The sequence below is a fragment of the Lysinibacillus sp. KCTC 33748 genome, assembly GCF_002237755.1.
Classification (GTDB): Bacteria; Bacillota; Bacilli; order Bacillales_A; family Planococcaceae; genus Lysinibacillus.
Genome location: NZ_MWSJ01000013.1, coordinates 56982 through 114652, shown reverse-complemented (window position 1 = coordinate 114652; position 57671 = coordinate 56982). Strand labels below are relative to the sequence as shown.

Here is a 57671-nt window from a genome sequence, read left to right as displayed (position 1 = left end):
GGCATTAATTAATGATATTTTAGATTTATCAAAAGTTGAGGCAGGTAAGCTAGATATTAATTTTGATGAAATGAATATGAGTGAGGTTCCTGTACAAATTGAACAAACCTTTGCACCTGTTGCAATGAAAAAAAATCTACAATTCTATATTTCGAAAGACGAAAATGTAGTCGATATTTTCTATACTGATGAACAAAGATTCCAGCAAATATTGAAAAATTTATTATCAAATGCCTTTAAATTTACAAAGCAAGGCTCAGTTCATCTGGACATTAAACAGCTTAGAGAAGAACAGTTAACAAATAATATGCAGGATGTTAGTGCTGACTGGTTAGAAATCAGAGTTTCCGATACAGGTATAGGGATTCCGAAGGACAAGCATCAGCTTATTTTTGAATCATTCCAACAGGCTGATGGTGCTACGATACGTAAATACGGTGGAACAGGTCTTGGCTTGTCCATTTGTAAAGAACTTGCGAGATTACTTGGCGGCTGGATTTCATTACAAAGTAATGAAGGGCAAGGTAGTACATTCACACTAACCATCCCAAGCTTGCCAAATGGCATTGAGGAGCAAGAATATCTTGAACTTGCTATTCATGAGGTAGGGGCTACCAATGAATTAGAAGAGCTAATGGAAGAACAGCTATTGGAAGCTCACGATTTCTCTCAACAAGAGGTAGAAGTTTTTCAAGGGAAAAATATTTTAATTGTAGACGATGATTACCGTAATATATATGCATTAAAAAATGCACTCGAAAAGCGAGGTATGAATATCTTAGTTGCTAAAGATGGGATCGAGTGTTTAGATATTATGCAAGCTAATGATGAAATTGACCTTATTTTGATGGATATTATGATGCCGAATTTGGATGGCTATGAAACGATGTCGATTATACGTAAACAAATGAAGATTATGGATTTACCGATTATTGCTTTAACAGCGAAGGCTATGAAAAATGATCGAGATAAAACATTAGAGGCGGGTGCTTCAGATTATATAAGTAAGCCGTTAAATTTAGATCAATTAGTATCCGTTTTAAGAGTATGGCTAGTTTCTAAAGGGAGTTAATAAAATGGAACGATTTCCTTTGCTGCAAAAAATGCATACAGAATTAGAAATTGATTTATTACTAGAGGCTATATATCGTTTGTCGGGCTTTGATTTCCGACAATACAATCGTTCTTCTATATCACGAAGGATTTATAGTAGGATGAGGATGAGTAATATCCCAACGATTTCTCGTGTACTTGAAAAAGTAATACATGAAGGTGGGTTTTTAGAGCAATTATTGAATGATTTTTCGATAAATGTTACTGAGATGTTCCGTAACCCTAGTTTTTTTAAGGCTTTTCGCGAAGAGGTTGTACCTTTTTTAAGAGATTACCCTGAAATTCGGATATGGCATGCAGGATGTTCTACAGGTGAGGAAGTATACTCCATGGCTATTTTGCTACAGGAAGAAGGGTTAATGGATAAAGCGGTTATTTATGCTACGGATATGAATGAACAAGTATTGGAAAAGGCAAAAAAAGGAGTATTCCCGATTAATAAAATGCAGGCATATACGAAAAATTATATACTTGCTGGAGGCACCCATGCTTTTTCTGAATACTATAAAACAGATTATCAATATGCTTATTTCCATCCGGCACTGTTAAAAAACATTATATTTGCACAGCATAATTTAGTAACAGATCAATCGTTTAATGAATTTCATGTCATTATGTGCCGAAATGTTTTGATTTATTTTTCACCTGAGTTACAAAATCAGGTTCATCATTTGTTTTCCGAAAGTCTAAGTGAAAATGGATTTTTATGCTTAGGGGATAAAGAGACACTACGATTTGAAGATATTATTTCAAAATATAAAGAAATCGTAGGAAATGAAAAAATATATCAGAAGATAAAGTAATATAAAAAATAGGCTGTTGTCCAAGTTTCTCCATAGTAGAGACTTAGGCAACAGCCACTTTTTATGTAGTTTAATGTACTTGTATCATTAATACACACATATCATCTGGTTGATTCCCTTGTTTCTCCTTAGGCAGTATATGGTCGATCAGACGTCGAGAATGATCCCATTTCGTAGATATTAGCGTTTGTAAATGCTTCTCGGATTCCATTTCACACGGTCCCATTGCCTCCAACACTCCGTCCGTATATAAAATAATTTGCACATCCTCATTGTATTGGATGAATTGCTTTTGCACGTCAATCTCATCAAAAAAGCCGACTGCGCAGCTTCCTCGATTTAAATGTACGAGCGTTTTATCATCAACTAGAGCATAGCCTGAAGGATGACCGGCATTTACATATTCAATGGTTTTTTGTTCAGTATCAATCACTAAATAAATAGCTGTGAAATAAAAAAGATTGTCCTCTTTTCCATTTCGTAAAATTGTCATATAACGGTTTAACTCTTTTATAACTAATTCGGGATCTTCTAATTGTTTCACAGCTTCTCTTAGGACAGAGGAGATAAACATACAAACAAGTGCTGCAGATACCATGTCCCATCATATCAAGCAAAATGCAGGCGTATCGGTGATCATTTATTTTATGCCAATAATACATATCACCTGCTAAATTAGAAGAAGGACGATAAGAGACCTCTATTTGAATATTCTTCTCGTTTAAAGGGGCGCTCAAAAGGCTTCTTTGTACATGTGTAGCTAAATCTAATTCGTATTGTATTTTTTTTTCTTGCTGAGTATGCCAATCTAATTCTGCTTTCAATCGTAAAGCAACCCGAATTCTAGCAAGTAGCTCGGTTTTATTTATTGGCTTTGTAATATAATCTACTCCACCGATATCAAGTGCTTCCGCAAGCGTATTTTTATCTTCTAGAGCGGTGACAAAGATAATTTGAATATCCTTTAATCGTTCATTTTGCTTAATGCGTTTGCAAGCTTCGATACCATCTACTTCAGGCATCATAATATCTAATAAAATTAAATCCACTGAATTTCCTGTTGGATTTGGTGCATCTAACTGTAAATAATCAAAAAGCTCATAGGCAGATGTTAGAGAAACACAGTTATCATAACCTGCATTTTTTAATATTTTTTCAATTACAAATAGATTGACTTGATTGTCATCTACAAGAAGAATGGTCATAATTATTTCCCCTTATTCTGTCTGAATTAGTGCAAATTATTTAATAACTCTCAACTTTATTATACAAAACATTAGAGAATAACGGTATTTTGATCGATTGGGTGAGCTTTTAAATAAGTGTAGGGCCAACAAGAAAGAGTCAGCCCCAAAACGTATTTTCATTTCAAATTTTAGCCTTTTTAAAGCCACTATAAATATCAAATGCATTTGCGACGATGGTGATAGCTATGCTGACGAACAATATTCGATCTATAGCTACCAAAATCTTAGCTGAGGTCGTTTCCGTAATCGCAGCGATATAAGGTACAGCGGGACTGTGTATGAAATCAGGGTGAATAGCCATGAGGATAAAAACAATGATTCCTGTACATTGAAGAAGAGCATTAACTACGGCAATTAACATTGTCCATTGGCCTTCCTTCAATTTCCATAATGTTAAAGCTGCACTTAATACGATACAACTTAAAATAATCGGTGCAAAGGAGAGTAAGACTTCCTGATTGAATATAGGCATAATAAATTTAAAGCCACCTTTATTGTGAGAAGTATAGATTCCTATAAGGTGATGAGCATTGAAATAGACAAAGGAGAAGATAGCAATACCTAAGAAACTAAAAATATTATCATTAAGCGAAATTGTTTTTTCTTTAGGAATTATTTTAACTTTAGTTAAATCATCAGGTGTCCAATCTGGATGGTCCTTTATAAGGGGTATTCGAATGTTACTTTCTCCAGATCGTTCTATGACAATGAAAGTAACTGTAATCCAGAAGAGTACGTAAATGATTACTGAGATAATATGAGTGATAGTTAAAGAAATAGTTTGAATAATAGCAGACAGAAGAGCGCCACCTTCTTCATTATAAAGCACAATACTGTCTATCATCTGTACAATAACTGTAATAATTATTGCCCAAGGAATAACTAATTTTATTGTCCTAATATAAGTATCAAACACTTTTGGACCGATTAATAATCGTGGTGTGTTTTGATAGCTGGATGCAACTTCTACAGGACTTCCTAGCTTCTTAAGCACTTCCTTAATATCTGATTCTGAATAATCTTCAGGTAACATATTTTCAATAGTAGATCTTAACTCTAGACTGGTTTCATCGCGCTTTTCTTTGCGGATTCTTCTAGTTACTTCATGAATATATACATCAATCAGATTCATTCTTTCCGTCTCCCTCCAATAATTCATGCTGTCCTAAATTCATAGCTGTACATTCCTTTTCGAGCTGAGCTATATGTGCTCAACCCATCCTATTTCTGAGTTATTTATAAGCACTTCCTAATGCTCTAATCGACGAAGTAACGAGTATAGTGTAATCAGTTCATAGTTACTTCTGAATGGCTTGAATAGGGGGCTAGCCGTTAAACGATTTATGTAGTTGATCTAAAAAAGCACTAATAGTCCACCTCGGGTTTTTTTGGGGGTGGTAATATATGTTATTATTAAAAACTAAAATTAATGTGAAAAAAATGTTGAAAAGAGCGTGTTTAAAATAAATTCAGTGTAGGGTGGGGATGTATATGAGAATCGTTGGAAAATTATTAAAGGGAGAAGGCTGTATACATCGGGAAGGTTTACTGAACAAAAGAGACCTTTTATACACAATCAAAACAATGAGCATTATTTTCAGTATTATAGGTTATGCAACTCCATCATTTTGAAATGAACCTTAATTCCAATGAGGAAAAAGAAAAGGTCGCCAACGAATACAAAGCTCATTGTCTAAGGTTCAAGGGTTTTGATTACTGTAATAAAGCTATTGTTCTTTTTTCATAAAGAGTGACGAGCGTACAGGTCGTTCCAGTGGTGTAATATTAATAATAAAATAGCTAATAATTAATATTAAAATAATAAGTGAATAAATTAATGTATTAATGGGATGGTCATGCTCTACGATAATTAATCGAATCATGGCTGTAATCCCTATATATATAAAGTACCTTAGTGGAAAATGATAACTCTCTTTAAAATATTTAATAATCATCGTGATAAATTCAAAATACAAAAAGAAAATAAGAATGTTAGCGAGAAAAAGCTTATAGTCTCCGCCATCATTGTTGAATAATAAAATTTTAAGGAATTGAATGAGTTCTTTGCAAAGTAGGAAAGATAAAATGAGCGCTAAAAGTACAAGGCAAACATTTAGAAACAATTGTAAAGATTTCGGTACAGCCTTTATTAATTGTAAGTAAGTCGAGTTCTTTTGGTTCACAGAATTCCTCCAATCTTGTAAATCGTCCTAAGTGAAAATGAAAGATTAAATAGAGAACACATAATCATATGGTTGAGCGTCATCATTTTATGATTTGAATATAACAAATTATCGTAAATGTATAGGTGTTTATTTGTAAAGTTTTGGTATATGTTAATGAAAGAAAGTTTTCAAAATAAATTAGCTGTATGCTAAAATAGATGTGCATGAATATAAAATTTAAAAGGGGTTTTTAAAATGGCTAAAGCAGCAAAAACAGGAAAAATCACACCAGAGCGTTTAGAGGAAGCATTAAACGTACGTGATCGTCTTATTATCGAGTTACTAGTACAAGTACTTGATGAAAAGCTTGTAATTGAACGTCCAGTATTACGTGAGCGTGTAGCAAACCTTGTAGACCTTTCTGATCATGATGAAGAATTAAAAGAAACGATCCACGCTGTTATTAACAAACTATAATTTTAAGGAAAATGCTACACGTAATCGGTAGCATTTTTTCTTTTGTTGAAAAGGTTCGTTTTCAATAAAAGAATCGGACAGTCAAGAGTCGAGAATGCTCAAGTAGCCTGAAAAACTAATCGAGTAACAGGCTAACCAAGAACCACAATTGCTCATTATTTGACCATAGGAGAAACGGAATCCAACAAAAAACCCAAACAAGAATGGAATAAATTCTTGTTTGGGTTCTTCTAGTTTTTAGTATACTTTATCTCCATTAAAAATAGAGTTTTTCACAATTACGTAATCTACATTTCGAATGGCATCTAGTTTATTGCCACCTGCATAAGAAATAGACGATTGAAGATCTTGCTGCATTTCAATTAAAGTATCTTTGATGCTGCCTTTATGTTCAACAAACATCTTTTTACCTTCAACATTTTTACGTTCGCCTTTTTGGAATTCCGAAGCAGATCCGAAGTATTCCTTCACAGTTTTACCGTCGATTTCGATTGTTTCACCAGGTGACTCCTCGTGACCTGCAAATAATGAGCCAACCATCACCATTGAAGCACCAAAGCGGACCGATTTTGCAATATCACCATGTGTACGAATACCACCATCAGCGATAATTGGCTTTGTAGCAGCTTTTGCACACCAGCGTAGTGCAGCTAGCTGCCAACCACCTGTACCAAAACCAGTTTTGATTTTAGTAATACATACTTTACCAGGTCCAATACCAACTTTTGTTGCATCTGCACCAGCATTTTCAAGTTCACGAACTGCCTCAGGTGTGCCCACATTACCAGCAATCACAAAGCTAGTTGGTAGATGTTTTTTAATATGCTGAATCATACGAATAACAGCATTTGAATGACCATGTGCAATATCGATTGTCATAAAATCAGGCACTACATTAGCAGCTGCTAATTCTTCAATAAATGTGTATTCTTCATCTTTTACACCAACACTAATTGATGCGATTAAGCCACGAGCTTGCATACCTTTGATGAAATCGATACGAGTTTCTGGATTAAAACGGTGCATGATATAAAAGTAACCGTTTTCAGCAAGCTTCACAGCAAGGCTTTCGTCGATAATTGTTTGCATGTTTGCTGGTACAACAGGAAGCTTGAATGTATGACCGCCTAAAGTAACAGAAGTATCACATTCTGAGCGACTTTCTACAATACATTTTGCGGGAATTAGCTGAATATCCTCATAGTCAAATACGTTATCCATTGTAAACACTCCTAAAATACGAATATTTTTTAAGTTTTGATTTAAATTGTTCGTCATTTGGTAATTTACATTATTTTCGAGTAAATGTCAAAGCTTTTATCTAAATTAATAAAAAAATAGCAGGAAAGAACAGGAATTAAGCGAAATATATAGTTACATCTCTTTTTGTTAGAGTGAGGAGGCGGTGTAAATTTATTTTATTCACAGGTTAAAAGTAGTTAGAGGAAATCCTGAGCTTTTGTAGGGAAGTAAGCTGTTATTATCGTTTGTCAAAAGAAGGAAAGTAATTTTTTGACTGCTTCGTCTAAGATTTGAACTATTAGTTATTAACCGTGTAAAATAAAATTGTTTCGAAAATGACAAAGGGAGTGTTGGAAATGGCAGTAGAGGTTTACTTAAATTTTAATGGGAATTGTCGAGAGGCTGTAACTTTTTATGAGACAGTTTTTAATACAAACAAGCCTGAAATTATGACGTTTGGAGATTCACCACAGAATCCAAGTTATCCATTACCAGAGGAAGCAAAAGATCTTGTCATGCATACGCGACTTTCGATTTTTGGTAGCACTGTAATGTTCTCAGATACATTTCCAGGACACCCATTCACGATTGGAAACAATGTAACATTAGCCGTTGTCTCAGGCGATGAGGCCCAGATGCGAAAAGCTTTTGATGGCCTTAAAGAAGGTGGCAAAGTTACGATGGAGCTACAAGAAACGTTTTGGAGTAAATGTTATGGCTCCCTTACTGATAAATTTGGTGTTGAATGGCAATTTAGTCATGAGGATAATAGATAAAATTACTATTAAAAAGCACGATGTTTTTGGAAAGTTCACCATTAACATCGTGCTTTTCTTTTTAGTATTTAAAACGATTCACATAACTTTGTAATTCATCAGCCATATCGAGAAGTGCTTTTGAGGCTACAGCCATTTCCTGCATCGAAGACAATGTTTGTTCAGTAGAAGCGGCAACTTCCTCTGACGCTGCAGCATTTATTTTAGCATGATCTGTTAGCTCTATAGCTGTTGCAGAAACTTCTTCAACTACTGCTGACATCTCCTGAGCAGATGCAGATATATCCTCCATTTTCGGAGCAATTTCGTGGAGACGCTTAATGATACTTGCAAACTTTTTACTTGTATCTTCTGTTAGCTGTAAACCATCCTGGACATCGGCTGAAGTCTTCATCATTGTTTGAACAGACTTAGCCGTATCTTGCTGAATGCCAGTAATTAGTGCAGAAATCTGCTCTGCCGATTGATGAGATTGCTCTGCTAACTTCCGCACTTCATCGGCGACTACTGCAAAGCCTTTCCCGTGTTCTCCAGCTCGCGCTGCTTCAATAGCAGCATTAAGGGCAAGCAGATTTGTTTGCTCTGAAATAGCGCTAATAATTTCTAAAATAGAACCAATTTCTTTTGTTCGATCATAGAGAGATTTAATCATCGTATCCGATTGTGTCACAGATTCATGAATCGAGACCATTTGATTAACAGTTTGTTCTACTGCTTGTCCGCCTTCATCGGCCAATTGTATAGCACGGCTCGATAAATCGGAAACCTGCATTGAGCTATCAGCGATCTCGACGACTCCTTTTGCGATTTCCTCAATAGAAACCGCATTTTGGTCAATGCTAGTTGTTTGTTTTTCTGTACTGACAGCAACCTGCTGCATAGCTTCAGTAACTTGCTCAGAAGCAGCGATATTTTGTTCGGCATTCGCAGATAGGCCATGCGCCGAAGTTTGAACATGTTGAGAGCTTTGATCAACGTTACGAATAAGTTTTTTTAAGTTAACCTTCATGGCGATAAAAGCTTCTCCAAGCTGTCCAATCTCATCTTTCGAATGATTGTCAATAAACTCTGTTAAATCGCCCTCGCTAATTTTTATAGCGCTTTGTTTAAGTCGATTGATCGGATTAACGACTGATTTGATCATGAATAGCATAAAAATAATGCCAACAGTAATAGAAATGGCGATAATTATTAAATTGATATTAAATGTTGAAGCAGCAGCGTTTGCAGCCTCAGCTGTAAACATGGTACCAACGACTTTCCAGCCTGTTAGCTTATTTGTAACAAATTGAAGTTGTCGATCTTTTTCTATAACAGTACCACTATCTTGTTCATAGATTTTAGTAATATAGCTTTCTGTTGCTTCAGCACCACTTTCTTTATTTGGTTGGGCAATATAAATTTTATTACTATCTAAAAGTGAAGCAAAGCCAGTTTTTCCAATGCGTATATCATTCGTGATGGTACTTAATCTAGATATATTTACATCTAGCCCTATTACCCCTGAGCCGTCTGGTAAAGCCTGAGTAATCGTAAGAACGATATCACCTGTAGTCTGTGTAACGTATGGAGCAGTAATAGATACTTGGCCCTTGCTATCTACAGCTTGCTTATACCAAGATCTTTTACGAGGGTCAAACCCACTAGGGTATTTTTGAGCAGGTTCATCCAGTAGTCTGCCATCAGAGGTTCCGATATAAATTAGCTCCGCCTCGGGATGCATGTTCATGTATTCGTGGAAAAGAGATTTAAGTTCTGTAGTTTTACCTTCTTGTAAATAAGATTGATGGAGCTTGTTTGAAAAATATTGAACGTCTTTCACTTTTGGCTCAATCGTGTTAGTAATATTCGTATTAAGCATGCGCACACTTTCGGTTGCACTTGCTTGCTGTTCTTTTGAAATTTGCCTTCCGGCACTTTGGTAAGACACAATTCCAATTAACAGTGTTGGAATGAGAAGCATTGCTAAAAACGAAAAAATGAGCTTTTTCCTTAAACTTAGTTGTTTCACTTGAATTATCCTCACTATGATCTAGTATTTTGTACTTTTTTATCACCGAATATTGAGTAAGTAATAATGCCTTAGTGGATGGTGATAAAGTCTATACATTTACTTTCTATGTAAACAATAGACAGCTAGGCTCATTTTACCAAAAATAAAATAAAAGTTAAGTATTTTATAATAACTGTTTACTATATAGTAAATATCATCAATGGATACTTTAAAATTCTCCTAAAAACGGAAACCGCTAAATGACATATAAAGCTACTTTTTGATGTATACTAATGCTCAAAAGAGGAGGGAATTGTTTCATGATTCGACAAATTGGACAAGTAATGTTGTATGTAAATGATCAAGATACTGCCGTGAAGTTTTGGACAGAAAAAGTTGGATTTGTTGTAGTTGCTGATCAGGAAGAGGGCGGAGTACGCTGGATTGAAATTGCTCCTACTAAAGAAGCTCAAACTACCTTTGTTTTACACAATAAAGAAATCATTGCAAAAATGCAGCCTGACTTAAATTTAGGGACACCATCTATAATGTTTTATGCCGACCATATAGAAGGTCTATATCAAGATTTTCAAGCAAAAGGCGTTAAAGTTGGGGATTTAGTAATGATGCCAATGGGTAGAGTTTTTAATTTTGCTGATCACGAAAATAATTATTTTGCATTAGTAGAAAAATAAGGTTTGTCCTACCTAGAAAAGGCAAGAATCTGTCCAATTTCGATTGCGGAAATCGGGCAAATTCTTGCTTTTTCCTTATATTAGGACATAGTAACTTATTTTAAATCTTCGCCAAAAATGGCTACAGTTTGACGGTCAACGCTAAATTCATTGCCATCCCATTTCAAAATATTTTCTACATAACCTAATCCATCGGCATGAAATCTGCCTGCTATAGCCTGATACGCTAAAATCTCATATATGCCATCTCGTTCATAGTCGACCGGATACAATCCGCTGATTGGATCAACCCATCCTTGAATTGGTTGCTTTAGTGTACCGTCTTGATTATAAATATCTGCTAAATAATCTGGATCTTTGTATTGTAAATCGATGATATATTGTTTTTTTGGATTCATGCTACGCACGGCCACTTTATATTGATTTTGATAATTAACAGTGTATTTAAGCGTATTACTAAACGTTTCTGCATCAAAAATTGAGCGTATTTTCCCGTTTATTGAGGCAAACATTTCGCCGTTGATAATACCGCCACTACCCCCCGTGTCGGAAATAACTAAAATATCATCTAGATGATTCCCGGTAAAGTCACCTAAAAATATAGTTGGGTTGTACCCGACGCTTTGTTTCAGCATTATTTTTTCGAATTGGTGCGTCTGTCCGTAAAATATCGCAAGCGTTAGGTTTTTCCACAAAGGGCTATCTGGTGTTTTATTCCCCATCAAAAGAACAGTTTCAAGTAAGCCATCTCCATTAATATCTCCAAATTTCGTCTGAATAACCTGAGGGGTCATAGGCGAAATAGGCATATTATTTAAGGCCGGATTCATATTATTAGTCATACATGCACCTCTTTCTATAGTGTTAGCATATGCTGTAAATATGGCTTGGTGAAAAAAGAAGATGTGTTAGTAATGACTATAAAACTTATAAAAAAACTTATAATTAACCCATTGACATATTTAAATGTGAAAAGTATCATAAATGTCAACGAATCAGAAAATTCAGTACCACGCATTCTCTTGCTACAAAATGTAGTTGGAGATTTTTTACAACATTAATTCTTAGTAAGTATATATGTTTTATATATTTTGGGAAGAAGGAGATTTTCTTGAAAAATTTATTTGTTAAAACGAAGCAACAACAGTATTGGCTCGATCAGCTAGCATCTATTTCTGAGTCAATAAAGGCTGAAGCTAAAGAAGTAGATGAACAATCTCGTTTTCCATTCGAAGCACATAAACTACTTCTGCAAATTGGTTATCCAAAGCTAACTTTACCGAGAGAATATGGCGGTGAAGGATTATCGGTCTACGATATGGTACTCGTTCAAGAAACGTTAGCGAGCTACGACGAGAATGCTTCACTCTCGCTAGGATGGACATTAGGTGTTGTAGGTGAACTATATGAGAAAAAGCTATGGACAGACGATTTACTAAGTTCGTTTGCTCAGGAAATAAAGAACGGTGCAATTATAAATAGGGCTGCGAGTGAAGCGGCAACAGGTAGTCCAACACGTGGAGGGCGACCAGGAACGAATGCTGTTTCAAAAGAGGCAGGTTGGCTCATAAATGGGCGTAAAATCTTTACGACAGCCTCCCCGGTACTAGATTATTTCTTAACATCAGCGTGGATTGAGGAGAAAAATCAAATTGGTTACTTCCTTATCCATAAAGATGCACAAGGGCTTTCAATTGAAGAAAACTGGGAAATGTCTGCAATGCGAGGCACAAGCAGTCATGACCTAGTGTTAAAAGATGTAGTCGTTCCTACGAATCATTTAGTAGAGTTACCGAGTCACCCAAGTGGTGGAAAAATAAATGGTTGGATTCTACATATACCAGCAACATACTTAGGGATTGCGCAGGCAGCACGCGATTATGCACTGCATTTTGCAAATCATTATCAACCTAATAGTTTAAATGCTCCTATTAGTACATTACCAAATGTGCAGCAACTTCTAGGTGATATTGAATTGAAGCTATATCAAGCGCGCTTTGTACTGTATGGGGTTGCCGACGCTTATGATGACCCAGCTAGACGTGAGCTTTTGGCAAATGAAATGGCAGTTGCTAAGCATACGGTGACAAATTTGGCGATTGAAATCGTCGATAAGGCAATGCGTGTAGTAGGAGCCAAAAGCCTACAATTAACGAATCCATTACAGCGTTATTATCGAAATGTTCGTGCGGGACTTCATAATCCACCGATGGATGATATGACAATTATAAAATTAGCGAGTACAGCAATTGAACAGCAAAAATCGACTGAACATCAATTACAAAACAATGGAGAATAAGGGGAAATGACATATGTTTAAACAAAAGAAAAAGATTTTCCAATTGGCCGCAATCGGGTTGGCTTCACTGGCTATTTTAGCAGGCTGTAATTCAGGTGAAGCTTCAGATAAAGATTCAGAGGATGGCGGGAAAGTACGTACAGTGAAGGTTGCATTTGACCAGGCGTCTAAGCCAATTAGTTATCTAGATGATAACGGGAATCCGACTGGCTACGATGTGGAAGTCATGAAGCTAGTGGATGAACAGTTACCTGACTATAAGTTTGAATTTGTAGGCACGACTAGTGATGATTTATTAATTGGTGTTGAGCAAGGGAAATATCAAGTTGGAATAAAAAATGCCTTCTTTACGCAAGAGCGTACGGAAAAGTTTATTTTCCCTAAAGAATTTTTAGGCTTAAGTAGTGCGGGTCTAGTATTACGTAAAGAGGATGAAGGTGTAAAAACATTAGCCGACTTTGCAAAAAAAGATTATTCATTAGCACCAATTGCTGCGAATAATGCTCAATATACAATTATTGATGAATATAATAAAGCCAATCCAGACAATAAAGTAAAATTACAGGCTGGAGATGCGTTCACTGTCGATGTTGTGCAATGGGTAAATGAAAAACGTGTCGATGGCGGTGTCATGATTGAAGGTCCATTTAAACAACAAGTTTTAGCAGAAGATGGCCCCTATCATAAATTAAAGGATGACGTAGTTTACAACGAATTTTCCGTTATTAAAACATGGCCGTTATTCAATAAAAAGGAACAAGAATTTGCAGATGCTTACGATAAAGCTATAGCAAAAATTAAAGAGCAAAAGAAAACAAATGAATTAAGCACTAAGTTTTACGGTCGAGATTTATTTGAAGTGTTAGAAACCGTGAAGCGCTAATAGGCGGTAGCGGCTACTACCAAATAAAAGGCTGTTGAGTCAGTATACTCAGCAGTCTTTATTCATAGAAATAGAATCTTAGAAATATAGAAGTTGGTGAGGAAATGGAGAAGTATTTTGATGCATCATACATTTGGAACTCAATTCCTGTATTATTGCCGTTTTTAAAAGTGACCTTCCTAGTCGCAGGATCTTCCATTGTACTAGGCACAATATTTGGCTTACTATTAGCGGCTGCCAAGTTAAGTTCAATAAAATTGCTGCGAAAATTAGCAAACTTATATACAACGATTATGCGTTGTACACCATCTATCGTCTTATTATTCCTGGTCTATTATGGTGTTCCAGCGTTAGCGGAAAACTTCGGCATAAATCTCCATTCAATTGAAACAGCCATTTTCGTAGTCGTAACGTTCACTTTACAGTTTGCAGCGATTATGTCAGAGGTTATTCGTTCTGCTTATTTAGCGATTGATAAAGGGCAATTTGAAGCGGCTGTTAGTGTGGGATTAACGCCATTCCAAGCTTATCGCCGTATTATTTTCCCGCAGGCACTCGTTATCGCTTTACCGAACTTTGGGAATGGAATGATTGCGTTATTACAAGAAGGAGCGCTCGCTTATACAATCGGCTTAATTGATATTGTCGGTAAGGCAAATTTAATTATCGCAAGTAATATTAATGCACATGCATTAGAAATATATATCGCTTTAGCCATTGTTTATTGGGTGTTGTCGATTATTATCGAAAAATTCTTCTCTATGCTAGAAAAGTTTTTTGGTAAGGGGAAAAAGACATTAGAAACAACGTAAGGAGGCGTAACTGTGAATTATCAATTTTTAGTTGAAACATTTTTTGTTGCATTATCAGGTGTACCTATCGCACTCCTTGTGACAATTGTTGCTATGCTCGTTGCTTTACCACTAGGCTTCCTACTAGCACTAACACGGATCAATAAAATCCCAGTGATCCATCATTTAGCAAAGATATATGTCTCCTTTGTCCGAGGTACACCGATAATCATTCAAATCTTTATTATTTATAGTAGTATTCCATTACTACTTAAAATTATTTTTGAAAAATATAATATTGCCTATGATATTTATAAAGTCAATCCGATCTGGTATGCATTTATTGTCTTCGCATTTAGTACGACGGCAATTTTAATAGAAGTATTTCGTTCTGCTTTAAGTACGATTGATAAAGGTCAGCTAGAGGCAGCTCAAGCAGTAGGCTTAACAACATTTCAAGCTTATCGCCGTATTATTATTCCGCAGGCTTTAGTAGTAGCGATGCCGAATATTTGTACAGCCACAGTCAATCTCATTAAAGCGACGTCTTTAGGCTATGCAATGTCCTTACCTGAAATTACATTAAAAGCTAAAGTAGCTGCCAATGTTGGCTACAATTACGTGGAAGCATATATTGATATTTTCATTGTGTACTTAATTTTATGTAGTACGGTCGAATACATTTTTAAACGATATGAAAAACATTTAAGTAAATTCAAAGTGGCAAAAGCCTAAGGGGTGAACGAGTATGTTAGAAATTAAAAATATCCATAAATCATTTGGTAGCAATGAAATTTTAAAAGGTGTCGATTTAGCCATTGATAAAGGAGATGTTGTCGTTATTTTAGGTCCCAGCGGCTCGGGAAAAACAACATTATTACGTTGCATTAACTTTTTAGAGACAGCCGACCAAGGACATGCGACATTTGGCGATATCCAAGTAGATTTTCAAAATATGAAGAAGAAGGATGTACATTCTATTCGACAACGTGTAGCCTTTGTATTCCAAAACTATAATCTTTTTACGAATAAAACAGCGCTAGAAAATGTGACAGAAGGGCTTATTATAGGACGTAAAATTCCCAAGGCCGAAGCCATTGATATTGGTAGAAAAGCGCTTGATAAAGTAGGTTTATCAGAAAAATATGATGCCTATCCAAGTCAATTGTCTGGAGGCCAGCAACAACGAGTTGGTATTGCCCGGGCCGTAGCGTTGAACCCTGATATTATTTTATTTGATGAACCGACTTCTGCACTTGACCCAGAGCTAGTAGGAGAAGTCCTTCAGGTTATGAAAAACATTGCAGCGGAAGGGACGACGATGCTTGTTGTCACACATGAAATGGGCTTTGCAAAAGACGTAGCCAACCGAGTAATTTTTATGGACGGTGGTGTCGTTGTAGAAGAAGGAAGCCCTCATGATATATTTGTTAATCCGAAAGAGGAGCGCACGAAGAAATTCTTAAAACGTGTTATTCCTGAGGATTATAATTACTATATTTAAAAAAGAGAATCTGCTAGCCTTCAATTGAAGCGTGCAGATTCTCTTCTTTATAGAAAATCAATTATGCTTTGGCATAATAGCGTCCGGAGTCGGCTTTGTGCTTAGGCCTGCAGATGTTTTTTGTGCGAAAGCGAAGCGACAGCAACATGTTTTTGTCTGTGCGAAAGCGAAGCGACAGCAACATGTTTTGTCTGTGCGAAAGCGAAGCGACAGCAACATGTTTTTGTCTGTGCGAAAGCGAAGCGACAGCAACAACAACAACAACAACACGAGGGACGACACGATGTCGGTCATTTCGGTAATGCCATAGGACGTGGTGTCCTTAGACTGAGTTCCTCTATTTCAGCTGATGTTTGGACACCCGAAAAGTAGCTTAAATCCGCATTTATCTCACCACCTGGGAACTTCGCTGAAATAAGTTAAAGCTTTAAAAAATGTGTTAACTCATTAATGGAATAGATATGCAATTCGTGCATAGCTCGTGTACAAGCTGTGTAGAAATAATTACGTTCTGTTTCTCTAGAATAAGTAGCTGCGGAAGCATTGTATATTAAGACAGCGTCGAATTCAATTCCTTTTGCCATATAAGCAGGCAACAGTAAAATACCTTTTTTAAATTGATTAGTATGATGGGTAATGAGCTGAATATCTACTTGGTCTTTCATTTGATCAAAAACCTTCGTACACTCTTGCTCTGTTTTACAGATGACTGCAATTGTTTCAAAATTTAGGGACAAGCTGTTAATCTTTTCGACAAGCTGTTCGATTAAATCTATTTCATTCGAAACAATCGTGATAGTCGGTTCGGGACCAGTTCGATTAAAGGCCTCTACTTTTGCGTCCTCATGTAAAATCTTTGAAGTAAGGTGAATAATTTGTTTTGTTGAGCGATAACTTTTCGTTAATATTATTTTTTCTGCTTGTTCACCATACAATTGTGGCGTCAGCAGTGAAGGGTTTTTAAAGGTATGAGGATGGATAGTTTGATGTCCATCTCCTAATATAGTCATACGTGCACGTGGGAATAATTGTTGTAATACAAATAGCTGAAATGGAGAATAGTCTTGTGCTTCATCAACTAAAACATGACGAATCATCGTATTTGTTCGTTGACCTTCTATTTTGTCCTGCAAATATAAAAATGGAGCGGCATCTTCATATGAAATAATGCGCTTTGTTAAATTAGGGAGCGTTTGTTGACAGATTTCTTCCCAATGGTCGGGTAAAAAGTTCTGTAATTGCTGATGAATAGTATTGTTCATATCAAACAGTTGACGATAAATGCCTAACAAATGAACGAACTTTAATTGTTTCACAGATTGACGAAGTGGCTTGAGCTGTTTTTTGACAATTTGGATGGCTATTTTTTTGCGCTCTTGCTCAAAATCATCAAAGGAGTTTTCTGAAAAGCGACCTTCGTGTAAAAGATCACTATAGGTTTTTGTATATTCTTCAATGTCTAACAATTCACTAGCTTCTTCTACCCATTCTTTCGTCCGTTCTGTCTTTTCAATTTTCGATAATTGTTGTAACAACCATTCTTTCACTAACTGCAGTCGATTTGGGATGGGAATTGTCGCATTGAACGAATAAAAATACTCAGCAATTTTTTGCGCTGTAATAATTCTTTCTCCTCGAAAAACAATGTTTTTAAATAGCAAACCGTCATTGGCAAGGTACTCTATATATTTGTCCATCAATTCTCGATATTGGAGGCTAGCTTTGAAAGAAATAGTAGTAAGCTTCGTTTGGTAGAGCAAGTCATCTTTCTCTGTTAAAATTGACTCCAATTGCTCGTAAGGATATTCCAATTGGAACTGTCGACCTAAACGTTTTGTTGCATATTCGGAGAAGGTTAATTGCTGCATATTATCTTCACCTAAATCCGGTAAAACGGTATGGACATATTGATTAAAGAGCTGATTTGGTGTAATCAATAAAATTTGATCAGCAGTAATTTGGTCTCGATAATGATACAACAAATAAGCAACACGTTAGAGAGCAACAGCTGTTTTTCCACTACCCGCGACACCCTCTACGATGAGATAAGGCGTGTTAACATGTCGAATAATTTTATTTTGTTCGGCTTGAATCGTTGCTACGATGCTGCGGATATGTTCATTTGCATTTTGAGCGAGAATATCGAGTAATAAGTCATCACCAATTGTTAATCCTGTATTAAACATCGATTGCAATTGACCATTCTTAATGATAAATTGCCGCTTTAAAAGCATCTCACCTTGAATGCCGTCGGTCGCCGTTTCATAAGTGGCTGGGCCAGGGGTGTAATCATAATACATACTTGATATAGGGGCTCGCCAATCATAAATTAGTATGTTTTCATTCTCTTCATCCATTAAGGTTGCTACACCGATATAAATCTTTAAAGGTTCGTTTTGCCCATCCTGTAAAAAATCAATGCGAGCAAAATAGGGGGATTGCAGTAAACGGTCATAAGTTTTTACATCCTTGATGGCACGTTGCTGAGCATGTTGAGAATCGGATAAGAGCTCCGCCTGTTGTTTAATAGCATAATAAGTTTCGTCTATATCCTCAGGAGTATCTAAATTCACTCTGACGTCATCCCAAAAGGTTTTCTTTAATGTTAAAACATTGTTTCTAACATCCTTTTCCTTTTGTAGTAACTCCTCCTTTTTGTGACCAACTGTATTTAAACAAAGAACAAGATACTGATTTTCTTCTGTCCGTTCATATTGCTTTTCCAATGTTACTCACATTCCTTTCAATATGGATTATTTAGAATCGGGAAATTTATCATACAGCTAGTTAGGAAAGAAGTATAGTCTAGTAATTTTGGTAAATTTATGATATAATAAAATTATAAAAGAAAATCAGATTTTTAACAAAAAGACTGCTCCGAAAAAGTTGGGGCAGTCTTTTTTGTATCCGTATTTATCTATTTGAAAAGGAGTTACTTTTATGAATATACTCCTAAATTTTGGTATGAAATTATGTATATAAGTTGAGTGAGGTTATTCGACCCCGTGGGGTTCAACGTCACAGATAAGACTATGGAGCGAGCGTTATGACTAAAGTGGCTTATAGGATGCCCTATAGAAAAGCGCTTAGTCGAAATGGGAATCAACCTCGTTATGGTGATTACCTAGTGTTCCTTCTATATCATTTAGATCATCGGAAATTATTCTCGGTATTTTAAAGTTAACTTGATGATTAATATTGATAAGTAAGAAGAATAGTCGTTAATCCCAGAAAAAGAGCTTTTGTAAATGATATAGACATTTGGTGGGGGCGAAAAATGAAGGTGATATTTACAGTTTGGTACCTGAATGTGGGGAGAGTACGTTTGTTAAGGGGCTAACGAAAAGCGAAAACACACATATTCTTTCAAGGGATGCTATACGTTAAGAGTTTTTTGGAGGTGCTGCAAGATAGAAATTACGAATGGTATTCTATGTTTTGTGTGAGCGTTTGAATGTGGCTAAAGGTCAATTTGTGATTGTTGATGTGACAAATATCGAACGGGGATGAGGGGTATTTAATATAGGTAAAATGTATGTTTTTTAGTAAAATTGATGTTGTGATTTTGATGAAAGAAATATGATGTTATTATCAAAAAAACAATAAATAGAGAGAGGGGATTCGATAGTAATAATGGGGGAAATGAGCAGGAATATAGAGTTTCCAATACTGGGGGAGGGGATGGAAAGGTTCATATTGCGCACGAAGGGAGCTTGTATGAATTCTCAAAAGAGTAATATCCAAAGTCGACGCACCAAAGAGGAGCTTTATATATATATATGAATGAAAACAGTCCAATATGCTGATTTTTGATAGAACTTAGAAAAGTTTGTGAGAAAGGATCAAGTTCGAACAAGTGAACGTTGGCTAAACGAAAAAGAGACTCCAAATCATTTGAAATAAGTATGATGTGAAAAGGGAAGTAAAACAAACAGAAAATATATAATATATATGAGGAAGTAAACGGTGGCAGTGTGTCTCTTTAGAGAATAGGGATCCATAGGTTCGATTTCTGTTATCCGCATAAAATAAAATGGCATACTATATAAAAAATGAACGCCCAAACGATAATGGGAGTTCATTTTTGTAGCTGTTATTTTGTATAGTTATCGAAATAACCTTGGATATAAATCATCGGTGTTCCTTTGTCGCCTGAACCTGAAGTTAAATCTGAAAGAGAGCCGATTAAGTCTGTTAAACGACGAGGCGTTGTACCTTGAGCGGCCATTTGCCCAGTTAAATCTTCATCTTTGTTTTGGATATACTCAGAAATTGCTGCTTTTAATTCTTCGCCGCGAAGCTCTGAAAAATCGTTATCTGCTAAGTATTTTAGTTTTACTTCGTTTGGTGTGCCATCTAATCCGGCTGTGAAAGCTGGAGAAACAACAGGGTCAGCTAACTCCCAAATCTTGCCCACAGGATCTTTAAAAGCACCATCACCGTAAACCATTACTTCAACTGTTTTACCAGTAGCTTCTTTGATCTTTGCTTGGATGCCATCAACGATTGGTTGGCAAGTATGTGGGAATAATTTTACGCTATCTTCAGTAGCTTTATTTGAACCAAGTAGACCATATTCGGCATTAAAGCCAGAGTCGTTATTAGGCTCAGATAAAATATTATCAAGACTGTATACTTTTTCAGCACCATTTGCCGTTAAAATACGTTTTGTACGTAAACGTGTATGAATATCACATGTTAAAACGCTCTTCGTAAAATCTAAAATTGTTTTTGGGTTGTTTGAAAAGATAACTTCACAAGACGCGCCTTCAGCTTCGATTAGTTCTTTATAATATTCAATATAATCTACGCCTGTAAATGTATGTTTTTTATAGCCGAAATGCTCACGGAATTCAGCCTCAGTTAAAGTATCTGTCCAAGGATTAATCCCTTTTACATCTAGCTCATCGATATCAACTAGGTGGTTCCCAACTTCATCAGATGGATAGCTAAGCATAAGAACAACTTTTTTTACACCTTTTGCAATACCGCGTAAGCAGTTAGCGAAGCGATTGCGGCTTAGGATTGGAAAAATAACACCAACAGTATCATCACCAAATTTAGCAGCTACGTCCGCTGCGATGTCATCGATGGATGCATAGTTACCTTGTGCACGCGCTACGACAGATTCTGTTACTGTGACGATGTCGCGATCTTCAATTGAATAGCCTTCAGTCTTTGCTGCGTTTAATACTGTATCAACAACAATTTGCTCAATATTATCGCCTTCGTTAATAATTGGACCACGAAGACCTCTTACTACTGTACCAACTACACGTTCCAAAATAATCTCTCCTTATTAATAGATAAATGTATGATTAATAGTATGCCTCGGCATAATTACGTCTGGAACCGGCTGTGTTTCATAAAAAACTCCTTGCCGATTCTTTTTCGCCTACTGAAAAAAGTTAAATATTGTGAAATTAAATCAATATGGTTTTACTATACGCCTCTTTAATGATATAAGTAAAATTAATAGTTCGTATAATAGCTATAAGAGGTGCTTATATGATAGGGAAATTAGATTTATATCGAGTTTTTAGTATTGTTGCTAAAAACAATAGCTTTTCAAGTGCTGCTAAAGATTTATATATGACTCAACCAGCTGTTAGCCAAGCTATGATGCAATTAGAAAAGGAGCTCGGCACACGTCTTTTTAACCGCACACCTAAAGGGGTGACGTTAACAACTGAGGGCAGCCTTCTGTATGAATATACAAATTCAGCATTAGGCCTTTTAGATGCTGGCGAGGAGAAGCTGCTGGAATTTAAAAATTTAACAACAGGTCAGTTGAAAATTGGGGTAGGGGATACAATTTCTCGTTTCTTTTTAATGCCTTATCTAGAGGCGTTTCATACGATGTACCCAAATATAAAATTACAAATGTTAAATGGAACGACTTCGGAAATTTGTAATTTTATTAAATCTGGTGAGGTTGATATAGGACTTTGTAATTTTCCGATAGAAGATCCGACATTACAGTTAACCACTTGCACGGAGGTTCAAGATATTTTTGTATGTGGTGAGAAGTACAAAACGTTGGCTTCAAAAAGTATAAGCTTTGAGGATTTGCTAAAATTTCCACTTATTTTTTTAGAGAAAAAATCAAATTCAAGAAAGTACGTAGAAGATTACTTATTTGCAAGAGGAATCCACATTGAACCTGAGTTTGAGCTTGGTTCACATGATCTAGTGCTTGAATTTGCACGAAGTAATTTAGGGATTGCCTGTGTAACGAAAGAATTTTCGAAGGATTATTTGCAACGAGGCCTTTTATATGAGTTAACATTAACAGAAAGTATTCCAACACGAAGCATTGGCATGTGTTATTTGAAAAGTGTGCCTTTATCTCGAGCAGCGTTGAAATTCGTAGAAATTATTGAGCAAAAGCAGGAGCGTAAACGTATAAACCCAAGAACTTTAAAGTGAGACTTCACATAGTATATTTCCTTCGACACATAATAGCTTTTCAACAACAAGAAGCTTAGCGAATTACTAGTCGCTAAGCTTTCTTTAATAATGCCTCTATAAGAGTGTCAACATTGCGTTTGTTTTTCATTGTAGGTGAGTACAAATAAGAAAATGTTCGTGTAAAATGTTGATTTTCGAGAGGTAAGATTTTTATATCGTTATTTTTTAATTCACGCTCAATGACACTAGCGGACAGTAATGAAAGTCCAAGCCCTTGAATCACGCTTTCTTTCACACCTTGATTACTACTAATAGTAAGAAGTGAACGTACTTGGAGCCCGTTTGCTCTAAATAAATGATCTAAGTAATAACGTGTGCCAGAGCCATCTTCACGTGCAACCCAATTTTGCTGCTGTAAGTCCGCAACCGTAATAGTTGGTACCTTTGCAAGAGGGTGATTACTCGCACTGACAATAAATAATTCATCTTGCATAAACGGATGAATAATAAGTTCATGGTCATGTGCCTGTCCTTCAATAAGACCGATATCGACTTGTAACAATTTTGTATATTGAATGATTTCTTTCGTATTGCCAATAATAACTTGAAGCTCTAACTGAGGGAATTGCTGTTGTAAGCTAGCTATAATAGGAGGCAAAATATATTCGCCAATTGTAAAACTAGCCCCAATCACAAGCGTCCCTTGAATTTCATGATGATAGGTTAAAATATCTTCCTTTGCTGCTTCCGCAATGGCCAGCATCTGTTTAGCTCGTTTATATAAAATTTCTCCAGTTGGGGTAATTTGTACAGATTTTGGTGAACGGATAAACAAGGTCGTTTGAAATTCTCGTTCTAAGTTTTTAATGTGTAAACTGACACTCGGCTGTGAAATATGAAGTATTTCGGAGGCTTTCGTAAAATTATTGATCTCCACCAGTGTGATAAACGTTTTTAAAGCATCGTACTGCATATCATCACTCCTATCATTAGAAATATTAATAATTGCCATTATATATATGTATTTTACTGATGATTAACTTTCTAATAAAGTAATAATCATCAAGGATGAAAGAAGTGAACAACATGGATAATGGCCAACGTAGGTTAAAAAGTTTCCTGGCCCCAGCGTTTATGAAGGGGATATTGTTGACACTCATTATTGCCTTAGTGGCGAAGTATATTTCGACATTTCCGTTCTTCTCAATATTAGGGCAGCTTGTCATTGCCATTATATTAGGTATGGCTTGGAGAGCAACCTTTAAGGTGCAGGATTCATGGCAAACAGGCATCACATTTTCAAGTAAAAAATTATTACGCCTCGGCATTATTTTATTAGGTATGCGTTTGAATTTAATGGATATTTACAATGCTGGAACGAGTGTCTTCCTTATTGCGTTTATTAATCTAGTATTTGCTTTGCTGGTTGTATATGGCTTAACGAAGGTATTTCATGTCGATAAGAAGCTCGGCATATTAACAGCTTGTGGCACAGCTATTTGTGGAGCTGCTGCCGTCGTTGCTATTGCTCCTCAAATTAAAGCAAATGAAAAAGAGACAGCAGTGGGCGCAGCGATTGTTGCATTATTAGGGACTGTATTCACATTAGTCTATACGGTGTTATACTCAGTATTTAACTTAACTCCTACTGAATATGGTATTTTTGCGGGAGGCACTTTACATGAAATTGCTCATGTTATTGCGGCAGCCTCTGCTGGTGGGAATGAAGCAATTGATATGGCGGTTATTGTGAAGCTAACACGTGTCGCATTGCTTGTACCAGTAGCCATTGTCATCGGTATTTTATATCGGAGAATTGACAAGAGGCAGGAAAAGGAAGGATTTTCATTGTCGATCATTCCATGGTTTATTCTCGGATTTTTAGCGATGAGTGCTATTAATTCGTTAGGGATTGTACCAGCTAATGTAGCGCAAACATTTGTAAATACCGCTTATATTTTAATAGGGATGGCGATGGCCGGACTAGGTTTAAATGTAGACATAAAAACATTTAAACAATTAGGTGTAAAGGCGTTTATTGCCGGACTAATCGGTTCGGTTTGTTTATCAATACTTGGATATGTTTTAGTTATTTTCATGCGATAAAGTATTAAAAAACCTGCATTTTTAAAAATGCAGGTTTTTTTTAGATAGAATCAGAAGATATGTTAGTTATTATCCCGCTTCCTCGGTAATAGTGAGGATAGGAGATACAAATTAAAAGTTAGCGTAATGCTTCAATTGAAGAAGCTAATTCAGCTATAACTATTTTGCTACCGATCATTGGACTGTTTTCAGGTTTTCCACCCTCAGAGCTTTGTCCAGGACGGTGATGTGCCGCAGCGAATGCATCGCTATTACGCCAAGCTTGGAAATGCTCCTTCGTCTCCCAGTACATATTGACGCTCATTTCGTCATAAGTCGGATCATCAGTTGAAATTAGTACCTCTACTTTATGGAAGCCTTCAAACTGTTGTAGAGGACCTGGTTTTGTAAAGTTCGGTGCCATTTTTGCAGCAAATCCCGGTTTGACTTGAATACGATTTGTAACAATAATCATGCTTTTCCCCCCTAATCATTTTTAGTTAATAAAATCTACTATATGAATGAATTATCAATGATTATCATTCGCAATCAATGATAATTGTCTTAGGAAGACATTGTCAATAGATTTAAATTGTAAATAGCTCGATATTTGAAGTGTTGGATCCATACATGGAAATATACTTCGCTATAAGAATGAACAGACGCACTAGTTCCTGACATTTAACTGACATAAACCGATGATATAATGAAAATACGAATGAGCTGGTAACGAGGTGAAGGACATGGCAAAAATATTAGTAGTAGAAGACGAATATGCAATAAGCCAAGTTTTGAAGGCATATTTGAAAAAAGTAGGCTTTGATGTTATGCAATGTTTTAATGGTGGACAGGCATTGGATATGTTTCAAAAGGTTCAGCCTGATTTAGTATTACTCGATATTATGTTACCAGAAAAAAACGGTTGGTTTATTCTAAAGGAAATTAGAGAATGTAGCTCTAGTCCAGTTATCATGCTAACGGCATTAGGTGATGTAAATTATCGATTAGAGGGTTTTGATCAAGGGGCAGATGATTATATTGCAAAGCCATTTATAGCTGATGAGGTAGTGGCAAGAGTAAAGGCAGTTTTAAGACGAGCTGAAGGACGTCATAAATCTGCAGAAATAAAACGCTTTGGTGAGCTAGAGATTGATATGAAAGCCCACCGAGTGCTACTTAAGGGAGAAGAAATCGTCTTAACGCCTAGAGATTTATCTGTGCTTTTATTTTTAGCAGAACACCCAAATCAAACATTTACACGGGATCAACTGATCGATCAAGTTTGGGGCTGGGAATATGAAGGTAGCGATAGAGCGGTTGATTTAGCTGTGAAGCGACTCAGAAAAGTACTTAAGGAGTGGGATGAGGAAGAGGGCGAAATAAAGACACTACGTGGATTGGGGTATCAGCTAAGTGTTCAAAAAAAATAAGCGAATATCTTTACTCAACTACTGGACAAGTCGCTATTTATTAACGCTATTTGTAGGTTTAGCAATTATCTCTTTGATTTCTGCGGCGTGGATTCGTCATACAGCGTTTCAAAATCGACTAGAGTTGATGGAATTTTTAGCAGACGAGACTGTATATCGCCTAACTGATCTTTCAAGTCAAAACAATGGACATATGGGCGGTATTCCAGGTTTTATTGGCAATCGTGAACGGTTTACTATGAGAGAAATTGACCCCATTTTGTATGTCGTAGATAAGGAAGGGAATATAGTAAATAGCAATCGACCGGTGCCACCGGGGAATGCCAAAAACGTTGCCAGCTTGCTAGATAGTGAAGAGGGGACAAAGAAAATAACTGCAGCGAATGATGGACAAGAGTTGGTCCAATATGTCGTAAAACGAAAACTTGAAAAGGACAATAAAGTAGTTGGCTGGGTGCTTGTTTTAGAGAAGAAAGACAATTTAACGAAGGTTAATCAAGCATATGGACAACTGGCACTACTAATTGGAGCACTTGCCGTATTAGGTTGGGGGGCTATTTATTTTTTATCAAAACGTTTAGCGCATCCAATAAAACAAGTTGCCGAAGCTGCAAAGCAAGTTCAAGAAGGAAACTATACATTTGATTTGCCTCAAAATAATAAGGAAGAAGAAATTTATGAGCTCGTTACGTCTTTTAAGGAAATGGCGAATAAGCTAGAGCAATTAGAAAAGACTCGAACAGAGTTATTAGCAGGGGTCACCCATGAGCTAAAAACACCAGTCACATCAATTAGTGGGTTATTGCAGGCAGTGAAAGATGGTGTCGTTACAGGCCAAGACGCTAGTGAATTTATTCAAATGGCACTAGTAGAAACGATGAAAATGAAAACAATGGTTGGCGATTTACTAGCTTTTAATCATTTTGCGGTAGATGCAATTCCCGTGAAGCTTGAAACAGTAAGTGTTAATCAATTATTACGTGATGCCGTAGCACAGTGGGAAGTAATGCAAGATGACGAAAATGTAAAAATACAACTGGATTACCTTGCAGAATCCGTTGATGTACAGGCTGATGTAGTAAGAATACAGCAAATAATTACGAATTTATTGACGAATGCAAAGCAGGCTATGCAGGAAGGGATCGTTACCGTAGCGCTTATGGAAAAAGAGGATGCTGTATTAATTACTGTAAGGGACACTGGATACGGTATTCCTCAAGAAGATCAAGCATTTATCTTTGAGCGTTTTTATAGAGGCGAAAATAAAAAATATGCGGTCCGTGGATTAGGTTTAGGATTATCGCTTAGTAAAATGATGGCGCAATCTATAGGTGGTGATTTACGCTTAATTGGCAGTAATTCATCTGGAACATGCTTTGAAATAACATTGAAAAAGGCTACTACGCTCTAAAAGGCGTGGTAGCTTTTTCTTTGTAAGAAACTTTGAAGGGCATGTTAAAGCCGACATCTGACTGACACATTAGACCTTTATAGTAGGCATTGTAAACGAGAAAACCAAAAGAAAGGACGGGATCAAGGATGGCCGCAAACAAAAGGTTTTTCCGAATAATCGCCTTACCTGCTACGTTATTAATGCTACTAGCTGGATGTGGTGAGAGTAACGATTATGTGGCGAAGGTTGACGGTGAAAAGATTTTACAAACTGAATTAGATGACGCATTGCGTGAACAATACGGTACAGAAGTACTAGATACACTCATTACCAATAAAATAGTTGAGTTAGAGGCGAAGAAAGAGGGCGTTTCTGTATCTGAGGACATTATTCAAGGAGAGTATGAGGAGTTAGCGGAGTCGTATGGCGGAGAGGAATCTTTACAAGCAGCACTAGAGGAAAATGGGCTGACAGAGCAAAGTGTGAAGGATAATATTCACATGTATCAACTTACGAAAAATGTTATTGCTACAACCGTTGACATATCAGATGAGGAAGTAGCTCAATATTTTGAAGACAATAAAGATAGCTATGGACAAAAAGAAGAGGTCGTAGCCAGTCAAATTTTATTGGAGGATGAAACAACAGCAAAAGACGTGCTAGCAAAAATAAAAGCAGGTGAGGATTTTGCAGATTTAGCAAAAACATATTCAATTGATACAACAACGAATGAGGCTGGCGGGGAAATAGGCTATATTAGCCGAGGACAAATGGAGGAGCAGTTTGAGGAAGTAGCATTTGGCCTTGAAAAGGGTAGCATCAGCGACATCGTACAAACATCAGAAGGCTATCACATTATTAAAGTAACCGATAAAGTACCGGCAGAAGAGGCAGTATTCGAGGATATAAAAGATGAAGTTTATGCAACGGTACTTGAGGAGCGCATAAATGAAGAGTATGCGTCTTGGTTAGCTGAAAAGCAAGAGCAATACAAAATTGAAAAAATGTAAGGAGTGAACTATATGCCTACTCTTACTTCGTTTAATCCTAACGGTCGAAAGGAGATTAAACAGGCAATCTCCTATCCGGACTATGCATTATTAAAAACTAAACTTCGGCATGTGATGCAGTTAGACAAGCATGCTGGGATGAATGGTAAGTATTTAATTCGCAGCACATACTTTGATAATTTTGCAAACAAGGTTCTAAATGAGAAAAAAGAGGGTTTTATCAATCGAGATAAATATCGAGTACGAATGTATGGTAAGTCCACAGCGATTATAAATTTGGAGCGGAAAAGTAAACGTAATAATGTAACGTATAAAACGAAATGTGCCATATCTCAAAAGGAATTTGAAAAAATGCGCGTTGGGGATATCGCTTGGATGGAGGAAGACAAACGAGCGTTAATTCAAGATTTATATCAGGAAATGAAGTATCACCAATTGAAACCGATGACAGTTGTCGATTACGAGCGTGAGGCTTACATCTATCCCTTTGGAAATGTGCGTGTCACTTTCGATAGTAAGGTACAGTCAAGTCTCCGCAATACAGATATGTTTCATCCAAAACTGCCGATGGTGGATGTACTTGAGCCAAACTTAGTTATTTTAGAAGTGAAATATGATGAGTACTTGCCGGATCTTATTAAATACTTACTTCAATCAGTAGATACACGTGCTGAGGCATATTCAAAATATCAGCTTAGTCGTATGTACGGCTAATAAAGGAGAATTGAACAATGGATACAATAAAATTTAATGATATTTTTAAATCTAACTTTTTAGAGAAAACAACATCATTTTCATTAATAGATTCAATGATTGGATTAGTTGTAGCTTTTTTTGTCGGGCTTTTTATTTATGCAGTTTACAAGAAAACCTTTAATGGAGTAATTTACTCTCATTCCTTCAATATTTCGTTGCTCATTATGACAATGGCAACAGCTCTAGTAATTATGGGGATAAGTTCAAACGTCCTGTTATCACTAGGTATGGTTGGTGCGCTATCGATCGTGCGTTTCCGTACACCTATTAAAGACCCGATGGATTTAGTCTATATTTTCTGGGCAATAGTTTCTGGGATTCTTTGTGGAGCAGGATTTATTCCGCTTGTTATTATTGGCGCAGTTTTAATCGGTCTTGTACTACTAGTGTTTGTAAACAAAATTACTGTGGAAAATCCGTATTTATTAATTGTGAAATTTGAAGAAGACTTTGCTTGTGAAGAAGTGGAGCGCATTATTGCGGCACAATCTAAAAAATTCGCTTTAAAATCAAAATCCATTATGTCGGATGAGGAGATTGAAACAACCTATGAAATTCGTGTTAAACAAAATGATGCAAAATTGATGGACAATCTTACAAAAGTACCTGGAGTAAAATCTGCAGTAATGCTTAGTTATGATGGTAATTTCACTGCTTAGTAACCACTCTAGAGTGAAGAGAGGTGCAATAAATGATTAAAACAAGGGTTGTCTATTTTTGTATGGCGATTCTTCTACTTCTCTTTGTCATGATGTATGCTGTGCTTCCAAACGTAGGCATTGAAACGAAAAATACCGAGTTTTCCTATGAGACCATTGTGTTTAATAAGAATAAGGTAACGACGGTAGATATTGAAATAGCCGAAGAAGATTGGGCGGACATGCTAGAAAATGCGGCAGCAGAGGAGCTAAAGAAGGCGAATATTACGGTAAATGGTAAGAAAATAGAAAATGTAGCAATTCGCACAAAAGGAAACTTATCATTGCGTTCAGTAGTTGCGAGCGACTCAGATCGCTATAGTTTAAAAATTGATTTCGATTATTACGATGATACACAAAGCTTATATGGCTTAAAAAAGATTAATTTAAACAATAATTACAGTGACTCAACATTAATGCGAGAATATATTTCTTATGAGCTCATGGAACAGATGGGGCTACCAACACCAGCCCATTCATATATGAACGTAACTGTAAATGGGGAAGAGCGTGGGCTATTTTTAGGGGTAGAAGCTGTAGATGAAACCTTCCTAGCTAATAATTACGGTTCTAATGATGGATTTTTATTTAAGCCAGATGGAACAGGTAGTGATTTAAAATATATTAGTGATAATATAGCTGATTATACGGGAATAGGCTTAAAAACGAACGAAGGCAATATTGATCAATCCAAATTTATTGAGATGATTGAAGCGATTAATAATGGCGATAATATAGAAAAATATATTGATGTCGATGAAATGCTACGTTATTTTGCTGTGAATACAGCACTTGTAAATCTGGATAGTTACCAAGGAAATATGAAACACAACTACTATTTGTATGAGAACGATGGTGTGTTTTCGATTATCCCTTGGGATTATAATATGTCCTTTGGTGGCTTTGGTGTTGGAGGCGGTCGAATGGGTGACAATAATAAAATCCGGCCCAATGCTGATATAAAAACGCTAGATAATACACAGACGAATGAGAAATCAGATAGATCAAATAATGTTAAGCAACAACAGCAAGGAAGACAGCCAAATGGTGACCAGAATCAGGGTGGACTCAATATGGGGTTTGAAATGTCTAGCAATTTGATGGCAGATAGTGCTATTAACTTTAGTGTGACTACACCTATATCTGGCACAACATTAGAGGAGCGGCCGCTATTAAACGTCTTACTCTCAAAGGAAGAGTATCGTGCTAAATACGAAGCTTATTTAGAAGAGCTAGCGACTAATTACTTAACAGAAGATAACGTAAAGAACATTACGAAACAATTAGCATTGCTATTAACAACTTATGTGGAAGCAGATCCTACAAAATTCTCTACAACAGAACAGTTTATAGAAGCAGTAGAAGGAGAAAATAGTCTCTCTGAATTTGCAAAACAACGCTCTGACTCTATTTTAAAACAGCTGTCAGGGGAACTTGTTGTGGAAGCAACTACAGCATCACAAGAAAATATGGGAATGCCTAATTTAAACGAAAATGGTGACATGGACATCCCGACACAAAGACCAGAGAACTTCGATCCGGATCAAATGCCAGAAGATTTTGATCCTTTACAAGCCCCTCCATTTAATCAAAATGGCGATAATCAGGGAGAACCTGTGCAACGACCTGACCAAAATGGAGGACCCATGTGGCCTAACCAAGGCGATGAGCAATTAAAGCAAGAAACTGTTATTGATAAAAATACAATTCTTACAATGATTGTTTGTTTTGCCTTATTAATAGTAGCGCTTTTCTTTGTTTTAAAATTTAAGCGAAGAGGTCGTTAAAAAATAACCATATCCGAAACTTTTGGGTATGGTTTTTGCTTTTTATCGTGCTACAATTAATCATTCTTTTTTTTAGGAGTTTTATTATGAATGAACATCAATTTGATAAATGTTTACATATTAACACAATAGGTGAACAATACGGCTTCCCGAAGCTAGCTCACTACCATCGCTATGAGCCAACGCCGTATGCTGGCTTAGAACAATTATTTTCGGAGTATGAAATGCCTGATCATCCAGTATTTATTGATATGGGATGTGGAAAAGGGAGAGTCCCTATTTATGTACATCACAAATTTCATATTCCTACAATTGGGGTAGAAATGGATGCAGGTTTTTATACAGAGGCAGAGAATAATAAAAAGAACTATCTTCAAAAGAAGAGTGCTCAAGCTCCGATTTCCTTTATTCATTCAATAGCGGAAGACTATGCTATACAACCATGCGACACAGTTTTCTTTTTCTTTAATCCGTTTTCAATCAATATTTTCCGTACAGTTATTCATAATATTTGGAAGTCTTATGAATTGCATATGCGCGAAATTCATATTATTTTATACTACCCACCATATGATTATTTGCAGTTTTTACATCATGGTACACCTTTTGAATTAATCCATGAGGTCCATCTTGAAAATGAAACAAATATTAACGAGCGCCTCTGTGTGTTTGCATTGAAAAAAGCTTAGAGCTGAGCAATAGTCCAGCTTTAAGCTTTTTTAATTTTTTTCCGATTCCGGGCACAATAATGCCAAGGCATAATTGATGAAGTTTTAGCGACTAAAAGCAAAAGACCGATGATTACCCCTCTACTTCTATTTATTTCCTAGGTAATAAATAGTTATTAGTAATTTCATATAAACACAACCATTTTAGTACCTGATATTCTAGATCATGCAATTTCTGATTTCTTTTTACGAGACTTTATCGAAAAAAATAATCGGAAATGATAGGTTTGTATGAATATTCACAATAAATTAATGGATAATTCACAAATTACTAATTATACAGAAAAATCACTCTAGACTAAATATAAAGAATGTTTTACAATGTAAAAGTCCTAAATGAATAATAGTTTGATTCACTTAAAGATAGATAGTTATAAATTATAATTTTGGTTATTTTTGTTATTGAGCAAATGCTATTAATTGTTTATAATTATCTGAAATATCTAATATTTGAGAAAATTCTAGGGGGAATAAAATTATGAGAGAGAACAAAAAGCTTAAAAAGTTTGGCTCACTTCTAGTTGCATCTTCACTACTTGCAGGAGTTCTTGCTGGCTGTGGTGGCGGAGATAGTTCAAGTTCAGGAGGAGGGTCATCATCAGGTGGTGGTTCTGACGGTGATACTATTAAAATCGGTGCAAACTTAGAACTTTCGGGGAACGTAGCTTCTTATGGTTCTTCGATTGGTGTAGGTGCAGACCTAGCAGTTAAAGAAATTAATGATAAAGGCGGAATCGACGGTAAAAAAATTGAGCTTGTTAAAGTAGATAACAAATCTGAAAACTCAGAGGCTACTGCAGCAGCTCTTAAACTAGCAACACAAGATAAAGTAGTAGCAATGCTAGCTCCAGCGACTTCTGGTAATACAGTTGCTACTGTTCAAATTGCGAACAGCAATAAAATCCCGATTGTTACAGGTTCAGGTACTGCTCCTAACATTACAGTCAATGATGATGATAGCGTTAACGAATATGCATTCCGTACTTGTTTCATTGACCCATTCCAAGGGATTGTAGCGGCGAACTTCGCTTCAGGTGAATTGAAAGCTAAAAATGTAGCTATTTTTGCGGACAACGCATCTGACTATGCAAAAGGTTTAGCAAAATCATTTAAAGATACAATCACTAAAAATGGTGGGAAAGTTGTAAAAGAAGAGGCATATGTCGCTAAGGATACTGACTTCCGTACACAATTAACAAATATTAAAGCAGCTAAACCAGACTTTATCTTTATCCCAGGATACTATGAAGAGGTTGGTTTAATTGTTAAACAAGCACGTGAAATGGGCATCGATGTTCCATTGATGGGGGCTGACGGTTGGGATTCACCAACTTTAGTTGAACTAGCTGGTGCGAAAGCGCTGAATAACACGTATATCACAAACCATTATTCTGCAGAAGATCCAGATCAAAAAATTCAAGATTTTGTAAAGGCGTTTAAAGCAGCGAACAGTGATAAAGCACCAGATGCATTCAATGCACTTGGCTATGACACAATTTACTACATTGCGGATGCTATTAAGCGAGCTGGCTCTACGGATGGGGAAGCTATTAAAACTGCTTTAGCTGACACAAAAGATCTTTCTTTAGTAACAGGTACTTTCTCGGTTGACGAAAATCATAACCCAATTAAAACAGCAACAGTTCTTGAATTTAAAGACGGTAAACAAGTGTTCAACTCTAAAGTTAATCCTTAATGTTTTCTTGGCAAGGGGAGGCGGGTAAACACGCCTTCCTTTTTATGTTACCTTCATTCAGTGAGGCTCTCGCCATTGAAGGTGATGAGATGAATGCGGATATAGTTTCATTACCGTGTTCAAAATATCTAAAGCGAGATTGCTAGATAGACCAAGAAAAAAATTTTTAAAGACGACACAATTTACTCTATTTTCAATAATAACATGTAGTAGTAAATTCTATTTTTGTATTTTTCAGAAAAATAAAGGGGAGTGAACGCTTATGGAATGGATACAGCAGCTTGTGAACGGTATTTCACTAGGTAGTATCTACGCATTAATAGCGCTAGGGTATACGATGGTATACGGGATTATTAAGCTGATCAACTTTGCCCACGGTGATGTTTTCATGATTGGGTCATTTATTGGCTTTTACGCAATTGCTAAATGGGAGCTGGGCTTCTTCCCAGCGCTATTATTGGCGATGGTGGTCTGTGCAATCTTTGGTGTTTTAATCGAACGTATTGCTTATAAGCGTTTACGAAATGCTACACGTATTGCAGCTTTAATTACGGCAATAGGTGTATCGCTACTAATTGAATATACAACGATCTACTTCAGAGGTGCGCAACCGGCTGCATATCCTGAAGTCATTACAAATAAATCATTTGATGTTTTTGGTGTTCAAATCAGTAGTACATCAATATTAATTTTATCTGTAGCAATTGTACTGATGATTCTTTTACAATTCATCGTACATAAAACTAAAATCGGGAAAGCGATGCGTGCGGTTTCTCATGATGCAGATGCAGCACGTTTAATGGGTATTAACGTAGATAATACAATTTCAGCAACATTCGCGATTGGTTCTGCTCTAGCTGGAGCAGCAGGCGTTATCTTTGGTGTTTACTATACGAAAATAGATCCATTAATGGGCGTTATTCCAGGGGTTAAAGCCTTTATCGCCGCGGTACTTGGTGGTATTGGGATTATTCCAGGTGCTATGGTTGGCGGTATGTTGTTAGGTGTAGTGGAATCATTAGTAAGTGCACTTGGTTTCTCTTTATGGCGCGATGCAGCGGCATTCGTTATTTTAATTTTAATTTTAATCTTCAGACCATCGGGTATCTTTGGTAAAAATGCCCGTGAGAAAGTGTAGGTGAGCGGTAATGATGAAAAAGTCTAAAGTTTTCTGGGGCTATGCCGTATTAGCGCTAGTCATCTATGCAGTTGTTCAAATCCTTATTTCTACAAACATTCTCGATATTTACTATCAAAATATGTTGATCACAATGTGTATTAACATCATGCTTGCGGTCAGCTTGCATATCGTTATTGGGATTACTGGTCAATTCTCGATTGGGCATGCCGGTTTCTTAGCAGTTGGAGCATATGTTTCTGCAATTATTACCACTAAGCTATTGCTTCCATTCCCATTAGCTATTTTCTTAGGGGCATTAGCAGCAGCTGTAGCAGGTTTAATCGTAGGTATTCCGACATTACGTTTAAAGGGTGACTATTTAGCAATTGCCACGCTTGGTTTTGCGGAAATTATACGTATTATCTTTTTAAATACGGACTATGTTGGTGGCGCGGCAGGGATGCAGGTTCTATATTTATCAAACTGGTCTTATGCATTCATAGGTGTTGTTCTAACAATTTTAGTCATCTCGAACTTTACGAATTCACGTCATGGACGCGCATGTATATCGATTCGTGAGGACGAAATTGCGGCAGATGCAATGGGTATTAATACAACCTACTATAAAGTTGTAGCTTTTGCGATAGGTTCCTTCTTCGCCGGTCTTGCAGGGGCCATTTTTGCACATAACTTTTACATTATTCAACCGACAACTTTCGGGTTCTTAAAATCATTTGATATTTTAATCTTTGTAGTACTTGGTGGCTTAGGAAGTCTTTCAGGATCTGTCATCGCAGCTATTTTCTTAACAGTAGTCTCAGCATATCTAGCAAACTTCCCAGAAACACGTATGATTATTTACAGTTTAGTATTAATAGTCGTAATGCTATATCGCCCAACAGGGTTAATGGGAACAAAAGAAGTTACGGACTTATTTAAGTTTGGTAAAAAAGGAGGTACAAAATAATGGCTGGAAACCTTCTTATCAATGTAGAAAACATGGGCATTCAATTCGGTGGTTTAAAGGCGGTACAGGGCGTTAATATGTACCTGAATCAAGGGGAGCTAGTAGGTCTTATAGGGCCCAACGGTGCTGGTAAAACAACTAGCTTTAACATGCTTACTGGAGTGTATATGCCAACGGAGGGCACGATTACATTTGACGGTTTAAAGTTGAACGGGCTTGCACCATATCAAGTAACACAAAAAGGTATTAGCCGTACGTTCCAAAATATTCGTTTATTTAAGGAGCTATCTGTTTTAGATAATGTTAAGGTAGCGAACCATTCGCTTGCCAAGCATTCTATGTGGTCTTCCATTTTCCGCTTGCCGAATCATTTTAAAGGTGAGGCAGAAATGGAGCATCAATCTATTGAATTTCTAAAAATCTTTGGTTTAGATGTTTATAAGGATGAGCTTGCAAAAAATTTACCTTATGGGATGCAGCGCCGATTAGAAATTGCTCGTGCCCTAGCTGCAAAACCTAAGATACTTTTATTGGATGAGCCTGCAGCAGGGATGAACCCGCAGGAAACGCATGATTTAATGGAATTAATAGCGTTTATTCGTAAAGAATTTGGCTTAACAATTCTTCTAATTGAACACGATATGAGCTTAGTTATGGGGATTTGTGAACGTATATACGTGCTCGATCACGGACAATTAATCGCAGATGGGACACCAGAAGAGATTCGCAACAATCCAAAGGTAATTGAAGCTTACCTTGGTGAGGAGGTTATCAGCTAATGCTAAAAGTACAAAATATAGATGTATTTTACGGTAATATTCAAGCATTAAAGGACCTCTCTTTAGAAGTAAATGAGGGTGAAATCGTAACGTTAATCGGTGCAAACGGTGCTGGTAAAAGTACATTATTAAAAACATTGTCGGGCCTATTAAAACCAAAGGGTGGCATCATTGAATATGAAGGCTTCTCTATCGCAGGGAAGGCTGCACAGACAATAGTAAAATCAGGCATTTCACATGTTCCAGAGGGGCGCCGTGTTTTTGCCAATATGTCCGTTGAGGAAAATTTAGAGCTAGGCGCATATCTTCGCAACGATAAGGCTGGCATAAAAAAAGATATGGATCATGTGTTTGAACTATTCCCACGTCTTTTCGAACGTCGGAAACAGCAATCAGGTACATTATCGGGCGGTGAGCAGCAGATGCTAGCGATGGGGCGAGCATTAATGGCAAAACCGAAATTGTTATTAATGGATGAACCTTCAATGGGACTTGCGCCACTCATGGTAAAAAATATTTTTAATATTATTGAGCAAGTCAACAAAGAGGGCACAACTGTATTGCTTGTTGAGCAAAATGCGAATATGGCATTATCGGTAGCGCATCGTGCGTACGTACTTGAAACGGGACGTATTGTATTATCAGGTACAGCAAAAGAGCTTCAAGAGAGTGACCAAGTAAAGGCTGCTTATTTAGGTGGTTTATAGAGGGAGAAGGCGTCTCAATTTTTGGGACGTCTTTTTTCGTATAAACGGAGGAGTGAACCGACAGATAGAAATGTTAAAGTGAAGGATAGAAGGGCTAGAGCGACGGATGGAACAATCAAAGTGACGGAAAGCAGGTCCAGAACGATGGATAGAACAATCAAAGCGACGGAAAGCAGGTCCAGAGCGACGGATAATTATCAAAGCGACGGAAAGAAAGGCCCAAACGACGGATACTACTTATCAAATTGACAAAATAGGAGTAGCTTTCATCTTTTATTATTTGGTAATGTGGAAGAAAGGAGTGATGTTGTATGAAGTATTCAGCACAATATTTTATCGAAAAATTAAATTTAGCAGAGCATCCTGAAGGAGGGTACTATATATCCTTGTTTCGGGCATCGGACGATATGGCTGTAAGAGATGTACAGAGACCTATTTATACAAGTATTTATTTCTTACTACGTTCACAGGATATATCGCATTTGCATCGTTTGAAATCAGACGAGCTTTGGTATTATCATGCTGGCAGCCCACTAACGGTCCATATGATTTTCCCGGATGGTACATATGAGGCGAAGAAGCTTGGATTAAATGTAGAGGCAGGAGAAGTACCACAAATCGCAGTACCGAAAAATACTATATTTGGCTCATCCGTAGAGGATGCAGATACATTTAGTTTAGTAGGCTGTATGGTTGCACCTGGCTTTGACTTTGAAGACTTCGAATTATTTACACAAGTTGAGCTATTAGCTGACTATCCACAGCACGAGGAAGTTATTCGAAAAATGGCTTACACGACAATATAGAAGAAAAGGAGCCGTCTCAAAATTAATTGAGACGGCTCTTTCTATCTACCACAAAATAGTTTCAGGATAATTAGTGTTAATTTCAATTTCATGTAACGCTTTTTTTGTAGTCATCGCAACTTCCATGAGCTGTGATTTTAACGCTACATATTCATCATCTTCTAACATCAAGCGCAGAGCAAATGCCGCTAAATGAGCTTTACGTGCCTCTAAATTTAAATGAATATACTCAAGATTTAAAACATCTACATACTGTGTGGCATAACGGAATGTTAATGGACTTTTAGTGAGCAGCATTCTTAAAAATACTAAGTATTCATCTTCATGGAGCTCCTGCTCTAAACAATTTGCAACAGCTGCCTGGAATTTACGAATTGTGGCAACGTCAATATTCCAATCAGAAGAATCAATTAGCTCTTGATGTAGGCGAATGAAATCGTTTAATGCGATAGCAGTAAAGATTAGCTCTGGCCAAAGAATCTCTGCTGCGAAATAAGCATTTTTGTTAGGGAAAATTAGTTCATGCTGTGTCAGAACACTTTTATTGAGCCCGTTGCTAACAAACTCAAGCTGATGCTTCCCCTTGGCAGCTTGACGGAGATTATAACAAACACTAAGAATGCGAAAGCGCGCTCCTTGATAATCATAATACTTGTTTTCATCACCAGTTATTTTGTAAATAGCATTAATCAGCTCATCTAAATCCCAAAAATCACCGCTAATACGTGCACCGGTTAACTGCTCAGTGCTTTGAATTGACAGCATAGTCCCATCCCCTTAAATGGCTTTATTTTGGTGTGTAATTAAGTAGTCTGAATAGTTCTGTTCGTTCTTTGTCTGTTAAATCGCGCCACTGTCCAACTTTTAAATTGCCAAGCTTTATATTCATAATACGAATGCGTTGTAGACGTTTAACGGAGTACCCAAGCGCTGAACACATACGACGTATTTGACGGTTTAAGCCTTGCTCTAAAATGATTTTAAAGACTTTATCAGATATTTTTTCAACATGACAAGGTAGGGTTGTAGTATCTAAAATATCTACACCAGCGCCCATTTTCTTTATAAATTGCTCCGTAATAGGTTTATCAACTTGCACGATATATTCTTTTTCGTGATGGTTTTCTGCACGTAAAATCTTATTGACGATGTCCCCATCGTTAGTCAATAATAATAGCCCTTCTGACTCTTTATCTAGTCGTCCAATATGGAAAATACGAAGAGGGTGGTTGACGAAATCAACGACATTTCCTTTTATATGACGTTCAGTTGTGCTTGTAATTCCTACTGGTTTGTTTAAGGCAATATAAACGAGCTGTTCTTCTTTTTTTACCTCTTTTCCATCAACGCAAACCATATCACCAGCCTCAACCTGACTGCCGACTGTAGCAAGCTCACCATTAATCGTTACTTTACCTTCTGCTATCCATTTATCTGCGCCTCGACGAGATATAATGCCTGTCTCACTTAAATATTTATTAATCCGCATACTGTTCTCCTATACATTTATATTATTTTTAAGTATACATTATAGTTGGTCAAACCGTGAATCCTAGAAGCTTTTCTAGAAAATATAAGCCACTTTGCAAGCCTAATCACAAAGCCGATTCCAGAGGCTATTATGCCGAGGAATAATCGATTCAAGAATAGATTCTAGTATTAATTTAAAAAAATTTCAAAAAGTTGAAATTATTCTTTGTTTCTGACAATATATTGAGTAAGAGGGTATCTATGAAAATATCGTTATTTCGATGAAAATGGTGATTTTTGTAGATTATTTTCTCATTATTTTGTGTAAAGGGGAGAAGTAAAATGGTTTATGCATTTCCAAACACTGAAGGGTCGGTAGTTCAATTCAAAGAAAAATATGAAAATTACATTGGTGGGGAATGGACACCTCCAGTGAAAGGACAATACTTTGATAATGTTACACCTGTTACTGGACAAGTTTTTACACAATTAGCTCGTTCTACTGCTGAGGATATTGAACTTGCAGTTGATGCAGCACATGCCGCAAAAGAAGAATGGGGCAAAACATCTCCAACAGAGCGTGCAAACATTTTACTTAAAATTGCGGACCGCATAGAACAAAACTTAGAAAAGCTAGCCGTTGCCGAAACATGGGATAACGGAAAAGCGGTACGTGAGACATTAAATGCAGATATCCCTCTTGCGATTGATCATTTCCGTTATTTTGCGGGGGCTTTACGTGCACAAGAAGGCGCGGTAAGCCAAATCGATAATGATACAGTCGCTTATCATTTCCATGAACCAATTGGGGTAGTAGGTCAAATTATCCCTTGGAATTTCCCGTTATTAATGGCCGTTTGGAAGCTAGCACCTGCACTGGCAGCTGGAAACTGTGTTGTGTTAAAACCTGCAGAGCAAACGCCAGCTTCGATAATGGTGTTCATTGAATTAATAGAAGATTTATTGCCATCGGGCGTACTTAATGTTGTGAATGGCTTTGGTTTAGAAGCAGGAAAACCATTAGCATCGAATCCACGGATCGGCAAAATTGCCTTTACTGGTGAAACTACGACAGGTCGCTTAATTATGCAATATGCTTCACAAAATCTTATTCCAGTTACATTAGAATTGGGCGGTAAGTCACCAAATATATTCTTTGAAGATATTATGGATGAAGACGATGCCTTTTTAGATAAAGCAGTTGAAGGTTTTGTATTATTCGCCCTAAATCAAGGTGAAGTATGTACATGTCCTTCTCGTGCAATCATTCAAGAGTCTATTTACGATAAATTTATGGAACGCGTCCTACAGCGTGTTGAAGCGATTAAAGTTGGGAATCCACTTGATCCGAATACGATGATGGGAGCGCAGGCTTCGAGTGAGCAAATGGAAAAAATCCTTTCTTATTTAGATATTGGTAAGCAAGAAGGTGCAGAATGTCTAATTGGAGGAGAGAAAAATAATGTAGGATCAGGTTTTGAAAATGGTTACTACATTAAGCCGACTGTCTTCAAAGGACATAATAAAATGCGTATTTTCCAAGAAGAAATCTTCGGGCCAGTTGTTGCCGTAACAACATTTAAAACAAAAGAGGAAGCATTAGAAATTGCAAATGACACACTATACGGTTTAGGCGCAGGTGTATGGACACGTGATATGAATACGGCATATCGCTTCGGTCGTGGTATTCAAGCTGGGCGTGTTTGGACAAACTGCTACCATGCTTATCCTGCACATGCAGCGTTCGGTGGCTATAAAATGTCAGGTGTTGGTCGTGAAAACCATAAGATGATGTTAGCGCATTATCAGCAAACGAAAAACTTATTAGTTAGCTACAGCGAAAACAAACTTGGCTTCTTCTAATTAGTAGGGAGGTGCATGAGCGTGGTCATGCGTGTTTTGGCAACAGAAGAAGCGCTAGCACTAATCGAATTATTGAAAGAAAAGCACGGGCCCATTATGTTTCATCAATCAGGTGGATGCTGTGACGGCTCCTCGCCAATGTGTTATCCAGAGGGAGACTTACTATTAGGTGACCAGGATGTTTGTCTTGGAGAGATTGGTGGTGCTGCCTTCTACATGCATAAAAATCAATATGATTATTGGAAGCATACACAAATAATCTTGGACGTCGTCGACGGTAGAGGTGGTATGTTTTCACTGGAAGGCGTTGAAGGTAAGAGGTTTTTAACAAGATCAAGAGCCTTTTCCGCAGAGGAATTAAAAGAATTAGGATTAATTTAAGTACACCGAACAAGCAATTAAGCAAATTTTCTTTTATGGAAAGCGGCAAAAATATTGCCGCTTTTTTTTATGTTCATTCTTCTGGAAAAAGTGTATGGAAGGTTTAATTTTTAAAAAAACAATTGAATCTTTTCGGTAATATATTACGTAAATATGGAAAAAGGAGCGTGTTAAACATGGACTTTGTTATGATTGAAAATCAGTTTACAAGTACTGTGGAGGATGTCTCAAAGGCTGTCGGTCGGACGGTTGATCGTAAAATTGTGTTGGCAATCGCTAGCAAATATGTGGCATCTGGGAAACCCTTTGATTCCGTTAAATATAAAAAAGTATTACAAGAAATGAAAAAGCAAACGTCATGGTCATCTCCGTTACGAACGACGGTAGGTTATAGTATTGCTGCAAATTTGATGGAGCAAGAGGATACAGAACGAGCGGTGAGAAATTTACTGACGAACGTTAGCATAATGAAAGAGGTAAAGTTCAGAAGCGGGAATTTTAGTTTTATAGGTGCACAGTTTTTAACGGAAGAGGAAAATGAGAAACGTGCACATGCACAGGTAGCACGCGCATTATTTGATGCAATCCGCAAGCACCACCGATTTTTAACATCGTACGATGATATTCCCTATGCCGTATTGTTAAGTAGCCAATCTGACGACGTTGAGCTACGTGCAGAAACAATGAATCGTTATTATAAAGAACTACGTACGTATAATTTTAATGCAGGCAATGAGCTTCAATGGCTATCACAAGTACTGACTTTCTTATCACCTCAATATGATAATAAGTTAGTGCCTAATGTTGTAACGATTCGTGACACACTAAAAAATCAAGATGTAAAGGTCAAGGCGATGCATTATCCATTACTGGGCTTTTTAGCAATCCTTGAAGTGAATCAAGCACAGCTTCAACAGATTGTTGATTTATATCATGAGTTAAAGGGTATGAAACTTTTAAAATGGCATCGTGAATTTGTGTTATTTATGGCCACACAAATTGCTATTTATGATATGGCGAATGTACAACAATCCTTATCAATGTCAATCATGTCATCCATTGAATTGCTAATTCAAGCACAGCAGGCAGCAATGTTCGCAGCAGTAAGTGCAGCAGCTGTAGCAGCAAGTTCTTCGTGATAAAATAAAGAAGAACTTGATTTTTGGAGGTGCATTTGAAGGATGAAGGAAACAAAACTTTGGATGAATGGCGAGTGGCAGAACGCAAAGGAAACATATGAACTGAAATCACCCTATAGTGGTGAGGTTATTGCAAAGGTAGCTAAGGCGTCAATTTCTGACGTTGAACGAGCAATCGAAGGTGCTCAGGAGGCATTCCAAACGTTTAAAAAGACAACAGCCTACGAACGTGCCGAAATATTGTATAAAGTGGTCGACATAATGCGCCAGCGTAAAGAGGAATTAGCTGAAATTTTAGCTTTAGAGGCAGGTAAACCAATATCAGTAGGTTTAACTGAAATAGAACGCACAATAGCAACATACCAATTTGCTGCAGAGGGGGCTAAGCAAGCAAAGGGTGAAACGGTACCGATGGATGCTGCACCTGGGGCAGGAGATCGTATTGGCTGGACAAAGCTAGAGCCTCTAGGTGTAATTTCAGCCATTACACCCTTTAATTTCCCCTTTAATTTAGTGGCACATAAATTAGGTCCTGCCTTTGCAGTTGGAAATACGGTTGTATTAAAGCCAGCGACGCAAACGCCATTAAGTTCTATCGTAATGGCGGAAATTTTCCAGCAAGCAGGTCTACCTAATGGTGCGCTTCAAATTATTACAGGTAGCGGTGGGGAGCTAAGTGATACACTTGTGACTCACCCGTTTGTGAAAAAGGTAACATTCACGGGAAGCGGTAAAGTTGGATTGAGCATTAAAGAAAAAGTAGGTTTGCGTAAAGTTACTTTAGAACTTGGTTCCAATGCGGCAGTAATTGTCGAGCCGTCGACACCAATTGATAAAATTATTTCGCGTTGTGTCAGTGGTGCCTTTAATTTTGCTGGACAAGTTTGTATCTCCTTACAACGTATTTATGTACACACATCTATTATGGATGAATTTACAAAGGCGTTTGTTGCCGAGACAGAGAAATTAGTGGTAGGTGACCCACTAGATACAAATACTGATGTTAGTGCAATGATTAACCAAAAAGAAGTTGAGCGTATTCGTCAATGGATTGAGGAAGCAAAGTCGCAAGGGGCGGTAGTTGCTACAGGAGGAACAGTTACGGAACGTACTTTAACGCCGACTGTAATGACGAATGTGACGGCAAATATGAAAGTTGTTTGTCAGGAAACATTCGCACCAATCGTCTCAATTGTTTCATATGAAACATTAGATGACGCTATTCGACTAGTGAATGAGTCGGACCTTGGCTTAAATGCTGGAATTTATACGAATGTTTTGCAAGATGCATTATATGCAGCGGATGAATTACAGGCAGGTGCTGTTATGATTAATGATATTCCGACTTTCAGGGTTGATAATATGCCATATGGTGGCGTAAAAATGAGTGGCTACGGTCGTGAAGGCATTAAGTGGGCAATCGAAGAAATGACAGATATGAAATTAATTACGATGAAAAAATCGTTCTAGTTTGCAACAACTCTTGTTCTGCGATACGATGACGAAAGAACATTCATGAAGGGAAGTCGCAAGAATTATGTCAAACAACGCAATACCGATGAGCCAGTCACGTACTGTTCAAACTCGTCTCGTATTACCGCCAGATACAAATAATCACAACTCCATTTTTGGTGGAAGAGTGTTAGCGTATATTGATGAAATTGCTGCCATTACAGCAATGAAACATGCAAAAGGTCATGTAGTCACAGCTTCTATCGATTCGGTTGACTTTTTATCGCCAGCACATGTAGGGGCTATTTTAGAAATTGAAAGCATCGTTTCGTCAACTGGACGGTCTTCAATGGAAGTTTATGTTCGAGTTATTTCACGAAACATTGAAACTGGTGAGGAGAAATTAACGACGGAATCCTTTGTAACGATGGTTGCAGTGGATGATGAAGGTAAACCTAAGCCAGTTCCGGCGATTTATCCTGAAACAGATGCGGAAAAACGTCTGTTTGAAACGGGACCAGCAAGACGCGAACATCGTAAACAAAAACGCGAGTTACCGCATTAAAAATAAAAAGGGAAATTGACGTATGCTGTCAGTTTCCCTTTTTCGTGCTTACATTTGTAATTCATTTACCACGTTAATAAGTGAATCGGAAGAAGAAGAAACAAGTGTAGCGCCTTGTGACAGTTCAGTAATCAAATTAGAGATGGCTGAAATATCTCTGGATGTATTTACATACTGCTGCTGAATGCCAGAAACTGCATTGGCGATATCATTAAATGATTTAGATAAACTGTTTTGCGTATCTACACTATGTTGAATCTTTTGATCAACGTTAGTAACCGAAGTCGACATTGTTGTAATATTACTTTCTGTTTCTTTAATGAGATGAGAAACATTTTGTACCGCATTTTTTGTTTCTTCAGCAAGCTTACGAACTTCCTCTGCAACAACAGCGAAGCCTTTACCATGCTCACCTGCACGGGCTGCCTCGATAGAAGCATTTAGTGCTAATAAGTTCGTTTGATCGGCAATTCCTGTGACCAGTCCTACAATTTCCGATATTTTTTGAGAAGATGTGCGTAGCTGGTTCATCGTAACTTCGAGACTGTTTACACTTTGTAAAATTACTTGTATTAAATCATTTTGATCTTGCAGCTGCTGCTGTCCACGTCTGGATTTTTCTTGTGTATCAGCAACGAAGGTTAAACCTTGCTTCGTAGCTACTGCGATATCATCTGTTTGAGAGGAAATGACTAATAAAGAAGCTGCTGTTTCTTCACTAATCTCATTGAGTTCCTCTGCCGTTTTTTGAATGGTAGTAACAAGTGCATGCTTTGTTTCACCTTCTACTGTACGAATGCGTTCCTCTTCTTTTTCATAGGCTTCGATTACAAGCTGCTGCTCGAAGTTAATGATTTTGCAGAAGGCATTGATAGCACGAATTGCATCATGTTTTGATACATCTAACTCATTTGTAAAGCGTGTAAAGGTCGTTGTTAATGATTGGAATGAGGCGATATACCACTTCGATTGTAGACCAATTCGAACATGAGTTTCAGCAATTGCCTTTCGTTCATTAATGTAAGAGTCATTAATATGACTTTCAAAAATATCACTTAAATGTTTATGTAAAGTAACTTTTAAACGCTCGATTTGTGATGTTCTGTTTATAATATTTAACAAATCTTGGCTCAAACTAATGGCTGCATAAAATTGATCCACCATTTCAGGAACTAAATCCTTAGCTAAAGGCTGTAGTTGTTTAATGATGGCTAAATCCTCAATTGTTAAATCTAAAAGCTGTAACTGTTTTTGAAGTTTTGGATGGTTTGATACATCCAATTGTACATCGCTCCTATAATTTTCAGGTGCTAATGTAATTGAGTAGCTAGAATCGTTCTTTTTTGTAAACCAACTCATCGTTGTTTGCTCCATTCCTTAGGTCCGTATTATGTATAGAATAGTAAACTAAATACCTATTAAATTACTTGGGTTGTTAATTTGCTGAATATATAGTATTTAATATATTCTACTATTTTTTGTGCTATTTTTGGTTGAAATTTTAGTTTATTTCTATATTTTTTTTATTAGTTACAGATGATTGTCGATTAAAAGTCATGAAATAGACTACTAAAAAGGTAATAGGTAAATTGAATTTGAAATAGGAAACCTGTAAAATACGAACTGTTTAGCTTGAACGTAACAATAGTGTTGAGGAGGTATTATATGGAGAAGAAACGTTTCAAATTTGTCATTCCGGTTATGGTAATTGTAGCAATTGGGTCGGTTTACATGTTAAGAAACTACTATGCTGAAGTACCAGACTTAGATCAACTATTAATTACTATCTGTGCAACATTAGTATCTGGTGTACTCGCATACTTTTTATTTCCACAGCAAGGTGAAGATAAAGTTGATGATCGCGGTCCTTATTAACAGTGAAAGGCACCTTGGAAAAAATCTCTAAGGTGCCTTTAGCTTGTCGACAAATGAATAAATGGTTTACTTTTAAGTTTTAAATAAATTGAACCAGCCTTTAAGTTTAAAGATTGCCAGCATGAATAATGCGATAAAAATCATAATTCCGAGTACGATAAAGTAGCTAAACTTCCCATGTAGCTCGGGCATATGGTCAAAATTCATTCCATAAACACCTGCAATAAATGTTAGGGGAATAAAGATAGTTGAAACAATTGTTAAGGTCATCATAATGCCATTCATGCGAGTAGAGCTCATCGCCATATAACTATCACGCATATCAGCAGTGAGCTCGCGGTTAGATTCGATCATTTCGGTGAGTTTTAGCAGATGGTCGTAAATATCTCCAAAATAAGCTCGTTCTGATTTTTTAAGTGAAAATCGGTATGAGTTAAGGATACGATATAATAAATCACGCATTGGTAAAATGGTGCGTCTTAAATCGAGCAAATCACTACGGAATTCAAATACAATTTTCATGGCATTGGGGTTACTTTGATAGGTAAGCTCATCTTCAAGTGTATTTAAATGATCCTCAATTTTATAGACAAGTGGAAAATAGTTATCAACAATTTTATCGATTACCTGGTACGTTAAATAAACTGTGCCACGTTCCCAATTCTTTGGCTGCTTTTCTAACATCATTTGTACTCGATCTATTTCCGGTGCTACATTTTTGTGGAACGTAACAATAAATTTATTAGAAACAAAAATATTTACTTCCTCAGCTGTTAATTCTTCGTTCATCCTTTGAATAACAAAGAAATGGAAATCATCATAAAAATCGAGCTTTGGCCGCTGTAAACGCATTAAACAATCTTCTATAGCGAGTGGATGGAAGTGGAAAAACGAATCCAACAGTAGTTCTTCCTCATCAGTTGGACAATTAAAATCGACCCAGTACCATTCAAATTCGTTTTTGTGTATATCTTCAAGTGGAAATTCCTTTATAAGTTTTTGATCTTTTGTAATTCCAATAGTGCGTATCACAGCATTCACCTCAATTCTTTTAATTCTATCCTAACAGGTGTATTGATCTTCACAAGAAATAATTTTATACGCTTTCTCTATAACATATCCAACCACCAAATAAAGTAGTGGCAAAGAATCTAGATGGTTTTGTAAAGCCTGCCTGCTGTAATAGTGCTAATATGTCCTCTTCACACATAAATGAAAGAGAACGGATGGATTTCTCCATTTCCGCTACGTCTGATGGTGATAGCTTTGTATGCTGTAGCCAATAAGCGCGCCATAAATCAAATTGTAGCTCGGTTTCTAAAGTACCCGGCTGCCCGTATTTTGAGACGAGCACAAATGGAGCACCAGGCTTTAAATTATTTGCTATTTTTTTTAATGTTGCAAGCTTCTCTTGATCATCTTGTATAAAGTGAAGCACTAGTACACAGCTTGCCGCATCAAATTTTACTGAAGGTAGCTGAGTATCCAGTATAGTTCCTTGATATAAAGAAATATTATTAGGTAGAGACTTTAAACGTTCGCCAGCAATTTGTAGCATCGCTTCTGATGGATCGATACCAACAAATGACCAATGAGGTCTTTGCTCGGCGAGCTGTAAAATTTCATTACCGCTTCCGGAGCCAACTATTAAAAATTCAGCGTCCTCAGGTAATGCAGATTGATAAAAGGTTTGTGTTAAACGTAGCATTGCATCGTAGCTAGGTAGCGTGCGACGAATACCTTTTTCATATTCATTTGCAAGTGTGTTATTAAATTCCATCGAGTATCACATGCCTTTCAAAAAAATTTATAAATCCAATTTAAAATTGAAACTATTTAAGGTGTATTTCCGTAAAAAATAGTACATAAAATAAAAAAATTATATGGAAGGGTTGATATAAATGGAAACAAAATGGTCTAAGGTAATCATACACGCAAGTGCATTTTTTGCGCCATGGTTAGTACCTATTATATTTTTCTTAATTAGTTCGGAGGAAGAGGTAAAGAGCATTTCTATGCAAGCCTTGTTGTTCCAAGTAGTGATGATAGTTTTACTTACAATTTCGGGTATTTTTAGCTTCCTACTCATTGGTTTACCGTTCTTAATTGTTTTTGGGATTATGTATTTTATTGCGCCAATTATCGGTATTGTGAAGGCTTTATCTGATGAGTCTTGGCGTTATCCAATTGTTGGTCGCTGGGTATAATTTCTATAAACGCAAGTATATGCTAGTTGCATATGCTTGCGTTTTTTCTTTTGCCAATAAGGGTATCTTATAGCTAAAGCATTCGTTGGATTTTTTTCTGTGTGCGAAATAATTGCAATTATTTTCAAGCGTTTTGTATAATATACTCAAAGAAAGTCAAAGATAGTCAAAGTCAGTGTAGTAAGCGAGGTGTATTCCTAAAATGCGTAATATATCAGACATCATAGAAGGCTACTTAAAGCAAGTACTTGAATTAGGTGGAGAAGGGCATATTGAAATAAAACGTAGTGAAATCGCAGATAAATTTCAGTGCGTGCCCTCACAAATAAATTATGTAATTAATACAAGATTTACTGCCGAACGAGGTTACCTTGTTGAAAGCAAACGTGGTGGTGGTGGATACATTCGAATTTTACGTGTCCGCGCGAATTCACAAATTGATCTAATCGATGATGTCCTCAGGCAAATTGAAGGTGGGGCATCGCAAATAATGGCAGAAGATTTAGTTTATCGACTAATTGATGAGCAGGTAATTTCAAGGCGAGAAGCGAAAATAATATTAGCGGCAGTTGATCGCTCAACTATCGATTTGCAACTCCCGTTACGGGATCATATTCGAGCAAAAATTTTACGAGCGATGCTAACAACGATTAAATATGAACAGCAAAAATAAAAGAGGTGATGGAAATGATTTGCGAACATTGTAAGCAGCGTAATGCGACGGTTACTGTAACACAAGTTCAAAGTGGTCAAAAGGTGGAGCACCATTATTGTGACGTCTGCGCCTCGCAGTTCCATCCATTTCATGCTGAATTTAAGCAAGAGCCAGTATCTATTCAACAGCTATTATCTAATTGGTTTGGCTCACCTACATGGCAGCAACAAAAAGTGGGTGAAAAGCAGCAAGCACCACCACAACCGCAAACATGTCCACAATGTGGATTTACGTATAAACGGTTTTTAAAAGAAGGTAAATTTGGATGCCCTAGCTGCTATGACACCTTTAGTGAGCACTTACCGAAGCTCTTTAATCGTATACAGGCTGGACCTCAACATATAGGGAAAATGCCCGGCGCCAGGAGCAATGTTTATGTCATCAAAAAGCAAATTGAGGATATTCGTAAACGTATGAAGATTGCTGTAGATAAAGAACATTTTGAAGAGGCAGCTGAGCTCCGTGATGAAGTGAAGGAACTTGAGAAACAGGTACAATTTGAAGGTGGTGATGTGTCGTGATGATTGAATCGTTTTTAGAGCGTGCTACACCAACATGGATGAGTGTGGAGGACGATTATTCAGATATTGTCATTAGTACACGCATCCGCCTTGCTCGAAATTTAAATGGTTATCGTTTTCCATTAGCCTTTACAGAGGATGAAGCATTACATGTAGAACAGGCAGTTACACATGCAATAAAGGACAGTACAGAACTTCAAGGAAATTATTCATATTTTGCTATTAAGGATTTAACGCCTTTACAACGTCAAATACTTGTAGAAAAACATTTAATTAGTCCTCAGCTTGCAAAAAAAGAGCAAGTTGGCTCCATGCTCTTATCGGATGACGAATCAATTAGCATTATGGTGAACGAAGAAGACCATTTACGCATTCAATGTATGACAGCGAGTTTTCAACTTCAAAAGGCATACGAGCAGGCCAATAAAATTGATCGTACCTTAGAGAAAGCTCTGCCTTATGCGTTCCGAGATACATTTGGTTATTTAACAAGTTGTCCAACAAATATTGGTACGGGTTTACGAGCATCTGTCATGATGCACCTGCCAGCCCTTACACTTACGGGTCAGATGAATCAAATCATTAATGCAATGACACGATTAGGAATGACGGTAAGAGGAATATATGGGGAAGGTAGCGAAAATATAGGTAATGTTTACCAAGTGTCAAATCAGATTACACTAGGAAAAACAGAAGATGACATTTTAGCGGACATCCAAAGTGTCGCTGAGAAAATAATTCAAAAAGAACGACATGCAAGAGGCAAGTTAATGGAAAAAGCAGAGCTTGCCCTAGAAGACCGTGTGTACCGTGCTTTAGGTACGTTAACATATGCTCGAGTTTTAACGAGTGAGGAAGCTGCTACCTGTTTATCCAATGTTCGTTTAGGAGTAGATTTACAGTTAATTGAAGGTATTAAAGCGACCAAATTAAACGAATGTGTAGTCAGTATGCAACCTGGGTTTTTACAGAATTATGCAGGGGACGTTTTGCCGCCTGCTGAGCGAGATCGCGTACGAGCTGAAATGCTTCGTGAGGCACTATCTCAAGAAAATATGAGTAAGCCTATTATTCGGGGAAAAGGAGAGGATTCATTTGATGTTTAATCGTTTTACACAACGCGCGCAAAAAGTATTACAGCTTGCACAAGAAGAGGCGATTCGTTGGAAGCACGAATCAATTGGAACGGAGCATATTCTATTAGGGCTTATCCGCGAAGGTGGCGGTATTGCTGCAAAAGCATTAGAAGCCATTGATATTAGCCCACAAATGATTGAAGCGGGTATTGAAGAGCTTGTAGGGAAGGGTAAAGAGGATGTTGGCCCAATTGTCCACTACACACCTAGAGCTAAAAAAGTAATAGAGCTATCAGTTGATGAATCACGTAAATTAGGCCATTCCTATATTGGAACAGAGCATTTACTATTGGCGCTTATTCGTGAAGGTGAAGGGATAGCGGCTCGTGTATTAAATAATGCTGGTGTCGGATTGAATAAGGCTCGTCAGCAAGTGCTATTGTTATTAGGCAATAATGACAATGCTCAATCGGGTCAACAAGCTGCACAGGCTGCCAATACACCTACCTTAGATAGCCTTGCGCGTGATTTAACACAAATTGCTCGTGAAGGTACTCTAGATCCGGTTATTGGTCGAAGCAAGGAGATTACACGTGTTATCGAGGTACTGTCGCGCCGTACAAAAAATAACCCTGTATTGATCGGTGAGCCAGGTGTTGGTAAAACAGCTATCGCTGAAGGCTTAGCACAGCAAATTATTAATAATGAAGTGCCAGAAATTCTTCGTGATAAACGTGTCATGACACTTGATATGGGGACGGTTGTTGCTGGAACAAAATATCGCGGTGAATTTGAAGATCGCTTGAAAAAAGTAATGGATGAAATTCGCCAAGCTGGTAATGTCATTTTATTTATCGATGAATTGCACACATTAATCGGTGCTGGCGGTGCAGAAGGTGCCATCGATGCATCAAATATTTTAAAACCATCTTTAGCTCGTGGTGAGCTTCAATGTATTGGTGCAACAACACTAGATGAGTATCGCAAATATATTGAGAAAGATGCGGCATTAGAGCGCCGTTTCCAACCAATTCAAGTTGATGAGCCAACTGTAGAAGAGGCGATTCAAATTATTCAAGGCTTACGTGATCGTTATGAAGCACATCACCGTGTGAAAATCACAGATGAAGCTATTGAAGCGGCAGCAAAAATGAGTGACCGATATATTTCTGATCGTTTCTTACCAGATAAGGCGATTGATTTGATTGATGAAGCGGGCTCTAAAGTACGCTTACGTTCATTCGCGGTGCCACCAAACTTAAAAGCGCTTGAAGATAAGCTGGAAAATGTACGCTCTGAAAAGAATGCAGCTGTCTCAGGTCAAGAGTTTGAAAAGGCAGCATCATTAAGAGATACAGAGCAAAAGCTAAAAGATGAAATTGAAACTACGAGAAAAAATTGGAAGGAAGAGCAAGGTAAAGCCGAATCAAAAGTTACAGTGGATGATGTAGCAGCGGTAGTATCTATGTGGACTGGAATTCCGGTATCTAAAATTGCTTCCGAGGAATCTTCTAAGTTATTACAACTTGAAGAAGAGTTACACAAACGTGTTGTAGGTCAAGGAGAAGCGGTAGAGGCGATTTCTCGCGCAATTCGTCGTGCAAGAGCTGGCTTGAAAGATCCGAAACGACCAATTGGTTCATTTATTTTCTTAGGCCCTACAGGGGTTGGTAAAACAGAGCTGGCTAGAGCATTGGCTGAAGTTATGTTTGGTGATGAGGACGCAATGATTCGCGTTGATATGTCTGAGTATATGGAAAAACATTCGACTTCACGTTTAGTTGGTTCACCTCCAGGCTATGTAGGTTTTGATGATGGCGGTCAACTAACAGAGAAGGTTCGTCGTAAACCATATTCTGTAGTATTATTAGATGAAATTGAGAAGGCTCATCCAGATGTTTTCAATATTTTACTTCAAGTACTTGAAGATGGTCGTTTAACAGACTCTAAAGGTCGAGTGGTGGATTTCCGCAACACAGTTGTTATTATGACATCAAACGTTGGTGCGGATGCTTTAAAATATCAGAAAAACCTTGGCTTCAATGTCGGTGGTACGGATACGAAGTATAAAGATATGAAGGGTACGATGCTGGAGGAACTGAAAAAAGCATTCCGCCCAGAATTCTTAAACCGTATCGACGAAATGATCGTCTTCCACTCACTAGAAAAAGAACATTTAAAAGAAATCGTAGCGATGATGGCGAATTCTTTAACAAAACGTCTAAAAGAGCAAGACATTTCGTTAGAGTTAACGGATTCAGCTCTTGAAAAAATTGCAGAGGAAGGCTACGATCCTCAATATGGTGCCCGTCCACTACGTCGTTCATTACAAAAACAAGTAGAAGACCGTTTATCGGAAGAACTACTGAAAGGCAATGTAGAGAAGGGTAACCAAGTAATCATTGATTATGTAAATGATGAGTTTGTTGTGAAGAAAAAAGAGGAAGTTTCTACTTCTAAATAATCGCGATTTAAAAAGACAGCGAGGCTTTAAGTGCCAAGCTGTCTTTTTTTATGTACAATAATAAATATAAGAACAAATATTCGAGGTGGATGCAATTTGGCAAAGAAAAAAACAAAATTTGTATGCTCAGGCTGTGGTTATGAATCTGCAAAATGGATGGGAAGATGTCCAGGTTGTGGGGAATGGAATAAGATGGTTGAAGAGGTGGAGGTCGTTGCAAAAGGGCCACGAGGTGCATTCCAACACTCTGCTACGGTTACCCAAAAGGCTCTCCCTATTATGCAAATTGAAGCTGCTGAGGAATCACGCGTTGCAACAGAAATGGGTGAGCTTAACCGAGTATTAGGTGGAGGCATCGTACCAGGTTCTCTTGTGTTGATTGGGGGAGATCCTGGGATTGGGAAGTCGACATTATTATTACAAGTATCTGCGTTGCTTTCAAATAAGGGACATCGTGTGCTCTATATTTCTGGTGAGGAATCCATCCGTCAAACAAAGCTGCGTGCAGAACGTTTAGGGGTAATCTCACAGGAGCTTTATATATATTCTGAAACAAATTTAGAGCTTTTAAATCAGACCATTGATGATGTGAAGCCAAAGTTTGTTATTGTCGATTCTATTCAAACTGTTTTTCATCCAGAGGTAACGAGTGCACCTGGTAGTGTATCACAAGTGCGTGAATGTACAGCAGAACTTATGCGAATAGCAAAAACAAAAGGAATTGCCATATTTTTAGTCGGGCATGTAACAAAAGAGGGGCAAATTGCAGGACCACGTATTTTGGAGCATATGGTTGATACGGTATTGTATTTTGAAGGAGAGCGACATCATAACCACCGTATTTTACGCAGCCAAAAAAACCGCTTTGGTTCTACGAATGAAATTGCTATCTTTGAAATGCTTCAGGGGGGCTTAAAGGAAGTGTTAAACCCGTCTGAGTTGTTCTTACAGGAGCGTTCGCAGGGAGCGGCTGGGTCAACAATCGTAGCCTCAATGGAAGGTACACGGCCAATTCTAGTTGAAATTCAGTCGCTCGTAACACCAACAAGCTTTAATTATCCGAAACGAATGGCAACAGGTGTCGATCAAAATCGTGTGCAACTACTTATGGCCGTCCTTGAAAAGAGAATGGGCCTCATGCTGCAGGCACAGGATGCATATATTAAAGTTGCTGGCGGCGTGAAGCTTGATGAGCCGGCTATTGATTTGGCTGTGTTGACAAGTATTGTTTCGAGTTTTAAGGATCAAGCTGTTAGGGCAACGGATTGCTTTATTGGAGAAGTAGGTTTGACTGGCGAGGTGCGTCGTGTATCTCGTATTGAACAACGTGTGATTGAGGCAGCAAAGCTCGGATTTAAACGCGCCATCATACCAGCTTCAAATATCGGTGGTTGGGATTTTCCTCAAGGTATTGAGATAGTCGGTGTAGAAACGATAAAGGACGCATTGAATGCTTGCTTTAGAGAGCTATAAAGTAGTTTGTGCATGTTGGACAATGTTCTGACATGCACTTTTAACATCTTTCAGCAATTAAACACCAGGGCGTTGGTCTTTTAAATTTTATAGATAGAAGATAGGAAACTCAAAGAGGAGAATTGGCGTCTATGATAATGTCTGTGAAAATGTTTGTTTAATGCAGAGCAAATGTCAAAGAGCATTTCTGATTTTAGTGTGAAAAATTTTTAGTCATTGATTTTCAGTATACTCGGGATGATCTGGAAATGGATGAAATTACCGATGCTTTGATGGGGTCATAAAAGATTTTCTGCAGTAAACTATGTATAATTATATATTAAGAATGGGGGGTGACAGTTTATGAAAAAATTTGTTCAAATTGCTTTTTTACTGATTGGAGGAGCATTAGGCCTTGTTTTCTTACCGCCATTATACGAATTGCTTCATTTATCATCTAATCCTTGGCTTGATAACCCTTACGTATCAGTAGCTTTAGGAGCGCTCTTACTATTTACATTATCATTTGCCTTTTCGGATTATTTTGTACGGCTTATTAGTTGGATGGAAGAGGTGCTATTTAAAGTACCGGTTGGTGACTTATTCTTTGGTACACTTGGACTTATTATCGGACTAATCGTTGCTTATTTCTTAGGTTTCGCAATCGATAGTATTGATTTACCGATTATTACAAAGGTTTTACCAATTATACTGTCATTTATGCTTGGATATTTAGGGTTCCGTGTAGGCTTTAAAAAGCGAGATGAATTAATCCAGCTATTTACTTTGCGTGGTAACACTACAAAGAAAAAACTAGCGGAAGGTGTAGAGCCTCAAGAAGTACGAGGGAGCTATAAACTGTTAGATACTAGTGTTATTATTGATGGTCGTATTGCAGATATTTCAGAAACAGGCTTTATAGAAGGTACACTAGTTGTGCCACAGTTTGTCCTTACGGAGCTCCAGCATATTGCTGATTCTTCGGATACGTTAAAGCGTACAAGAGGTCGTCGCGGCTTAGATATTTTAAAAAAATTACAAGATGAACGTATGACGAATGTTGAGATTACTGAAGAGGACTTTGAGGATGTTCAAGAGGTTGACTTAAAGCTCGTGCGCCTTGCAAAGAAAAGGGGCTACGATACACAAATTGTGACGAACGACTTTAACCTTAACAAAGTTTGCGAGCTACACCACGTTAAAGTACTGAACATCAATGATTTAGCTAATGCAGTCAAACCTGTCGTAATTCCAGGTGAGGATATGCAAGTGATGGTCATTAAAGATGGGAAAGAGCATAATCAAGGGGTTGCTTATTTAGATGATGGCACAATGATCGTTGTTGAAGGTGGACGTAGCTATATAGGACAGGCAATTACAGTAACCGTAACAAGTGTTCTTCAAACATCAGCTGGTCGAATGATTTTTGCTAAACCAAAGGATGACTAGGAAGTGGGAAATGTGCAATATGAAGTAGTATTGCCTGCTGCGGGAAGCGGAAAGCGAATGGGCGCAGGGCAGAATAAGTTATTTTTAAATCTTTTAGAAAAACCGATCCTCGTACACACGCTGGAGGTATTTGAACAGGATAGTCAGTGTACAGGTATTTGGCTTGCGGTAAAGCCTGAAGAGCGTGTGTTTATTCAGGACATGCTAGAGAGGTATGGAATTACTAAAGTTAAAGGTTTACCTGATGGTGGTGCAGAGCGACAGCATTCCGTCCATTCTTGCATGAAAGAAATGAAGCAGGTTGATATTGTGCTTGTGCACGATGCTGCGCGTCCATTTATTACGCACGACATTATAGCGAATCTTGTGCGAAGTGCGCATGACTTTGGCGCTGCGATTGCGGGTGTTCGTGCGAAGGATACGATGAAAAAAGTACGTGATGGTGTTATTGAGGAGACGATTGATCGAGAAAGCTTATGGATGATTCAAACGCCTCAAGCATTTCAATTTGATTTGATTGTAGAGGCAGAGGATGTCGCTGAGAAGGTGGGCTTCCTTGGTACCGATGAAGCAATGCTTGTTGAACGTCTTGGCCATGAGGTGCATATTGTAGAAAGTAGCTACGAAAATGTAAAAATGACAACGCAAGAGGATTTAGTGTTTGGTGAAGCGATCTTGCGT

Annotated in this window: 55 protein-coding genes and 1 pseudogene (2 of these 56 cut by a window edge); 40 read left to right on the top strand and 16 right to left on the bottom strand. The window is 37.4% G+C overall.

Annotated features, from left to right (window positions below; translation table 11 throughout):
• Window positions 1-1072 carry the final stretch of an ATP-binding protein gene (locus B1B04_RS16135; protein WP_079562441.1) on the top strand. Its footprint begins 1670 nt before the window's first position, so the window shows 1072 of its 2742 coding nt (coding positions 1671-2742); its start codon lies beyond the left edge, outside the window; the stop codon is at window positions 1070-1072.
• Between the two features lie 4 nt (window positions 1073-1076).
• The gene (locus tag B1B04_RS16130; protein WP_079562440.1) at window positions 1077-1916 is read left to right on the top strand and encodes a CheR family methyltransferase; all 840 of its coding nucleotides are present in this window, start codon (window positions 1077-1079) and stop codon (window positions 1914-1916) included.
• A 70-nt stretch (window positions 1917-1986) separates the two neighbouring features.
• Here the strand turns inward: B1B04_RS16130 and B1B04_RS16125 are convergent.
• The 3 genes and pseudogenes from B1B04_RS16125 to psiE form a co-directional block, all read right to left on the bottom strand.
• Window positions 1987-3121: pseudogene (locus tag B1B04_RS16125) on the bottom strand (SpoIIE family protein phosphatase).
• Between the two features lie 163 nt (window positions 3122-3284).
• On the bottom strand, window positions 3285-4295 hold the full coding sequence (locus B1B04_RS16120) for an HAAS signaling domain-containing protein (protein ID WP_079562439.1): 1011 nt from the start codon (window positions 4293-4295) through the stop codon (window positions 3285-3287).
• A 595-nt stretch (window positions 4296-4890) separates the two neighbouring features.
• Window positions 4891-5346, bottom strand: coding sequence for a phosphate-starvation-inducible protein PsiE (gene psiE / locus B1B04_RS16115; RefSeq protein WP_079562438.1), 456 nt, complete (start codon window positions 5344-5346; stop codon window positions 4891-4893).
• A 237-nt stretch (window positions 5347-5583) separates the two neighbouring features.
• On the opposite strand from psiE, the gene B1B04_RS16110 reads away from it, so the two are divergent.
• On the top strand, window positions 5584-5805 hold the full coding sequence (locus B1B04_RS16110; protein WP_068985751.1) for a phosphate-starvation-inducible protein PsiE: 222 nt from the start codon (window positions 5584-5586) through the stop codon (window positions 5803-5805).
• Between the two features lie 237 nt (window positions 5806-6042).
• Here B1B04_RS16110 and guaC read toward each other — a convergent pair whose 3' ends face one another.
• The gene (guaC, locus tag B1B04_RS16105; RefSeq protein WP_079562437.1) at window positions 6043-7026 is read right to left on the bottom strand and encodes a GMP reductase; all 984 of its coding nucleotides are present in this window, start codon (window positions 7024-7026) and stop codon (window positions 6043-6045) included.
• Window positions 7027-7403: 377 nt separating this feature from the next.
• Here guaC and B1B04_RS16100 point away from each other — a divergent pair, with 377 nt between their 5' ends.
• Complete coding sequence (locus B1B04_RS16100) at window positions 7404-7823, top strand: VOC family protein (RefSeq protein WP_079562436.1); 420 nt, start codon at window positions 7404-7406, stop codon at window positions 7821-7823.
• A gap of 61 nt (window positions 7824-7884) precedes the next feature.
• On the opposite strand, the gene B1B04_RS16095 is transcribed toward B1B04_RS16100, so the two are convergent.
• Window positions 7885-9834, bottom strand: a complete 1950-nt coding sequence (locus tag B1B04_RS16095; protein ID WP_079562435.1) for a methyl-accepting chemotaxis protein — start codon at window positions 9832-9834, stop codon at window positions 7885-7887.
• Between the two features lie 302 nt (window positions 9835-10136).
• Between B1B04_RS16095 and B1B04_RS16090 the strand changes: the two genes are divergently transcribed.
• Window positions 10137-10511 (top strand): VOC family protein, encoded by a 375-nt coding sequence (locus tag B1B04_RS16090; protein WP_079562434.1) that lies wholly within the window; start codon window positions 10137-10139, stop codon window positions 10509-10511.
• Between the two features lie 95 nt (window positions 10512-10606).
• Here B1B04_RS16090 and B1B04_RS16085 read toward each other — a convergent pair whose 3' ends face one another.
• Complete coding sequence (locus B1B04_RS16085; RefSeq protein ID WP_079562433.1) at window positions 10607-11353, bottom strand: hypothetical protein; 747 nt, start codon at window positions 11351-11353, stop codon at window positions 10607-10609.
• Window positions 11354-11622: 269 nt separating this feature from the next.
• Here B1B04_RS16085 and B1B04_RS16080 point away from each other — a divergent pair, with 269 nt between their 5' ends.
• From B1B04_RS16080 to B1B04_RS25955, 6 genes are all read left to right on the top strand, one after another.
• Window positions 11623-12810, top strand: a complete 1188-nt coding sequence (locus B1B04_RS16080) for an acyl-CoA dehydrogenase family protein (protein ID WP_079562432.1) — start codon at window positions 11623-11625, stop codon at window positions 12808-12810.
• Between the two features lie 13 nt (window positions 12811-12823).
• Window positions 12824-13693, top strand: a complete 870-nt coding sequence (locus B1B04_RS16075; protein ID WP_079562431.1) for a transporter substrate-binding domain-containing protein — start codon at window positions 12824-12826, stop codon at window positions 13691-13693.
• Between the two features lie 104 nt (window positions 13694-13797).
• On the top strand, window positions 13798-14505 hold the full coding sequence (locus tag B1B04_RS16070) for an amino acid ABC transporter permease (protein WP_079562430.1): 708 nt from the start codon (window positions 13798-13800) through the stop codon (window positions 14503-14505).
• 12 nt (window positions 14506-14517) lie between these two features.
• Entirely contained in the window at window positions 14518-15219 is a 702-nt protein-coding gene (locus B1B04_RS16065; RefSeq protein ID WP_079562429.1) for an amino acid ABC transporter permease, read from the top strand.
• A gap of 13 nt (window positions 15220-15232) precedes the next feature.
• Window positions 15233-15988, top strand: a complete 756-nt coding sequence (locus B1B04_RS16060) for an amino acid ABC transporter ATP-binding protein (RefSeq protein WP_079562428.1) — start codon at window positions 15233-15235, stop codon at window positions 15986-15988.
• Window positions 15989-16108: 120 nt separating this feature from the next.
• The gene (locus B1B04_RS25955) at window positions 16109-16360 is read left to right on the top strand and encodes a hypothetical protein (protein ID WP_079562427.1); all 252 of its coding nucleotides are present in this window, start codon (window positions 16109-16111) and stop codon (window positions 16358-16360) included.
• Between the two features lie 47 nt (window positions 16361-16407).
• Here B1B04_RS25955 and helD read toward each other — a convergent pair whose 3' ends face one another.
• From helD to B1B04_RS16045, 3 genes are all read right to left on the bottom strand, one after another.
• Window positions 16408-17970, bottom strand: a complete 1563-nt coding sequence (gene helD / locus B1B04_RS16050; RefSeq protein WP_303048892.1) for an RNA polymerase recycling motor HelD — start codon at window positions 17968-17970, stop codon at window positions 16408-16410.
• Window positions 17971-17982: 12 nt separating this feature from the next.
• A complete protein-coding gene (locus tag B1B04_RS26220) occupies window positions 17983-18714 on the bottom strand; it encodes a helicase domain-containing protein (protein WP_240518313.1) in 732 nt (243 codons plus the stop codon).
• 1367 nt (window positions 18715-20081) lie between these two features.
• On the bottom strand, window positions 20082-21272 hold the full coding sequence (locus B1B04_RS16045) for a coenzyme F420-0:L-glutamate ligase (protein WP_079562426.1): 1191 nt from the start codon (window positions 21270-21272) through the stop codon (window positions 20082-20084).
• Between the two features lie 224 nt (window positions 21273-21496).
• On the opposite strand from B1B04_RS16045, the gene B1B04_RS16040 reads away from it, so the two are divergent.
• The gene (locus B1B04_RS16040) at window positions 21497-22417 is read left to right on the top strand and encodes a LysR family transcriptional regulator (protein ID WP_079562425.1); all 921 of its coding nucleotides are present in this window, start codon (window positions 21497-21499) and stop codon (window positions 22415-22417) included.
• 73 nt (window positions 22418-22490) lie between these two features.
• On the opposite strand, the gene B1B04_RS16035 is transcribed toward B1B04_RS16040, so the two are convergent.
• On the bottom strand, window positions 22491-23372 hold the full coding sequence (locus tag B1B04_RS16035; protein WP_079562424.1) for a LysR family transcriptional regulator: 882 nt from the start codon (window positions 23370-23372) through the stop codon (window positions 22491-22493).
• A gap of 113 nt (window positions 23373-23485) precedes the next feature.
• Between B1B04_RS16035 and B1B04_RS16030 the strand changes: the two genes are divergently transcribed.
• Window positions 23486-24505 (top strand): YeiH family protein, encoded by a 1020-nt coding sequence (locus tag B1B04_RS16030; RefSeq protein ID WP_079562423.1) that lies wholly within the window; start codon window positions 23486-23488, stop codon window positions 24503-24505.
• A gap of 118 nt (window positions 24506-24623) precedes the next feature.
• On the opposite strand, the gene B1B04_RS16025 is transcribed toward B1B04_RS16030, so the two are convergent.
• A complete protein-coding gene (locus tag B1B04_RS16025; protein ID WP_079562422.1) occupies window positions 24624-24959 on the bottom strand; it encodes a heme oxygenase in 336 nt (111 codons plus the stop codon).
• 268 nt (window positions 24960-25227) lie between these two features.
• Here B1B04_RS16025 and B1B04_RS16020 point away from each other — a divergent pair, with 268 nt between their 5' ends.
• The 13 genes from B1B04_RS16020 (at window position 25228) to B1B04_RS15955 (ending at window position 38361) form a co-directional block, all read left to right on the top strand.
• Window positions 25228-25914, top strand: coding sequence for a response regulator transcription factor (locus B1B04_RS16020; RefSeq protein ID WP_079562421.1), 687 nt, complete (start codon window positions 25228-25230; stop codon window positions 25912-25914).
• Window positions 25898-27325 carry a sensor histidine kinase gene (locus B1B04_RS16015; RefSeq protein ID WP_079562420.1) on the top strand — a complete coding sequence of 476 codons (1428 nt, stop codon included), beginning with the start codon at window positions 25898-25900 and terminating at the stop codon, window positions 27323-27325. The genes B1B04_RS16020 and B1B04_RS16015 overlap by 17 nt, the downstream gene beginning before the upstream one ends.
• Before the next feature lie 128 nt (window positions 27326-27453).
• Window positions 27454-28317, top strand: coding sequence for a peptidylprolyl isomerase (locus tag B1B04_RS16010; RefSeq protein ID WP_079562419.1), 864 nt, complete (start codon window positions 27454-27456; stop codon window positions 28315-28317).
• Window positions 28318-28329: 12 nt separating this feature from the next.
• On the top strand, window positions 28330-29031 hold the full coding sequence (locus tag B1B04_RS16005) for a polyphosphate polymerase domain-containing protein (RefSeq protein WP_079562418.1): 702 nt from the start codon (window positions 28330-28332) through the stop codon (window positions 29029-29031).
• Between the two features lie 17 nt (window positions 29032-29048).
• Complete coding sequence (locus tag B1B04_RS16000; RefSeq protein ID WP_079562417.1) at window positions 29049-29732, top strand: DUF4956 domain-containing protein; 684 nt, start codon at window positions 29049-29051, stop codon at window positions 29730-29732.
• A gap of 32 nt (window positions 29733-29764) precedes the next feature.
• A complete protein-coding gene (locus B1B04_RS15995) occupies window positions 29765-31558 on the top strand; it encodes a CotH kinase family protein (protein WP_079562416.1) in 1794 nt (597 codons plus the stop codon).
• A gap of 86 nt (window positions 31559-31644) precedes the next feature.
• Window positions 31645-32247: a methyltransferase gene (locus B1B04_RS15990; RefSeq protein WP_079562415.1), complete on the top strand. Its 603-nt coding sequence runs from the start codon at window positions 31645-31647 to the stop codon at window positions 32245-32247.
• A gap of 517 nt (window positions 32248-32764) precedes the next feature.
• Window positions 32765-33982: an ABC transporter substrate-binding protein gene (locus B1B04_RS15985; RefSeq protein ID WP_079562414.1), complete on the top strand. Its 1218-nt coding sequence runs from the start codon at window positions 32765-32767 to the stop codon at window positions 33980-33982.
• Between the two features lie 262 nt (window positions 33983-34244).
• Window positions 34245-35120 carry a branched-chain amino acid ABC transporter permease gene (locus B1B04_RS15980; protein WP_079562413.1) on the top strand — a complete coding sequence of 292 codons (876 nt, stop codon included), beginning with the start codon at window positions 34245-34247 and terminating at the stop codon, window positions 35118-35120.
• Window positions 35121-35133: 13 nt separating this feature from the next.
• Complete coding sequence (locus B1B04_RS15975) at window positions 35134-36069, top strand: branched-chain amino acid ABC transporter permease (protein WP_079562454.1); 936 nt, start codon at window positions 35134-35136, stop codon at window positions 36067-36069.
• The gene (locus B1B04_RS15970; RefSeq protein ID WP_079562412.1) at window positions 36069-36848 is read left to right on the top strand and encodes an ABC transporter ATP-binding protein; all 780 of its coding nucleotides are present in this window, start codon (window positions 36069-36071) and stop codon (window positions 36846-36848) included. The genes B1B04_RS15975 and B1B04_RS15970 overlap by 1 nt, the downstream gene beginning before the upstream one ends.
• Window positions 36848-37555 (top strand): ABC transporter ATP-binding protein, encoded by a 708-nt coding sequence (locus tag B1B04_RS15965; protein ID WP_079562411.1) that lies wholly within the window; start codon window positions 36848-36850, stop codon window positions 37553-37555. The genes B1B04_RS15970 and B1B04_RS15965 overlap by 1 nt, the downstream gene beginning before the upstream one ends.
• A 311-nt stretch (window positions 37556-37866) precedes the next feature.
• On the top strand, window positions 37867-38361 hold the full coding sequence (locus tag B1B04_RS15955) for a cupin domain-containing protein (protein WP_079562409.1): 495 nt from the start codon (window positions 37867-37869) through the stop codon (window positions 38359-38361).
• A 45-nt stretch (window positions 38362-38406) separates the two neighbouring features.
• Here B1B04_RS15955 and B1B04_RS15950 read toward each other — a convergent pair whose 3' ends face one another.
• Complete coding sequence (locus B1B04_RS15950; RefSeq protein ID WP_079562408.1) at window positions 38407-39126, bottom strand: DUF6904 family protein; 720 nt, start codon at window positions 39124-39126, stop codon at window positions 38407-38409.
• Between the two features lie 22 nt (window positions 39127-39148).
• Window positions 39149-39850, bottom strand: coding sequence for a 23S rRNA pseudouridine(2604) synthase RluF (gene rluF, locus B1B04_RS15945; RefSeq protein ID WP_079562407.1), 702 nt, complete (start codon window positions 39848-39850; stop codon window positions 39149-39151).
• A 323-nt stretch (window positions 39851-40173) separates the two neighbouring features.
• On the opposite strand from rluF, the gene adh reads away from it, so the two are divergent.
• The 5 genes from adh to B1B04_RS15920 all read left to right on the top strand — a co-directional run bounded on the left by adh (window position 40174) and on the right by B1B04_RS15920 (window position 45231).
• Complete coding sequence (gene adh, locus B1B04_RS15940; protein WP_079562406.1) at window positions 40174-41694, top strand: aldehyde dehydrogenase; 1521 nt, start codon at window positions 40174-40176, stop codon at window positions 41692-41694.
• Window positions 41695-41715: 21 nt separating this feature from the next.
• Window positions 41716-42075: a DUF779 domain-containing protein gene (locus tag B1B04_RS15935; protein ID WP_079562405.1), complete on the top strand. Its 360-nt coding sequence runs from the start codon at window positions 41716-41718 to the stop codon at window positions 42073-42075.
• A gap of 176 nt (window positions 42076-42251) precedes the next feature.
• The gene (locus B1B04_RS15930; protein WP_079562404.1) at window positions 42252-43214 is read left to right on the top strand and encodes a DUF4003 family protein; all 963 of its coding nucleotides are present in this window, start codon (window positions 42252-42254) and stop codon (window positions 43212-43214) included.
• A 42-nt stretch (window positions 43215-43256) separates the two neighbouring features.
• Window positions 43257-44684 carry an aldehyde dehydrogenase family protein gene (locus tag B1B04_RS15925; protein ID WP_079562403.1) on the top strand — a complete coding sequence of 476 codons (1428 nt, stop codon included), beginning with the start codon at window positions 43257-43259 and terminating at the stop codon, window positions 44682-44684.
• A gap of 67 nt (window positions 44685-44751) precedes the next feature.
• On the top strand, window positions 44752-45231 hold the full coding sequence (locus B1B04_RS15920; protein WP_079562402.1) for an acyl-CoA thioesterase: 480 nt from the start codon (window positions 44752-44754) through the stop codon (window positions 45229-45231).
• Between the two features lie 48 nt (window positions 45232-45279).
• On the opposite strand, the gene B1B04_RS15915 is transcribed toward B1B04_RS15920, so the two are convergent.
• The gene (locus tag B1B04_RS15915) at window positions 45280-46590 is read right to left on the bottom strand and encodes a globin-coupled sensor protein (RefSeq protein WP_079562401.1); all 1311 of its coding nucleotides are present in this window, start codon (window positions 46588-46590) and stop codon (window positions 45280-45282) included.
• Between the two features lie 306 nt (window positions 46591-46896).
• Here B1B04_RS15915 and B1B04_RS15910 point away from each other — a divergent pair, with 306 nt between their 5' ends.
• The gene (locus tag B1B04_RS15910; protein ID WP_079562400.1) at window positions 46897-47106 is read left to right on the top strand and encodes a hypothetical protein; all 210 of its coding nucleotides are present in this window, start codon (window positions 46897-46899) and stop codon (window positions 47104-47106) included.
• Between the two features lie 72 nt (window positions 47107-47178).
• Here the strand turns inward: B1B04_RS15910 and corA are convergent, their stop codons facing one another.
• Together corA and B1B04_RS15900 are read right to left on the bottom strand one after the other, a co-directional pair.
• Window positions 47179-48138, bottom strand: a complete 960-nt coding sequence (gene corA / locus B1B04_RS15905; protein WP_079562399.1) for a magnesium/cobalt transporter CorA — start codon at window positions 48136-48138, stop codon at window positions 47179-47181.
• A gap of 64 nt (window positions 48139-48202) precedes the next feature.
• Entirely contained in the window at window positions 48203-48886 is a 684-nt protein-coding gene (locus B1B04_RS15900; RefSeq protein ID WP_079562398.1) for a class I SAM-dependent methyltransferase, read from the bottom strand.
• 121 nt (window positions 48887-49007) lie between these two features.
• Here B1B04_RS15900 and B1B04_RS15895 point away from each other — a divergent pair, with 121 nt between their 5' ends.
• From B1B04_RS15895 to ispD, 8 genes are all read left to right on the top strand, one after another.
• Window positions 49008-49313 (top strand): DUF4870 domain-containing protein, encoded by a 306-nt coding sequence (locus B1B04_RS15895; protein WP_079562397.1) that lies wholly within the window; start codon window positions 49008-49010, stop codon window positions 49311-49313.
• Between the two features lie 202 nt (window positions 49314-49515).
• Entirely contained in the window at window positions 49516-49986 is a 471-nt protein-coding gene (locus tag B1B04_RS15890) for a CtsR family transcriptional regulator (protein ID WP_079562396.1), read from the top strand.
• Between the two features lie 14 nt (window positions 49987-50000).
• Entirely contained in the window at window positions 50001-50549 is a 549-nt protein-coding gene (locus B1B04_RS15885) for a UvrB/UvrC motif-containing protein (RefSeq protein WP_079562395.1), read from the top strand.
• Complete coding sequence (gene mcsB / locus B1B04_RS15880; RefSeq protein WP_079562394.1) at window positions 50546-51655, top strand: protein-arginine kinase McsB; 1110 nt, start codon at window positions 50546-50548, stop codon at window positions 51653-51655. Before B1B04_RS15885 ends, mcsB begins: the two co-directional genes overlap by 4 nt.
• Window positions 51645-54089 carry an ATP-dependent Clp protease ATP-binding subunit gene (locus B1B04_RS15875; protein WP_079562393.1) on the top strand — a complete coding sequence of 815 codons (2445 nt, stop codon included), beginning with the start codon at window positions 51645-51647 and terminating at the stop codon, window positions 54087-54089. Before mcsB ends, B1B04_RS15875 begins: the two co-directional genes overlap by 11 nt.
• A gap of 96 nt (window positions 54090-54185) precedes the next feature.
• Entirely contained in the window at window positions 54186-55562 is a 1377-nt protein-coding gene (radA, locus tag B1B04_RS15870; protein WP_079562392.1) for a DNA repair protein RadA, read from the top strand.
• Window positions 55563-55904: 342 nt separating this feature from the next.
• Window positions 55905-56990 carry a PIN/TRAM domain-containing protein gene (locus B1B04_RS15865; RefSeq protein ID WP_079562391.1) on the top strand — a complete coding sequence of 362 codons (1086 nt, stop codon included), beginning with the start codon at window positions 55905-55907 and terminating at the stop codon, window positions 56988-56990.
• Between the two features lie 12 nt (window positions 56991-57002).
• Window positions 57003-57671, top strand: partial view of a 2-C-methyl-D-erythritol 4-phosphate cytidylyltransferase gene (ispD, locus tag B1B04_RS15860; RefSeq protein WP_079562453.1) — the 5' portion only. The gene runs 24 nt beyond the window's last position; the window shows 669 of its 693 coding nt (coding positions 1-669); it begins with the start codon at window positions 57003-57005; its stop codon lies beyond the right edge, outside the window.

Coding starts and splice junctions, on each gene's coding strand:
- B1B04_RS16130 (WP_079562440.1), top strand. CDS start 1,077: ATGGAACGATTTCCTTTGCTGCAAAAAATGCATACAGAATTAGAAATT.
- B1B04_RS16120 (WP_079562439.1), bottom strand. CDS start 4,295: ATGAATCTGATTGATGTATATATTCATGAAGTAACTAGAAGAATCCGC.
- B1B04_RS16110 (WP_068985751.1), top strand. CDS start 5,584: ATGGCTAAAGCAGCAAAAACAGGAAAAATCACACCAGAGCGTTTAGAG.
- guaC (WP_079562437.1), bottom strand. CDS start 7,026: ATGGATAACGTATTTGACTATGAGGATATTCAGCTAATTCCCGCAAAA.
- B1B04_RS16100 (WP_079562436.1), top strand. CDS start 7,404: ATGGCAGTAGAGGTTTACTTAAATTTTAATGGGAATTGTCGAGAGGCT.
- B1B04_RS16090 (WP_079562434.1), top strand. CDS start 10,137: ATGATTCGACAAATTGGACAAGTAATGTTGTATGTAAATGATCAAGAT.
- B1B04_RS16085 (WP_079562433.1), bottom strand. CDS start 11,353: ATGACTAATAATATGAATCCGGCCTTAAATAATATGCCTATTTCGCCT.
- B1B04_RS16075 (WP_079562431.1), top strand. CDS start 12,824: ATGTTTAAACAAAAGAAAAAGATTTTCCAATTGGCCGCAATCGGGTTG.
- B1B04_RS16070 (WP_079562430.1), top strand. CDS start 13,798: ATGGAGAAGTATTTTGATGCATCATACATTTGGAACTCAATTCCTGTA.
- B1B04_RS16060 (WP_079562428.1), top strand. CDS start 15,233: ATGTTAGAAATTAAAAATATCCATAAATCATTTGGTAGCAATGAAATT.
- B1B04_RS16040 (WP_079562425.1), top strand. CDS start 21,497: ATGATAGGGAAATTAGATTTATATCGAGTTTTTAGTATTGTTGCTAAA.
- B1B04_RS16035 (WP_079562424.1), bottom strand. CDS start 23,372: ATGCAGTACGATGCTTTAAAAACGTTTATCACACTGGTGGAGATCAAT.
- B1B04_RS16030 (WP_079562423.1), top strand. CDS start 23,486: ATGGATAATGGCCAACGTAGGTTAAAAAGTTTCCTGGCCCCAGCGTTT.
- B1B04_RS16025 (WP_079562422.1), bottom strand. CDS start 24,959: ATGATTATTGTTACAAATCGTATTCAAGTCAAACCGGGATTTGCTGCA.
- B1B04_RS16020 (WP_079562421.1), top strand. CDS start 25,228: ATGGCAAAAATATTAGTAGTAGAAGACGAATATGCAATAAGCCAAGTT.
- B1B04_RS16010 (WP_079562419.1), top strand. CDS start 27,454: ATGGCCGCAAACAAAAGGTTTTTCCGAATAATCGCCTTACCTGCTACG.
- B1B04_RS16005 (WP_079562418.1), top strand. CDS start 28,330: ATGCCTACTCTTACTTCGTTTAATCCTAACGGTCGAAAGGAGATTAAA.
- B1B04_RS16000 (WP_079562417.1), top strand. CDS start 29,049: ATGGATACAATAAAATTTAATGATATTTTTAAATCTAACTTTTTAGAG.
- B1B04_RS15995 (WP_079562416.1), top strand. CDS start 29,765: ATGATTAAAACAAGGGTTGTCTATTTTTGTATGGCGATTCTTCTACTT.
- B1B04_RS15990 (WP_079562415.1), top strand. CDS start 31,645: ATGAATGAACATCAATTTGATAAATGTTTACATATTAACACAATAGGT.
- B1B04_RS15985 (WP_079562414.1), top strand. CDS start 32,765: ATGAGAGAGAACAAAAAGCTTAAAAAGTTTGGCTCACTTCTAGTTGCA.
- B1B04_RS15980 (WP_079562413.1), top strand. CDS start 34,245: ATGGAATGGATACAGCAGCTTGTGAACGGTATTTCACTAGGTAGTATC.
- B1B04_RS15975 (WP_079562454.1), top strand. CDS start 35,134: ATGAAAAAGTCTAAAGTTTTCTGGGGCTATGCCGTATTAGCGCTAGTC.
- B1B04_RS15970 (WP_079562412.1), top strand. CDS start 36,069: ATGGCTGGAAACCTTCTTATCAATGTAGAAAACATGGGCATTCAATTC.
- B1B04_RS15965 (WP_079562411.1), top strand. CDS start 36,848: ATGCTAAAAGTACAAAATATAGATGTATTTTACGGTAATATTCAAGCA.
- B1B04_RS15955 (WP_079562409.1), top strand. CDS start 37,867: ATGAAGTATTCAGCACAATATTTTATCGAAAAATTAAATTTAGCAGAG.
- B1B04_RS15950 (WP_079562408.1), bottom strand. CDS start 39,126: ATGCTGTCAATTCAAAGCACTGAGCAGTTAACCGGTGCACGTATTAGC.
- rluF (WP_079562407.1), bottom strand. CDS start 39,850: ATGCGGATTAATAAATATTTAAGTGAGACAGGCATTATATCTCGTCGA.
- adh (WP_079562406.1), top strand. CDS start 40,174: ATGGTTTATGCATTTCCAAACACTGAAGGGTCGGTAGTTCAATTCAAA.
- B1B04_RS15930 (WP_079562404.1), top strand. CDS start 42,252: ATGGACTTTGTTATGATTGAAAATCAGTTTACAAGTACTGTGGAGGAT.
- B1B04_RS15925 (WP_079562403.1), top strand. CDS start 43,257: ATGAAGGAAACAAAACTTTGGATGAATGGCGAGTGGCAGAACGCAAAG.
- B1B04_RS15920 (WP_079562402.1), top strand. CDS start 44,752: ATGTCAAACAACGCAATACCGATGAGCCAGTCACGTACTGTTCAAACT.
- B1B04_RS15915 (WP_079562401.1), bottom strand. CDS start 46,590: ATGAGTTGGTTTACAAAAAAGAACGATTCTAGCTACTCAATTACATTA.
- B1B04_RS15910 (WP_079562400.1), top strand. CDS start 46,897: ATGGAGAAGAAACGTTTCAAATTTGTCATTCCGGTTATGGTAATTGTA.
- B1B04_RS15900 (WP_079562398.1), bottom strand. CDS start 48,886: ATGGAATTTAATAACACACTTGCAAATGAATATGAAAAAGGTATTCGT.
- B1B04_RS15895 (WP_079562397.1), top strand. CDS start 49,008: ATGGAAACAAAATGGTCTAAGGTAATCATACACGCAAGTGCATTTTTT.
- B1B04_RS15890 (WP_079562396.1), top strand. CDS start 49,516: ATGCGTAATATATCAGACATCATAGAAGGCTACTTAAAGCAAGTACTT.
- B1B04_RS15885 (WP_079562395.1), top strand. CDS start 50,001: ATGATTTGCGAACATTGTAAGCAGCGTAATGCGACGGTTACTGTAACA.
- B1B04_RS15865 (WP_079562391.1), top strand. CDS start 55,905: ATGAAAAAATTTGTTCAAATTGCTTTTTTACTGATTGGAGGAGCATTA.